Annotated in this window: 49 protein-coding genes, 1 pseudogene and 1 riboswitch (1 of these 51 running past the window's edge); of the genes and pseudogenes, 29 read left to right on the top strand and 21 right to left on the bottom strand. The window is 72.1% G+C overall.

Going from position 1 to position 56,015, the window contains the following annotated elements:
* Nucleotides 1-100: 100 nt before the first annotated feature.
* Complete coding sequence (locus ACZ6ZT_RS13210; protein ID WP_469718864.1) at nucleotides 101-2,557, bottom strand: DNA gyrase/topoisomerase IV subunit A; 2,457 nt, start codon at nucleotides 2,555-2,557, stop codon at nucleotides 101-103.
* A gap of 241 nt (nucleotides 2,558-2,798) precedes the next feature.
* Here ACZ6ZT_RS13210 and ACZ6ZT_RS13205 point away from each other — a divergent pair, with 241 nt between their 5' ends.
* The 4 genes from ACZ6ZT_RS13205 to ACZ6ZT_RS13190 all read left to right on the top strand — a co-directional run bounded on the left by ACZ6ZT_RS13205 (nucleotide 2,799) and on the right by ACZ6ZT_RS13190 (nucleotide 7,563).
* Entirely contained in the window at nucleotides 2,799-4,157 is a 1,359-nt protein-coding gene (locus ACZ6ZT_RS13205) for a M16 family metallopeptidase (RefSeq protein WP_469718862.1), read from the top strand.
* A gap of 20 nt (nucleotides 4,158-4,177) precedes the next feature.
* The gene (locus tag ACZ6ZT_RS13200; protein WP_469719075.1) at nucleotides 4,178-5,545 is read left to right on the top strand and encodes a M16 family metallopeptidase; all 1,368 of its coding nucleotides are present in this window, start codon (nucleotides 4,178-4,180) and stop codon (nucleotides 5,543-5,545) included.
* A 190-nt stretch (nucleotides 5,546-5,735) separates the two neighbouring features.
* Nucleotides 5,736-5,895: riboswitch (cyclic di-AMP (ydaO/yuaA leader) on the top strand.
* Nucleotides 5,896-5,907: 12 nt separating this feature from the next.
* Nucleotides 5,908-6,702 (top strand): M23 family metallopeptidase, encoded by a 795-nt coding sequence (locus ACZ6ZT_RS13195; RefSeq protein WP_469718860.1) that lies wholly within the window; start codon nucleotides 5,908-5,910, stop codon nucleotides 6,700-6,702.
* Nucleotides 6,703-6,897: 195 nt separating this feature from the next.
* Entirely contained in the window at nucleotides 6,898-7,563 is a 666-nt protein-coding gene (locus tag ACZ6ZT_RS13190; RefSeq protein ID WP_469718857.1) for a GntR family transcriptional regulator, read from the top strand.
* A 198-nt stretch (nucleotides 7,564-7,761) separates the two neighbouring features.
* On the opposite strand, the gene ACZ6ZT_RS13185 is transcribed toward ACZ6ZT_RS13190, so the two are convergent.
* Complete coding sequence (locus ACZ6ZT_RS13185; RefSeq protein WP_361773359.1) at nucleotides 7,762-8,043, bottom strand: HPr family phosphocarrier protein; 282 nt, start codon at nucleotides 8,041-8,043, stop codon at nucleotides 7,762-7,764.
* Nucleotides 8,044-8,252: 209 nt separating this feature from the next.
* Between ACZ6ZT_RS13185 and ACZ6ZT_RS13180 the strand changes: the two genes are divergently transcribed.
* Genes ACZ6ZT_RS13180 through ACZ6ZT_RS13165 form a run of 4 tightly spaced genes read left to right on the top strand, consistent with a single transcriptional unit; the run spans nucleotide 8,253 to nucleotide 13,593 of the window.
* Nucleotides 8,253-11,036, top strand: a complete 2,784-nt coding sequence (locus ACZ6ZT_RS13180; protein WP_469718855.1) for a bifunctional acetate--CoA ligase family protein/GNAT family N-acetyltransferase — start codon at nucleotides 8,253-8,255, stop codon at nucleotides 11,034-11,036.
* A gap of 47 nt (nucleotides 11,037-11,083) precedes the next feature.
* Nucleotides 11,084-11,680: a DUF5998 family protein gene (locus ACZ6ZT_RS13175; RefSeq protein ID WP_469718853.1), complete on the top strand. Its 597-nt coding sequence runs from the start codon at nucleotides 11,084-11,086 to the stop codon at nucleotides 11,678-11,680.
* Nucleotides 11,680-12,885 (top strand): alkaline phosphatase family protein, encoded by a 1,206-nt coding sequence (locus ACZ6ZT_RS13170; protein ID WP_469718851.1) that lies wholly within the window; start codon nucleotides 11,680-11,682, stop codon nucleotides 12,883-12,885. Before ACZ6ZT_RS13175 ends, ACZ6ZT_RS13170 begins: the two co-directional genes overlap by 1 nt.
* A 57-nt stretch (nucleotides 12,886-12,942) precedes the next feature.
* Nucleotides 12,943-13,593, top strand: a complete 651-nt coding sequence (locus ACZ6ZT_RS13165) for a thymidine kinase (RefSeq protein WP_469718848.1) — start codon at nucleotides 12,943-12,945, stop codon at nucleotides 13,591-13,593.
* A gap of 43 nt (nucleotides 13,594-13,636) precedes the next feature.
* Here the strand turns inward: ACZ6ZT_RS13165 and ACZ6ZT_RS13160 are convergent, their stop codons facing one another.
* A complete protein-coding gene (locus tag ACZ6ZT_RS13160; RefSeq protein WP_469718846.1) occupies nucleotides 13,637-14,080 on the bottom strand; it encodes a nuclear transport factor 2 family protein in 444 nt (147 codons plus the stop codon).
* A gap of 107 nt (nucleotides 14,081-14,187) precedes the next feature.
* Here ACZ6ZT_RS13160 and ACZ6ZT_RS13155 point away from each other — a divergent pair, with 107 nt between their 5' ends.
* Nucleotides 14,188-14,757, top strand: a complete 570-nt coding sequence (locus ACZ6ZT_RS13155) for a PadR family transcriptional regulator (RefSeq protein ID WP_469718844.1) — start codon at nucleotides 14,188-14,190, stop codon at nucleotides 14,755-14,757.
* Complete coding sequence (locus ACZ6ZT_RS13150; protein ID WP_469718842.1) at nucleotides 14,744-15,529, top strand: SGNH/GDSL hydrolase family protein; 786 nt, start codon at nucleotides 14,744-14,746, stop codon at nucleotides 15,527-15,529. The genes ACZ6ZT_RS13155 and ACZ6ZT_RS13150 overlap by 14 nt, the downstream gene beginning before the upstream one ends.
* Nucleotides 15,530-15,533: 4 nt before the next feature.
* On the opposite strand, the gene ACZ6ZT_RS13145 is transcribed toward ACZ6ZT_RS13150, so the two are convergent.
* The gene (locus ACZ6ZT_RS13145; protein ID WP_469718840.1) at nucleotides 15,534-16,325 is read right to left on the bottom strand and encodes a VOC family protein; all 792 of its coding nucleotides are present in this window, start codon (nucleotides 16,323-16,325) and stop codon (nucleotides 15,534-15,536) included.
* 177 nt (nucleotides 16,326-16,502) lie between these two features.
* Between ACZ6ZT_RS13145 and ACZ6ZT_RS13140 the strand changes: the two genes are divergently transcribed.
* Nucleotides 16,503-17,336: a sulfurtransferase gene (locus ACZ6ZT_RS13140; protein ID WP_469718839.1), complete on the top strand. Its 834-nt coding sequence runs from the start codon at nucleotides 16,503-16,505 to the stop codon at nucleotides 17,334-17,336.
* A 52-nt stretch (nucleotides 17,337-17,388) separates the two neighbouring features.
* On the opposite strand, the gene sepH is transcribed toward ACZ6ZT_RS13140, so the two are convergent.
* Nucleotides 17,389-18,456 carry a septation protein SepH gene (gene sepH / locus ACZ6ZT_RS13135; protein WP_469718837.1) on the bottom strand — a complete coding sequence of 356 codons (1,068 nt, stop codon included), beginning with the start codon at nucleotides 18,454-18,456 and terminating at the stop codon, nucleotides 17,389-17,391.
* Between the two features lie 556 nt (nucleotides 18,457-19,012).
* Between sepH and ACZ6ZT_RS13130 the strand changes: the two genes are divergently transcribed.
* Nucleotides 19,013-19,768 (top strand): hypothetical protein, encoded by a 756-nt coding sequence (locus ACZ6ZT_RS13130; RefSeq protein ID WP_469718835.1) that lies wholly within the window; start codon nucleotides 19,013-19,015, stop codon nucleotides 19,766-19,768.
* Between the two features lie 13 nt (nucleotides 19,769-19,781).
* Here ACZ6ZT_RS13130 and ACZ6ZT_RS13125 read toward each other — a convergent pair whose 3' ends face one another.
* Nucleotides 19,782-21,110 carry a D-arabinono-1,4-lactone oxidase gene (locus ACZ6ZT_RS13125; RefSeq protein WP_469718833.1) on the bottom strand — a complete coding sequence of 443 codons (1,329 nt, stop codon included), beginning with the start codon at nucleotides 21,108-21,110 and terminating at the stop codon, nucleotides 19,782-19,784.
* Nucleotides 21,061-22,317, bottom strand: coding sequence for an MFS transporter (locus ACZ6ZT_RS13120; RefSeq protein ID WP_469718831.1), 1,257 nt, complete (start codon nucleotides 22,315-22,317; stop codon nucleotides 21,061-21,063). Before ACZ6ZT_RS13120 ends, ACZ6ZT_RS13125 begins: the two co-directional genes overlap by 50 nt.
* Before the next feature lie 185 nt (nucleotides 22,318-22,502).
* Here ACZ6ZT_RS13120 and ACZ6ZT_RS13115 point away from each other — a divergent pair, with 185 nt between their 5' ends.
* Both ACZ6ZT_RS13115 and ACZ6ZT_RS13110 read left to right on the top strand, forming a co-directional pair.
* Nucleotides 22,503-23,663 carry a ferrochelatase gene (locus ACZ6ZT_RS13115; protein ID WP_469718829.1) on the top strand — a complete coding sequence of 387 codons (1,161 nt, stop codon included), beginning with the start codon at nucleotides 22,503-22,505 and terminating at the stop codon, nucleotides 23,661-23,663.
* Between the two features lie 11 nt (nucleotides 23,664-23,674).
* Complete coding sequence (locus ACZ6ZT_RS13110; RefSeq protein ID WP_469718828.1) at nucleotides 23,675-24,478, top strand: inositol monophosphatase family protein; 804 nt, start codon at nucleotides 23,675-23,677, stop codon at nucleotides 24,476-24,478.
* 102 nt (nucleotides 24,479-24,580) lie between these two features.
* Here ACZ6ZT_RS13110 and ACZ6ZT_RS13105 read toward each other — a convergent pair whose 3' ends face one another.
* On the bottom strand, nucleotides 24,581-24,748 hold the full coding sequence (locus ACZ6ZT_RS13105; RefSeq protein WP_361599620.1) for a hypothetical protein: 168 nt from the start codon (nucleotides 24,746-24,748) through the stop codon (nucleotides 24,581-24,583).
* Nucleotides 24,749-25,013: 265 nt separating this feature from the next.
* On the opposite strand from ACZ6ZT_RS13105, the gene ACZ6ZT_RS13100 reads away from it, so the two are divergent.
* The 4 genes from ACZ6ZT_RS13100 (at nucleotide 25,014) to ACZ6ZT_RS13085 (ending at nucleotide 28,534) form a co-directional block, all read left to right on the top strand.
* Nucleotides 25,014-25,667 carry a response regulator transcription factor gene (locus ACZ6ZT_RS13100; protein ID WP_266573503.1) on the top strand — a complete coding sequence of 218 codons (654 nt, stop codon included), beginning with the start codon at nucleotides 25,014-25,016 and terminating at the stop codon, nucleotides 25,665-25,667.
* A gap of 4 nt (nucleotides 25,668-25,671) precedes the next feature.
* Nucleotides 25,672-26,916 (top strand): sensor histidine kinase, encoded by a 1,245-nt coding sequence (locus ACZ6ZT_RS13095; protein ID WP_469718823.1) that lies wholly within the window; start codon nucleotides 25,672-25,674, stop codon nucleotides 26,914-26,916.
* Nucleotides 26,917-27,300: 384 nt separating this feature from the next.
* A complete protein-coding gene (locus ACZ6ZT_RS13090; RefSeq protein ID WP_030235196.1) occupies nucleotides 27,301-27,597 on the top strand; it encodes a DUF4193 domain-containing protein in 297 nt (98 codons plus the stop codon).
* 10 nt (nucleotides 27,598-27,607) lie between these two features.
* Entirely contained in the window at nucleotides 27,608-28,534 is a 927-nt protein-coding gene (locus ACZ6ZT_RS13085) for a hypothetical protein (protein WP_469718819.1), read from the top strand.
* A 33-nt stretch (nucleotides 28,535-28,567) separates the two neighbouring features.
* On the opposite strand, the gene ACZ6ZT_RS13080 is transcribed toward ACZ6ZT_RS13085, so the two are convergent.
* On the bottom strand, nucleotides 28,568-29,038 hold the full coding sequence (locus tag ACZ6ZT_RS13080; RefSeq protein WP_469718817.1) for a DUF3093 domain-containing protein: 471 nt from the start codon (nucleotides 29,036-29,038) through the stop codon (nucleotides 28,568-28,570).
* A gap of 58 nt (nucleotides 29,039-29,096) precedes the next feature.
* On the opposite strand from ACZ6ZT_RS13080, the gene ACZ6ZT_RS13075 reads away from it, so the two are divergent.
* From ACZ6ZT_RS13075 to ACZ6ZT_RS13045, 7 genes are all read left to right on the top strand, one after another.
* Nucleotides 29,097-29,681 (top strand): PaaI family thioesterase, encoded by a 585-nt coding sequence (locus ACZ6ZT_RS13075; protein ID WP_469718815.1) that lies wholly within the window; start codon nucleotides 29,097-29,099, stop codon nucleotides 29,679-29,681.
* Nucleotides 29,681-30,226: a dUTP diphosphatase gene (dut, locus tag ACZ6ZT_RS13070; RefSeq protein ID WP_469718813.1), complete on the top strand. Its 546-nt coding sequence runs from the start codon at nucleotides 29,681-29,683 to the stop codon at nucleotides 30,224-30,226. The genes ACZ6ZT_RS13075 and dut overlap by 1 nt, the downstream gene beginning before the upstream one ends.
* A gap of 1 nt (nucleotide 30,227) precedes the next feature.
* Nucleotides 30,228-31,010, top strand: coding sequence for a DUF3710 domain-containing protein (locus tag ACZ6ZT_RS13065; protein ID WP_469718812.1), 783 nt, complete (start codon nucleotides 30,228-30,230; stop codon nucleotides 31,008-31,010).
* Between the two features lie 206 nt (nucleotides 31,011-31,216).
* The gene (locus tag ACZ6ZT_RS13060) at nucleotides 31,217-33,784 is read left to right on the top strand and encodes a DUF4118 domain-containing protein (RefSeq protein ID WP_469718810.1); all 2,568 of its coding nucleotides are present in this window, start codon (nucleotides 31,217-31,219) and stop codon (nucleotides 33,782-33,784) included.
* Entirely contained in the window at nucleotides 33,781-34,467 is a 687-nt protein-coding gene (locus ACZ6ZT_RS13055) for a response regulator (RefSeq protein ID WP_469718809.1), read from the top strand. The genes ACZ6ZT_RS13060 and ACZ6ZT_RS13055 overlap by 4 nt, the downstream gene beginning before the upstream one ends.
* A gap of 24 nt (nucleotides 34,468-34,491) precedes the next feature.
* The gene (locus ACZ6ZT_RS13050) at nucleotides 34,492-34,911 is read left to right on the top strand and encodes an OB-fold nucleic acid binding domain-containing protein (protein ID WP_469718806.1); all 420 of its coding nucleotides are present in this window, start codon (nucleotides 34,492-34,494) and stop codon (nucleotides 34,909-34,911) included.
* 3 nt (nucleotides 34,912-34,914) lie between these two features.
* Nucleotides 34,915-35,664 carry a DUF3159 domain-containing protein gene (locus ACZ6ZT_RS13045; RefSeq protein WP_469718805.1) on the top strand — a complete coding sequence of 250 codons (750 nt, stop codon included), beginning with the start codon at nucleotides 34,915-34,917 and terminating at the stop codon, nucleotides 35,662-35,664.
* Nucleotides 35,665-35,764: 100 nt separating this feature from the next.
* Here ACZ6ZT_RS13045 and ACZ6ZT_RS13040 read toward each other — a convergent pair whose 3' ends face one another.
* Nucleotides 35,765-36,427 (bottom strand): potassium channel family protein, encoded by a 663-nt coding sequence (locus ACZ6ZT_RS13040; protein ID WP_266573493.1) that lies wholly within the window; start codon nucleotides 36,425-36,427, stop codon nucleotides 35,765-35,767.
* Nucleotides 36,424-37,092: a potassium channel family protein gene (locus tag ACZ6ZT_RS13035; protein ID WP_469718802.1), complete on the bottom strand. Its 669-nt coding sequence runs from the start codon at nucleotides 37,090-37,092 to the stop codon at nucleotides 36,424-36,426. The genes ACZ6ZT_RS13040 and ACZ6ZT_RS13035 overlap by 4 nt, the downstream gene beginning before the upstream one ends.
* Nucleotides 37,093-37,302: 210 nt before the next feature.
* On the opposite strand from ACZ6ZT_RS13035, the gene ACZ6ZT_RS13030 reads away from it, so the two are divergent.
* The 3 genes from ACZ6ZT_RS13030 (at nucleotide 37,303) to ACZ6ZT_RS13020 (ending at nucleotide 41,692) form a co-directional block, all read left to right on the top strand.
* On the top strand, nucleotides 37,303-39,357 hold the full coding sequence (locus ACZ6ZT_RS13030; protein WP_469718799.1) for an APC family permease: 2,055 nt from the start codon (nucleotides 37,303-37,305) through the stop codon (nucleotides 39,355-39,357).
* A 121-nt stretch (nucleotides 39,358-39,478) separates the two neighbouring features.
* Nucleotides 39,479-40,810: a class I SAM-dependent RNA methyltransferase gene (locus ACZ6ZT_RS13025; RefSeq protein ID WP_469718797.1), complete on the top strand. Its 1,332-nt coding sequence runs from the start codon at nucleotides 39,479-39,481 to the stop codon at nucleotides 40,808-40,810.
* 318 nt (nucleotides 40,811-41,128) lie between these two features.
* Nucleotides 41,129-41,692 (top strand): DUF1345 domain-containing protein, encoded by a 564-nt coding sequence (locus tag ACZ6ZT_RS13020; RefSeq protein ID WP_469718795.1) that lies wholly within the window; start codon nucleotides 41,129-41,131, stop codon nucleotides 41,690-41,692.
* Between the two features lie 64 nt (nucleotides 41,693-41,756).
* On the opposite strand, the gene ACZ6ZT_RS13015 is transcribed toward ACZ6ZT_RS13020, so the two are convergent.
* Nucleotides 41,757-42,818: a zinc-binding dehydrogenase gene (locus tag ACZ6ZT_RS13015; RefSeq protein WP_469718793.1), complete on the bottom strand. Its 1,062-nt coding sequence runs from the start codon at nucleotides 42,816-42,818 to the stop codon at nucleotides 41,757-41,759.
* A 250-nt stretch (nucleotides 42,819-43,068) separates the two neighbouring features.
* Between ACZ6ZT_RS13015 and ACZ6ZT_RS13010 the strand changes: the two are divergent.
* A pseudogene (locus ACZ6ZT_RS13010) lies at nucleotides 43,069-46,282 on the top strand (bifunctional cytochrome P450/NADPH--P450 reductase).
* Between the two features lie 71 nt (nucleotides 46,283-46,353).
* Here ACZ6ZT_RS13010 and ACZ6ZT_RS13005 read toward each other — a convergent pair.
* From ACZ6ZT_RS13005 to ACZ6ZT_RS12965, 9 genes are all read right to left on the bottom strand, one after another.
* Nucleotides 46,354-46,980 (bottom strand): TetR/AcrR family transcriptional regulator, encoded by a 627-nt coding sequence (locus ACZ6ZT_RS13005; RefSeq protein ID WP_469718792.1) that lies wholly within the window; start codon nucleotides 46,978-46,980, stop codon nucleotides 46,354-46,356.
* Between the two features lie 51 nt (nucleotides 46,981-47,031).
* Nucleotides 47,032-49,221 (bottom strand): ATP-binding SpoIIE family protein phosphatase, encoded by a 2,190-nt coding sequence (locus tag ACZ6ZT_RS13000; protein ID WP_469718790.1) that lies wholly within the window; start codon nucleotides 49,219-49,221, stop codon nucleotides 47,032-47,034.
* 72 nt (nucleotides 49,222-49,293) lie between these two features.
* A complete protein-coding gene (locus ACZ6ZT_RS12995; RefSeq protein ID WP_469718789.1) occupies nucleotides 49,294-50,160 on the bottom strand; it encodes a phytanoyl-CoA dioxygenase family protein in 867 nt (288 codons plus the stop codon).
* A gap of 181 nt (nucleotides 50,161-50,341) precedes the next feature.
* Nucleotides 50,342-51,985, bottom strand: a complete 1,644-nt coding sequence (locus ACZ6ZT_RS12990; RefSeq protein WP_469718787.1) for a sodium:solute symporter family transporter — start codon at nucleotides 51,983-51,985, stop codon at nucleotides 50,342-50,344.
* Nucleotides 51,982-52,257, bottom strand: coding sequence for a hypothetical protein (locus ACZ6ZT_RS12985; RefSeq protein WP_469718785.1), 276 nt, complete (start codon nucleotides 52,255-52,257; stop codon nucleotides 51,982-51,984). Before ACZ6ZT_RS12985 ends, ACZ6ZT_RS12990 begins: the two co-directional genes overlap by 4 nt.
* 96 nt (nucleotides 52,258-52,353) lie before the next feature.
* Nucleotides 52,354-53,454 (bottom strand): phosphotransferase family protein, encoded by a 1,101-nt coding sequence (locus tag ACZ6ZT_RS12980; protein ID WP_469718783.1) that lies wholly within the window; start codon nucleotides 53,452-53,454, stop codon nucleotides 52,354-52,356.
* Nucleotides 53,454-54,692 (bottom strand): acyl-CoA dehydrogenase family protein, encoded by a 1,239-nt coding sequence (locus tag ACZ6ZT_RS12975; protein ID WP_469718781.1) that lies wholly within the window; start codon nucleotides 54,690-54,692, stop codon nucleotides 53,454-53,456. Before ACZ6ZT_RS12975 ends, ACZ6ZT_RS12980 begins: the two co-directional genes overlap by 1 nt.
* A gap of 29 nt (nucleotides 54,693-54,721) precedes the next feature.
* The gene (locus tag ACZ6ZT_RS12970; RefSeq protein WP_469718779.1) at nucleotides 54,722-55,504 is read right to left on the bottom strand and encodes an SDR family oxidoreductase; all 783 of its coding nucleotides are present in this window, start codon (nucleotides 55,502-55,504) and stop codon (nucleotides 54,722-54,724) included.
* 4 nt (nucleotides 55,505-55,508) lie between these two features.
* Nucleotides 55,509-56,015 carry the 3' portion of a class I adenylate-forming enzyme family protein gene (locus ACZ6ZT_RS12965; RefSeq protein ID WP_469718777.1) on the bottom strand. 1,071 nt of this gene lie beyond the right edge of the window, so the window shows 507 of its 1,578 coding nt (coding positions 1,072-1,578); the start codon falls outside the window, past its right edge — the gene reads right to left on this strand; its stop codon occupies nucleotides 55,509-55,511.

The following is a 56,015-nucleotide window of genomic DNA, read 5'->3' as shown; positions in this document are numbered from 1 at the left end:
GCGCGTACCGGGAAAACAGTAGTCGGGACACGGGACGGGCGGCCCGCCAACCGCCCGGACCGCCCGCCTCCACGGCCGCCCCCCGAGGGGGCCGCCGTAGTTAGAGCACGCCTCCCGCCAGCGCCTCGACCGTCGCCGGCAGCGGCGTGCCCGAGCCGTCGCGGCGCGGGTCCGGCGCGGGCAGCGCGGCCGGGGTGCCGTTGGCGGCGGCCGCGCGGACGGGGGCGTTCCCCGCCCAGGCCAGGACCAGCACGTCCTCGCCCTTCAGGAACCGCTGGCAGCGCACGCCGCCCGTGGCCCGTCCCTTGCGCGGGTACTGGTCGAAGGGGGTCAGCTTGCCGGAGCGCACCGAGTCGTCCAGCGTGCCGTGCGAGCCGGCCACGCTGAAGACCACGGCGTCCCGCGCCGGGTCCACGGCCGAGAAGTGGATCACCTTGGCGTTCTCGGCGAGCTTGATGCCCGCCATCCCGCCCGCCGGGCGGCCCTGGGGGCGCACCTGGCCGGCCGGGTAGCGCAGCAGCTGGGCGTCGTCGGTGATGAAGACCAGGTCCTCCTCACCCGTGCGCAGCTCGACCGCGCCGACGATCCGGTCGCCCTCCTTGAGGGTGATGACCTCCAGCTCGTCCTTGTTCGCCGGGTAGTCCGGCACGACCCGCTTGACCACGCCCTGCTCGGTGCCGAGGGCCAGGCCCGGCGAGGACTCGTCGAGGGTGGTCAGGCAGACCACCGTCTCGTCGGCCTCCAGCCCGGAGAGGAACTCCGCGACGGGGGCGCCGCCCGCCAGGTTCGGCGCGGCGTGCGTGTCCGGGAGCTGCGGCAGGTCGATCACCGACAGCCGCAGCAGCCGTCCGTACGAGGTCACCACGCCCACGTCGGCCCGGGCGGTCGCGGCCACCTGCGAGACGATCAGGTCGTGCTTCGCGCGGGAGCCGCCCTCCTCCTCGGGCAGCGGGTCGCCGCCCGCCGTACGGGCCAGCAGGCCGGTGGAGGACAGCAGGACCCGGCAGGGGTCGTCCGCGACCTCCAGCGGAACCGCGGCGACCGCCGTGCCCGCCGACTCCAGCAGCACGGTCCGGCGCGCGGTGCCGAACTTCTTCGCGACCGAGGCCAGTTCGGAGGAGACGAGCTTGCGCAGTTCGGCGTCCGAGTCGAGGATCCCGGTCAGCTCGTCGATCTCGCCGGTCAGCCGGTCGCGCTCGGACTCCAGCTCGATCCGGTCGAAGCGGGTGAGGCGGCGCAGCGGGGTGTCCAGGATGTACTGGGTCTGGACCTCGCTCAGCGAGAAGCGCTCCATCAGGCGCTCCTTGGCCTGGGCGGAGTTGTCGCTGTCCCGGATGATCCGGATGACCTCGTCGATGTCGACCAGGGCCACCAGCAGGCCCTCGACCAGGTGCAGCCGGTCGCGCCGCTTGCCGCGGCGGAACTCGCTGCGGCGCCGGACGACCTCGAAGCGGTGGTCGAGGTAGACCTCCAGCAGCTCCTTGAGGCCCAGCGTCAGCGGCTGGCCGTCGACCAGCGCGACGTTGTTGATGCCGAAGGACTCCTCCATCGGCGTCAGCTTGTACAGCTGCTCCAGCACGGCCTCCGGGTGGAAGCCGTTCTTGATCTCGATGACCAGGCGCAGGCCGTGCGAGCGGTCGGTGAGGTCCTTGACGTCGGCGATGCCCTGGAGCTTCTTCGACCCGACCAGGTCCTTGATCTTGGCGATGACCTTCTCGGGGCCGACCGTGAAGGGCAGTTCGGTGACGACCAGCCCCTTGCGGCGCGGGGTGACGTCCTCCACCGCCACGGTGGCGCGGATCTTGAAGGTGCCCCGGCCCTTCTCGTAGGCGTCCTTGATCCCGGACAGTCCGACGATCCGGCCGCCCGTCGGCAGGTCCGGGCCCGGCACGAAGCGCATCAGCGCTTCGAGGTCGGCCTCCGGGTAGCGGATCAGGTGGCGGGCGGCCGCGATGACCTCGCCCAGGTTGTGCGGGGCCATGTTGGTGGCCATGCCGACGGCGATCCCGGAGGAGCCGTTGACCAGGAGGTTCGGGTACGCCGCCGGCAGGACGACGGGCTCGCGCTCCTGGCCGTCGTAGTTGGCGGCGAAGGCGACGGTGTCCTCGTCGATCGACTCCGTCATCAGTGACGTGGCGTCGGCCATCCGGCACTCGGTGTAACGCATCGCGGCCGGCGGGTCGTCGTTGCCGAGCGAACCGAAGTTGCCGTGGCCGTCGACCAGCGGCAGCCGCATCGAGAAGGGCTGGGCCATCCGCACGAGGGCGTCGTAGATCGACGCGTCACCGTGCGGGTGCAGCTTGCCCATGACCTCGCCGACGACGCGGGCGCACTTGACGTAGCCCCGGTCGGGGCGCAGGCCCATCTCGTTCATCTGGTAGACGATGCGCCGGTGCACCGGCTTCATGCCGTCCCTGGCGTCCGGCAGGGCACGGGAGTAGATCACCGAGTACGCGTACTCGAGGAAGGAGCCCTGCATTTCGTCGACGACGTCGATGTCGAGGATCCTCTCCTCGAAATCCTCCGGCGGCGGGGTCTTCGTGCTGCGGCGGGCCATCGCTGCGCGGCTCCTTAACCAAAAATCGGTGTGTACGGGGTGCCGGACGGAGGCCGTCCGGCCGGTGGCGACGCGGACCATTGTGGCCCGAGGCACCGACAACGCCGACTCCGACCCCGGGCGACCCCCCGGACGGAGTCCAAGGGGCGGACCGGGGAACTTCTCCGGCGGTCGGCGCGCTTGCATACAGTGGCAGGTCTGACAGAAATCTCTGCATCGCGATCGAAGGGACCACATGCCCATGGGTCACACGGCCACAGCTCAGGCCGGCTCCGGCGGCCTGACAGCGACCGAGCACCGGCTGGCCAACGGCCTGCGCGTGGTGCTGTCCGAGGACCACCTCACCCCGGTCGCCGCCGTCTGCCTCTGGTACGACGTCGGCTCGCGCCACGAAGTCAAGGGGCGGACCGGTCTGGCTCACCTCTTCGAGCACCTGATGTTCCAGGGCTCGGCGAGCGTACCGGGCAACGGGCACTTCGAGCTGGTCCAGGGCGCCGGCGGCTCCCTGAACGGCACCACCAGCTTCGAGCGCACCAACTACTTCGAGACGATGCCCGCCCACCAGCTGGAGCTCGCCCTGTGGCTGGAGGCGGACCGCATGGGCTCGCTGCTGGCCGCCCTGGACGAGGAGTCCATGGAGAACCAGCGCGACGTCGTGAAGAACGAGCGCCGCCAGCGCTACGACAACGTGCCGTACGGCACCGCGTTCGAGAAGCTGACCGCCCTCGCCTACCCCGAGGGCCACCCGTACCACCACACCCCGATCGGCTCCATGGCCGACCTGGACGCCGCGTCCCTGGAGGACGCGCGCGCCTTCTTCCGTACGTACTACGCGCCCAACAACGCCGTCCTGTCGGTCGTGGGCGACATCGACCCCGCGCAGACGCTGGCCTGGGTCGAGAAGTACTTCGGCACCATCCCGGCGCACGACGGCAAGCAGGCCCCGCGCGACGGCTCGCTCCCCGAGGTCATGGGCGGGCAGCTGCGCGAGGAGATCGTCGAAGAGGTTCCGGCCCGCGCGCTGATGGCCGCCTACCGGCTGCCGCACGACGGCACCCGTGAGTGCGACGCCGCCGACGTGGCGCTGACCGTGCTGGGCGGCGGCGAGTCCTCCCGCCTGCACAACCGCCTGGTACGCCGCGACCAGAGCGCCGTGGCGGCCGGTTTCGGCCTGCTGCGCCTGGCCGGGGCGCCCTCGCTGGGCTGGCTGGACGTCAAGACCTCCAGCGGCGTCGAGGTGCCCGCCATCGAGGCGGCCGTCGACGAGGAGCTCGCGCGGTTCGCCGCCGAGGGCCCCACGGCCGAGGAGATGGAGCGCGCCCAGGCGCAGCTGGAGCGGGAGTGGCTGGACCGGCTGAGCACGGTCGCCGGCCGGGCCGACGAACTGTGCCGCTTCGCCGTGCTGTTCGGCGACCCCCAGCTGGCGCTGACCGCCGTCCAGCGCGTACTGGACGTCACCGCCGAGGAGGTGCAGGCCGTCGCTGCGGCCCGGCTGCGCCCCGACAACCGCGCGGTGCTCGTGTACGAGCCGCTGCCCGGCTCCGAGGAGCCCGACGCGTCCGCCGCCGACGAGAACGAGACCGAAGGGGCGGAGCAGTGAGCGACACCGCAGCCGTCACGATGACCTTCCACCCGCGCCCCGAGGCCGGCGAGGCCAAGCCGTGGGCGTTCCCCGCCCCCGAGCGCGGCGCCCTCGCCAACGGCCTGACCCTGCTGCGCTGCCACCGCCCCGGCCAGCAGGTCGTCGCGGTCGAGGTCAACCTCGCGGCCCCGCTGGACGCCGAGCCCGAGGGCCTCGACGGGGTGGCCACCATCATGGCCCGCGCCCTGTCGGAGGGCACCGACAAGCACTCCGCCGAGGAGTTCGCCGCAGAGCTGGAGCGCTGCGGCGCCACCCTCGACGCGCATGCCGACCACCCCGGTCTGCGGGTCTCCCTGGAGGTCCCGGCCTCCCGCCTGCACAAGGCCCTCGGCCTGCTCGCCGACGCGCTGCGCGCGCCGGCCTTCGCCGACGGCGAGGTCGACCGGCTGGTGCGCAACCGGCTCGACGAGATCCCGCACGAGCTGGCCAACCCGCAGCGCCGCGCCGCCAAGCAGCTCTCCAAGGAGCTGTTCCCGGCCGGCCTGCGCATGTCCCGCCCGCGCCAGGGCACCGAGGAGACCGTCGCCCGCATCGACTCCACGGCCGTACGCGCCTTCTACGAGGCCCACGTGCGCCCCGCCACCGCCACCGCGGTGGTCGTCGGCGACCTGACCGGCATCGACCTGGACGCCGTCCTGGCCGACACCCTCGGCGCCTGGACCGGCGACACCGCCGAGCCGCTCCCGGTCCCGCCGGTGACGGCCGACGACACCGGCCGGGTCGTCATCGTGGACCGGCCCGGAGCGGTCCAGACGCAGCTGCTGATCGGCCGGATCGGGCCCGACCGGCACGACCTGGTCTGGGCGCCGCAGGTGCTCGGCACGTACTGCCTCGGCGGCACCCTCACCTCCCGCCTGGACAAGGTGCTGCGCGAGGAGAAGGGCTACACCTACGGGGTGCGGGCGTTCGGCCAGGTGCTGCGCTCGACCGCCGACGGCAAGGGCGCCTCCATGCTCGCCATCAGCGGCTCGGTGGACACCCCCAACACCGGCCCGGCGCTGGAGGACCTCTGGAAGGTGCTGCGCACGCTCGCCGCGGAGGGCCTCACCGACGCCGAACGCGACGTGGCCGTGCAGAACCTGGTGGGCGTCGCCCCGCTGAAGTTCGAGACGGCCGCGGCCGTCGCGGGCACCCTCGCGGACCAGGTGGAGCAGGAGCTCCCGGACGACTACCAGGCGCGGTTGTACGCACGGCTGGCCGAAACCGGTACGGCGGAGGCCACTTCGGCGGTCGTGCGCGCCTTCCCGGTGGACCGGCTGGTCACCGTCCTGGTGGGTGACGCGGCCCAGATCGAGGAGCCCGTGCGGGCCCTCGGCATCGGAGAGGTCACCGTCGTCACGAACTGACGGAGCGTCACGGGAAAAGGGGTTCCGGCGGATCGTCCGCCAGAACCCCTTTTGTCTGTTTCACGGTGTGGTTGCGGGTATGGGGTGTGGCGTACGCAACAAAAGGGCTCGTGTGTTTGGCGATTGACTGATGATCCGCCTAGCGTCGGGCGTGCTGTCCGTCAGTTGTGCCCGCCGCACCCGCGGCACCGGACAGCGATCGCCGAGTCCCCGTCAGGCGCGAGCCTGGGGAGCCGGGGACCCACATCAGTCCCTGGGGTGAATCGGACCGCCTCGCCAGAGGAGATCCGTAGGAGACCTTCCTGCTCCGAACCCGTCAGCTAACCCGGTAGGCGAGAGGGAAGGAAAGGATCACCCCCTTCATGGCGTATGGCAGTCGTGTCGCCGGTAAGCACCGTGGTTCCAGTCGTCTGAGCCGCAAGACCGCCGGTTACGCCGGTATAGCCGCCCTCGCCACCACGGGCGTGGTCGCCGCCGTGGCGGCTCCCGCGTTCGCCGCGGACCACAGCGCTCCGTCCGTCGAGGACACCGGCCAGAACGCGATCGTCGTCGCGGACGGCCTCCAGGACGACCTCAAGGCCCAGGCCGAGACCCAGCAGGCCGCCGCCGAGGCCGTCGCCGCCCGGACGCAGGCCGAGGCCGACGCGAAGCAGCGCGCCGCGGAGGCCAAGCGGACCGCCGAGGCCAAGGCGAAGACCGAGCGCGAGGCCGCCGAGCGCGCCGCCCGCGACGAGGAGCGCAAGCGCCTCAACACCTTCGTCGCCCCCATCGAGGGCTCCTACGTCAGCACCCAGTACGGCGCCGGCGGCGGCATGTGGTCCTCCGGCAGCCACACCGGCATCGACTTCCACGCCGACGAGGGCACCTCGGTCCACGCCGTGGGCGCGGGCACCGTCGTCGAGGCCGGCTGGGGCGGCGCGTACGGCAACAACGTCGTCATCAAGCACAACGACGGCACCTACACCCAGTACGGCCACATGAACTCGCTGAACGTCTCCGTCGGCGAGAGCGTCACCGCCGGCCAGCAGATCGGCCTGTCGGGCTCCACGGGCAACTCCAGCGGCCCGCACCTGCACTTCGAGGCCCGTACCGGCCCGCAGTACGGCTCGGACATCAACCCGCTGGCGTACCTGCGCAGCCACGGCGTCGGCGTCTGACGCGCACGCGCCCCGAAAGAAGGCCCCGGCTTCCGAGCCGGGGCCTTCTTCGTGTTCCCCGGTCCGCCCCCCTTCCATGGCGAAATGTTCCGGATATCGGCCCGACATCGGAAATTATCGTGTGCTGCAATAGAGTCGCGGCACGGTCACGAATCCGGCGAAGGTGCCGGCGGATAATCCAGCGGAGGTCCGGCCTTGCGTATTCCGGCGCACGCGGTGTGCACAGCGATCCGCGACGACATCGTCTCCGGTTTCTTCGGTCCGGGCGGCCGGCTGACCGAGGAGGTGCTCGCCCGCCGTTACGGGGTCTCGCGCGTCCCCGTCCGCGAGGCGCTGCGCACCCTGGAGTCCGAGGGCTTCGTCACCACGCGGCGGCACGCCGGCGCCTGTGTGGCCGAGCCGACCGCGCAGGAGGCGGCCGACCTCCTGGAGCTGCGGACGCTGCTCGAACCGCTGGCCGCCTCCCGGGCCGCCCGGCGGCGCACCGAGGCGCACCTCAAGGTGCTGCGCGGACTGGTCAGGCTGGGCCAGGAGCGGGCCCGTCAGGGCCAGGGGCAGGATCTGCGGGCACTGGGCGGCTGGTTCCACGAGACGCTCGTCCAGGCCTCGGCGAGTCCCGGGCTGATCGCGCTGCTGACCCAGACCCGGCGCAAGATCGCCTGGATGTACGTGGTGGAGGCCCCGGCGCGGCCGGCGGACTCCTGGGCTGAGCACGGGGCGATCGTGGACGCGGTGGCGCGCGGGGACGCGGAGCGGGCCGCCGGGCTCACGACGCTGCACGCGCAGCGGGCGGCCGGGGCGCACCGGCCGCGGGTGAGGACTTCGCAACCTGCCGTAAACACGGCGGGCGGCCGGTATTAACAGGGATCCCGTATACAAAAGGGCGGACGGCCGCGCCCACAGGAATAGCGTGGCGGTTGTGTATTTCCATGCGCGGAATTCCTGCCGTCCGCGGCACGGTATTCCCGGGAATCCCCGCGCCGGGGCGAAGGCGGGAAACGCGAAAGCCGCGGCCCCCGGAGCGGGGACCGCGGCTTCGGCGTTACCGGACCCGAAGGGTCAGACGGTCTCCGGGAGCTCGTCAAGGCCCTCGGCGACCAGCTTCGCGAGGCGGTCCAGGGCGGCGTCGGCGCCCTCGGCCTCGGAAGCGAGCACGATCTCCTCGCCGCCCTGGGCGCCCAGGCCGAGGACCGCCAGCATGGAAGCGGCGTTGACGGGGTCGCCGCCCGCCTTCGCGATGGTCACCGGGACGCCGGAAGCGGTCGTCGCACGGACGAAGATCGAGGCGGGACGAGCGTGCAGGCCCTCGGCCCAGCCGACGTTGACGCGGCGCTCTGCCATGGTGATGCCCTTCAGGTTCTTACGGTTGTCTAGACCAGTCTCTCACGACCCCCGGACTGCCCGGACCGACCTTCGGCCCGGATCCGCCGCCGTTGGACCCTCCCCAGCTTGCACTGGTTTGCCCCGGGCCGCCGGATCCGCCGCGCGCGGGCCGCCGGGCCCCGGCCGGCCCGCTCCGCCACCGGGCCAGCGCCCCTTAAGGTGGCCCCATGACCACCGCGTCGGACCCCTCGTACCCGGCCCACTGGGAAGCGGACGTCGTGCTGCGCGACGGCGGCACGGCCCGGATCCGCCCCATCACGACCGAGGACGCGGGCCGCCTGGTCAGCTTCTACGAGCAGGTCTCGGACGAGTCGAAGTACTACCGCTTCTTCGCCCCCTACCCCCGGCTCTCCGACCGCGACGTGCGCCGCTTCACGCACCACGACTACGTGGACCGGGTCGGCCTCGCCGCCACCATCGGCGGCGAGTTCATCGGAACCGTCCGCTTCGACCGCATCGGCCCCGACGGCAGACCCGCCCCGGTGCCCGCCGACGAGGCCGAGGTGGCCTTCCTCGTCCAGGACGCCCACCAGGGGCGCGGAGTCGCCTCGGCCCTCCTCGAACACATCGGCGCGGTCGCCCGGGAGCGCGGCATCCGCCGGTTCGCCGCCGAGGTGCTGCCCGCCAACACCAAGATGATCAAGGTGTTCACGGACGTCGGCTACCAGCAGAAGCGCAGCTTCGAGGACGGCTCCGTCCACCTCACCCTCGACCTCGAACCCACCGCCGAGTCCCTCGCCGTCCAGCGCGCCCGCGAACAGCGCGCCGAGGCCCGCTCCGTCCAGCGGCTGCTGGCCCCCGGCTCCGTCGCGGTGATCGGCGTCAGCCGCTCCGGCTCCGGCGTCGGCGCCGCCGCGCTGCGCAACCTGCGCGACGGCGGCTTCCACGGACACCTCTACGCCGTCAACGCGGCCCGCGCCCCCGGTATGGAGGGCGACCTGCTGGACGGCGTACGGGCCTACCGCACCCTCGCGGACATCGGTGCCCCCGTCGATCTCGCCGTCCTCGCCGTCCCCGCCGACCGGGTCCCCGAGGCCGTCGCCGCCTGCGGGGAGCACGGCGTCCAGGGGCTGGTGGTGCTGTCGGCCGGATACGGCGAGAGCGGCCCGGTGGGCCTCGCCCGCCAGCGCGAACTGGTCCGGCAGGTCCGCTCGTACGGGATGCGGCTCATCGGCCCGAACGCCTTCGGGGTGATCAACACCGCCCCGGACGTGCGGCTCAACGCCTCGCTGGCCCCCGCCCCCGCCACCGCCCGCGGCCGGATCGGGCTGTTCACCCAGTCCGGCGCGATCGGGATCGCCCTGCTGTCCGGGCTACTGCGGCGCGGCGAGGGCCTCTCGTCCTTCGTCTCCGCCGGGAACCGGGCGGACGTCTCCGGCAACGACATCCTCCAGTACTGGTACGACGACGAAGCCACCGACGTGGCCCTGCTCTACCTGGAGACCCTCGGCAACCCGCGCAAGTTCACCCGGCTCGCCCGCCGCACCGCCGCCGTCAAGCCGGTCGTCGTCGCGCGCGGCGGCCGCCACACCCCCGCCGGGCACGTGGTCCCCGGCACCCGGCTGCCCGACGCCACCGTCTCCGACCTGCTTCGGCAGGCGGGCGTCATCCGCGTCGCCACCGTCACCGAGCTGGTCGACGTCGGCCTGCTGCTGGCCGGACAGCCGGTCCCGGCCGGACCGCGGGTGGCCATCCTCGGCAACTCCGAATCCCTCGGCGTCCTCACGTACGACGCCTGCCTGACCGAGGGCCTGCGCCCGCTGCCCCCGCTGGACCTGACCACCGCCGCCACCCCGGCGGACTTCCGCGGCGCCCTGTCCGCGGCCCTCGCCTCCGACGACTGCGACGCCGTCGTCGTCACCGCCATCCCCTGGGTGAACGAGCAGGCGGCGGCCGACGACCTCGCCGAGGCGCTGCGGGAGGCGGCCGCCGAGGTTCCCGGGAAGCCCGTGGCGGTGGTGCACGTGGAGCTCGGCGCCCTGGTCGAGGCGCTGTCCGCCGTACGCGCCGCCCCGCCCGCGCCGCCCGCCCCCGCTCCGGCCGCACCCCCGGCCGAGCCCCCCGCCACCCCCGGCCCCGCGCGCGGGATCCCCGCCTACCCCGCCGCCGAGCGGGCCGTGAAGGCCCTCGCCGAAGCCGTCCGCTACGGCCAGTGGCGCCGCGCCCACACCGAGGCCGGCCACGTCCCCGAGTACGAGGACATCGACGAGGCCGGCGCCGCCGCCCAGCTCTCCGCCCTGCTGACCGGCGTCCCCGAGGGCGCCGCCGTGACCCTGGACGAAGCCGGGGCCCGCGCGCTGCTCGCCCGCTACGGGATCCGGGTGCGGCCCGTCATGCCCGCCCCCGGCCCCGACGCCGCCGTCCGCGCGGCCCGGATCCTCGGCTACCCGGTCGCCCTCAAGACCACCGCCCCGCACCTGCGCCACCGCGCCGACCTGGGCGGCGTACGCCTCGACCTGACCACCGAGGCCGAGCTGCGGCGCTCGTACGAGGAGCTCACCGAGGCCCTCGGCAAGCCCGCCGAGCTGCTCCCCGTCGTCCAGGCCATGGCCCCGCGCGGCGTGGACACCGTCGTCCGTGCCGTGGTCGACCCGGCCGCCGGAACCGTCCTGTCCTTCGGGCTCGCCGGAGTCGCCTCCGAGCTGCTCGGCGACACCGCCCACGGCCTGGTCCCCGCCACCGACCGGGACGTGGCCGCGCTGATCCGCTCGCTGCGCGCCGCGCCCCTCCTCTTCGGCTGGCGCGGCAGCGACCCGGTCGACACCCCGGCCCTGGAGGAACTGCTGCTCAGGCTGTCCCGGCTGGTCGACGACCACCCCGAGGTGAGCGCCGTCTCCCTGGAACCGGTCGTCGTCGCCACCGAGGGCCTCTCCGTGCTCAGCGCCACCGTCCGCGTCGGCCACCCGCCGGCCCGGACCGACCTCGGCCCGCGCACCCTCCCCAGCTACTGAGCGCCGGACAGGCGGGGGGACCCCGGACGGGCCTTAGGATGGACCTCATGGCGAAATCCGGTACGACGACCCAGGGGCTGCGCGCGGCGATCGAGCGCAGCGGCTACTACCCGGCCCTCGTGGCCGAGGCGGTTGAGGCCGCCGTGGGCGGCGAGCCGATCTCGTCGTACCTGGTCCACCAGGAGACCACCTTCGACTCCAACGAGGTGCGCCGGCACGTCACCGTCCTGGTGCTCACCGGCAACCGCTTCATCGTCAGCCACACCGACGAGCAGGCGGCCGACGCCGGGTCCCCGTCTCCGTACGCGACCACCTCCACCGAGTCGGTCAAGCTCGCCAGCATCTCCTCGGTGGTGCTCAGCCGCGTCGTGGCCAACCCGGAGTCGTACACGCCCGGCCAGCTGCCCCGCGAGGTCGTGCTGACCATCGGCTGGGGCGCGGTCTCCCGCATCGACCTGGAGCCCGCCGCCTGCGGCGACCAGAACTGCGACGCCGACCACGGCTACACCGGCAACTCCACCGCCGACGACCTCAGCCTGCGGGTCAGCGAGGCCGGCGACGGTCCGGAGACGGTCCGCCAGACGCTGGTCTTCGCCCAGGCGCTCTCGGAAGCCACCGCGGCGACCGCCGCCTCCGCCCGCTGATGTCGTACTCCGCGCCGCCGAACTGGCAGGACGAACCGGAACTGCTCGACCTGGCCGGCGCACCCGTCCCGCACTACGGGACCGGCTCGCTCGCCGACCTGCTGCCGACCCTGGCCGCCGGGCAGGGCGTCCCCGGCCTCGCCGCCGGGATCGCGGAGCTCACCCCGGCCGACCGCAACTGCGTGTTCCTGGTCGACGGCATGGGCTGGGAGCAGATCAAGGCCCACCCGGCCGAGGCCCCGTACCTGACCTCCCTCCTCGCCGGCTCGCGCGGCGGCACCGGCCGGCCGATCACCGCCGGCTTCCCGGCGACGACCGCCACCTCGCTGGCCTCCGTCGGCACCGGCCTGCCCCCCGCCCGGCACGGTCTGCCCGGCTACGCCGTGCGCAACCCCGCCTCCGGCGAGCTGATGAACCAGCTCCGCTGGCAGCCGTGGACCCCGCCGAAGCCCTGGCAGCCGTACCCGACCGTCTTCCAGCTCGCCGACGCGGCCGGGGTGCACACCGCGCAGGTCTCCGCGCCCGCCTTCCAGAGCACCCCGCTCACCAAGATCGCCCTCAGCGGCGGCACCTTCCACGGCCGGATGACCGGCGAGGAGCGGATGGACCTCGCGGCGATCCAGCTCGCCGCCGGGGAGCGCTCGCTCGTGTACACGTACTACAGCGAGCTCGACGGGGCCGGACACCGGCACGGCGTGGACTCCGACGCCTGGCGCGGCCAGCTCATGTACGTCGACCGGCTCGTGCAGCGGCTCGCCGAGCAGCTGCCGCCGCGCACCGCCCTGTACGTGACCGCCGACCACGGCATGGTCGACATCCCCTTCGACGAGGACGCCCGGATCGACTTCGACGACGACTGGGAACTCGGCGCGGGCGTCGCCCTGCTCGGCGGCGAGGGCCGCGCCCGGCACGTCTACGCGGTCCCGGGCGCCGAGGCCGACGTCCTGACCGTGTGGCGCGAGGTGCTCGGCGACCGCTTCTGGGTCGCCAGCCGCGAAGAGGCCCTGGAACTGGGCTGGTTCGGGACGCCGGGGGAGTGCGACGAGCGGGTCCTCGGCCGCATCGGCGACGTGATCGCCGCCGCCCAGGCCGACGTGGCGATCACCGCCTCCCGCAACGAGCCCAACGAGTCGGCGCTCGTCGGCATGCACGGCTCCATGACCCCGGCCGAGCAGCTGGTCCCGCTCCTCGAAATCCGCACCTGACCGGCACCGCCCGGCCCACCCTCCCCCCGCCCCTGACCTGGAAGGTCCGAACTCCCCATGCCCGAGCTGGTGTTCTTCTCCGGAACGATGGACTGCGGAAAGAGCACCCTGGCTCTGCAAATCACCCACAACCGCTCCGCCCGCGGTCTGCAGGGCGTGATCTTCACCCGGCAGGACCGGGCCGGTGAGGGGAAGCTCTCCTCCCGGCTGGGGCTGGTGACGGACGCGGTCGAGGTCACCGACGGGATGGACGTGTACGCGTACCTCGTGGGGGAGCTGTCGGCGGGCGGCCGGGCGGACTACGTGATCGTGGACGAGGCGCAGTTCCTGACCCCGGACCAGATCGACCAGCTGGCGCGGATCGTGGACGACCTCGACATGGACGTCTTCGCCTTCGGTATCACCACGGACTTCCGCACGAAGCTCTTCCCCGGCTCGCAGCGGCTGATCGAGCTGGCGGACCGTCTCGAACAGCTCCAGGTGGAGGCCCTGTGCTGGTGCGGGGCCCGCGCCACGCACAACGCCCGTACGGTGGACGGGGAGATGGTCGTCGAGGGCGCCCAGGTCGTCGTCGGCGACGTGAACCGCCCGGCGGGGGAGATCGGCTACGAGGTCCTCTGCCGCCGCCACCACCGCCGCCGCATGACCTCTGCCGCCGCCCACGCCGGCGCCCTCTCCCCGGACGTCCTCCCGGTGGGCCGCGCCTGACCGTCCTCCTCGGCGCCCGGTCGTGCGGTCCCGGGCGGAGCCGTCAGGGGGCCGGCGGCGTGGCCGGCGGGGCGGGGACCAGGCCGTCGGCCACCAGGCCCGCCATGACCGCCCGGCCCAGGGCGTGGACCGCGGACTGGGGGCGGACCATCACCGTGAACTCCTTGATCCGGCCCTGCTCGTCGAACTGCAGCAGGTCGATGCCGTGGATCTGCCGGCCGTCCACCTCGGCCCGGAACGGCAGGATCACCGACGGGGCCTCCTCGCCGTCGGCACTGGTCTCGGCGGCGCCGTCCAGCCGGCCCAGGTAGCGCAGGTCCTCGAACACCCGTGCGAGCACGCCGAAGAGGCCCAGCACCATCTCCCTGCCCTCGAAGGGCGTGAACTTCACCGGGCTGTACAGGCGGACGTCCTCGGTGAACAGGTCCTCCAGCGCGCTCACATCGCTCTTTTCCACGGCGGCGCGGAAGCGTTCGGCAGTCTCCATGAGCCCTCCTCGGGCGAGCACTCACTCACTCAGTACTCAAGAATATGACTAGTCACTTTTTTGAGTATGATGCCGGGGAGGACGACGGAACGGAAGGGGGTGCCGCGATGGCATTGAGACACGCGGTGCTGGCGGCGCTGCTCGACGGCGAGTACAGCGGATACCAGCTGGCGAAGGCCTTCGACGTGGGCGTGGCGAACTTCTGGCACGCCCTCCCGCAGCAGCTGTACGCCGAGCTCGCCAAGCTGGAGAAGGACGGGCTGGTCGCCGGCCGCCAGGTCGTCCAGGAGAACCGGCCCAACAAACGCCTGTTCCGCGTCACCGACGCCGGCCGCGCCGAGCTGGAGGAGTTCGCCGCCACGCCGTCGAAGCCCTCCTTCATCCGCGACGACCTGCTGGTCAAGGTGCAGACCGCCGACCGCATCGGCACCGCCGCCGTGATCGCGCAGCTCGAAGAGCGCGCCACCGCGTCGGCGGCCAAGATCGAGCTGCTCACGGGGCTGCTGCGCGGGATGCGCGGGGACCGGGACGAAGCGGAGTACCTGATCCGGGGCGAGCGCGTCGGCGCCTACCTGACCGGCCTGCGCGGCCTGGCATTCGAGCGGGAACACCGGGACTGGTGCCTGCGCATCGCGGCCGTCCTCAAGGAGAGGGAGAACCCCCGTGCCACACGCTGAACCCCTGCGCTACGTCGCCCTCGGCGACAGCCAGACCGAAGGACTCGGGGACGGCGACGACTCCGTCGGCCTGCGCGGCTTCGCCGACCGGCTCGCCGGCCACCTCACGGCCGCCCACCCGGGCCTGCTCTACGCCAACCTCGCCGTCCGCGGGCGGCTCGCCGGCCAGGTCCGTACCGAACAGCTGGCCCCCGCCCTCGCCCTGCGCCCCGACGTGGCCACCGTCGTCGCCGGGGTCAACGACGTGCTCCGGCCCCGGTTCGACGCCGCCGCGACGGCCGCGCACCTGGAGGTGATGTTCGCCGCGCTCACGGCCGCCGGAGCCCGGGTCGCCACGGTGACCTTCCCCGACGTGGCCGAGGTGGCGCCGCTGGCCAAGCCGCTGCGTCCGCGCGTGCTCGACCTCAACGACCGCATCCGCGAGGCCGCCGCCCGGCACGGGGTCGCCGTGGCCGAAACCGGTCGGGTGCCCGCCGCCACCGACCCCCGGATGTGGAGCACCGACCGGCTCCACGCCAGCCCCCTCGGCCACGCGCGGATCGCCGCCGCCCTCGCCGAGGCGCTCGGCCTGCCGGGCAGCGACGACACCTGGACGCACCCGCTGCCGCCCCTGCCGCCGCGCGGCCCACTGCGCGACGCGGCGGCCGAACTCGCCTGGGCGGCCGGGTTCCTCGGCCCCTGGCTCGGCCGCCGGCTGCGCGGCCGTTCCTCCGGCGACGGCCGCACCGCCAAGCGCCCCGGCCCGCTCCCGCTCGAAGCCCCGGCGGCCTAGGGCCCTACGTCCCGGCGGTCGTACGGACGAGGGCGAAGACCGCGCCCTCCGGGTCGGCCACCACGCCCACCCGGCCGCGTACGCCGTCCCGCGGCGGGCCGACGACCCGGCCGCCCAGCCCGGCCACCCGCGCGGCGGCCGCGTCGGGGTCCGCCACCTCGAAGTAGGTCATCCAGTGCGGCCCCCGGTCGTGCGGCAGCGACCGGCCGACCCCGTGCACCGCTGCGACCGGACGGCCGTCCAGGCGCAGCGTCAGGTAGTCGAAGTCGGCGGACGCGTCGGGGTGTTCCTCCACCTCGTGCCCGAAGACGTGCTGGTAGAACTTGCCGACCGTCGAGGTGTCCTGGGTGACCAGCTCGTTCCACACCGGCGCCCCCGGTACCCCGTACCGCCGCGCTCCCGGATGCGCCCCGGCCTGCCAGATCCCGAAGATCGCACCCAGCGGGTCGGAGCAGATCGCCATCCGGCCCGCCGCCCCGGCGTCCAGCGGGCCGACCGCGACCGTCCCGCCGCAACAGCGGATCGCCTCCGCCGTGGCGTCCGCGTCGTCGGTGGCGAAGTACGTCGTCCAGGCCACCGGAAGGTGCCGGTCCGGCGGCATCTCGCCGATCCCCGCCACCTCCTGGCCGTCGAGGAGGGCCCGGACGTAGGGGCCGAGCTGGTTCGGGCCCGGCTCGTACTCCCAGCCGAAGAGGTCCGCGTAGAAGTCCTCGGTGTTCCCGAGTCCGTGCACCATCAGGCTCACCCAGCACGGTGTGCCGGGCGGGCGCTGTGAGGCCCCCGCTTCCGCCGTCATGTCAGCCGTCTCCTGCCGTCGTGTCCCGTTGCCCCGCTGATGCTTCCACCCCCCGGCACCCGGCGCCCCCCGACCGGGCCGGGTGGCCGGGGCCCGTGCAGAGATGACCGAATCACTGTGGGCCGCCGATGTCCGGCTCGTTACCCGGGTACCCCGTGGGGGGAGGAAGATGAGCCCATGACTGCGATCCTCTCCTCCTCCGAACTGATGAGCGAGATGGCCGGTTCCCGGCCGCCGGTGCTCCTGGACATCCGCTGGCAGCTGGGCGGCCTCGACCAGCGTCCCGCGTACGAGGCCGGGCACCTGCCCGGCGCGGTGTACGTCGACCTCGACCGCGAACTGGCAGGTCCGCCCGGGTCGGGCGGCCGCCATCCGCTGCCGGAACCGGAGGCCTTCGGGGCCGTGATGCGCCGCGCCGGGGTCCGCTCGGACACGCCGGTGGTCGTCTACGACGGCGGTCAGGGCTGGGCGGCCGCGCGCGCCTGGTGGCTGTTGGGCTGGACGGGTCACCCGGACGTGCGCGTGCTGGACGGGGGACTGGCCGCGTGGACGGCCGCGGGCGGTGAGGTCACGACCGACACGCCGACACCGGCAGAGGGCGATTTCAAGCCAAACCCTGGCGCGCGAGGACTGCTGGACGCGGACGGGGCGGCCGCGCTGGCCCGTACCGGACTGCTCCTCGACGCCCGGGCGGGCGAGCGCTACCGGGGCGAGGTGGAGCCCATCGACCGGGTGGGCGGGCACATCCCGGGCGCGGTGTCGGCCCCGACCACGGAGAACACCGGGGCGGACGGCCTGTTCCGGCCCGCGGCCGAACTGCGCGCCCGGTTCGCCGCGCTGGGCGCCTCGGACGCCGGCGAGGTGGGCGTGTACTGCGGTTCGGGGGTCTCCGGGGCGCACGAGGTCCTGGCCCTGGAGGTGGCGGGCTTCGACTCCGCCCTCTACGCGGGCAGCTGGTCACAGTGGTCCTCGGACCCGGAGCGGCCCGTGGCCACCGGCCCGAACCCGTAGCACGGCACGTCGCGGTGGCGCCCGCTCGGGGTGCCACCGCGACGGCCGCCGCTCACTCCTGCTTCTTGCGCCGGGTGCCGAAGACGATCTCGTCCCAGCTGGGCACCGCCGCGCGCCGCCCGGGGCGGACCCCGTCGGCCTCGGCCTGCCGGTCCGTCGTACCGGTGAGCCGTTCGCGGTGACCCGCGACCGTACGCGGCATCAGCACGTCCGCGTACGCCGCGCCGGCGCCGGCGGACGCCGCCGCGGCGGGCGGTTCCTCGGTCTCGGGCTCCTCGTCGGGGAGTTCGGCGCGCTCGGTCCGGTCCGGGACCACCAGGTCCCCGCGGAAGCTCGGAACCGCTTCCAGCAGGCTGGTCAGCGTGTCCCGTTCCTCCTCGGCTTCCGGTACGGGCGCGGGCCGGGCGTCGGGGCGCTCGATCTGCCGGTCGAGGGCCCGGTCCAGCGGCCGGTCCCGGGGCAGCCGGGCGATCCTCGGCACGAACGGGAAGCTCGGCTCCGGGGTCGACGGCAGGTCGTCCGACTCGCCGATCAGGGAGCGCGCCTCGTCGTCCACGGCCACGACCAGCCGGCGCGGCGGGTCGTAGGTCCAGCTCGCGGAGTGCGGTTCGGCGGCCACCCGGTAGACGAGCAGCACCTCCCAGGTGCCGTCGTCGCGGCGCCAGGAGTCCCACTGGACGGAGTCCTTGTCGGCCCCGCGCAGGGTGAGGCGTTCCTGTACGGCCTCGCCGAGCTGGGGCCCGGTGTTCTCGCCGGGGCGCCGTACGGGGGTCTTGCGGGCCCGCTCCGCCATGAAGGCGCGCTCGGCCAGGACGGGACCCTCGAAGCGGCGGACCCGGTCGACCGGGATGCCGGCGAGCTGAGCGACCTCCTCAGCGGAGGCACCGGCCCGTATGCGGGCCTGGATGTCGCGCGGGCGGAGGTGGCTCTCCACCTCGATCTCGATCTGGTTCAGGCGTGCGCGGTCATTGCGCACGGCAGCCCGCAGCCGCTCGTCGATCGGAAGCGTGTACTCCGTGCTGTCCGCAGCCTTGAGCACCAGTCGTGTTCCGTCATTCGAGACGGCCACGACACGCAGTTCGGGCATGGGGACCTCCCGGGTGGTGCCTGCCGACGTCACGTGCGTCGCTGCTTCCGCTAGTCGAGTGTGGCCTGCCCGGGTGCAGCCTGCCACAACCTTGCCGTGTTCAACCGGCGTGTCGGGCATGCGCCCTTGATCGACGTTATGGCACGGTTACCTGTTGGGCACGCACAGTGACCGGTTGGTTACTGTGCGCAGCAGGAGTCCGTGCGATACCGCGGCATCACCGGTCTTGAGCGCCGTTTTTCCATCAGCCGGCCCCCTCTCCCGGGTCCGGACATCCGTAAGGAAGGACGGCCCCAGGGCTCGCCACAGTACTCCATTCGGGCCACCTGGGTGGACCGCCGCGCCGCCGAAGTTGTCCGGCGCGGCGGGAGTTGGGCTGCCCGAAATCGGGCCCACCGCCGGGCCCACCTGCGGGCGCGTCCGTTTTCGGGTGTCTTGCTTCACAGAATCCCCAGAAACGGAACTATCCCTTTCGCCCAGCTGTCAGTAACTGCTGGAAGAGGAGAAGCGCGAGAGGCGGGACAGACCGGGGATGGCGATGGGTCAGAAGGCGGCGCGGGGAAGCGGAAGCGGACCGGAGGAGCCGAAGGTGAGCGGGGGTGGCGCGCTCGATCTGAGCGTGGCCCAGATCGCGGGCTCCTCCCTGGCGACCGTGGCGGCGGCCCTGCTCGCCTCCCAGCTGGGCGTGTACGGGACGATCCTCGGCGCCGGCGTGGTGAGCGTGGTCGCCACGGCGGGCGGCCCGGTCATCCAGCACGTCTTCCGGCGCACCGGCGACCAGTTGCGCGAGAGCGCCGCCCGGCCCCGGGCCCGCCGGGTGTCCGCGCCGGGCGCCGGGGACGCTCCGCAGGAGGCCCCGGCCCCGGGGGAGTTCGGCGAGGCGACCGTGCACGGCACGCGCGTACGGGGCTGGAGGCGTACCGCGGTGGCTTCCGGGGCCGCCTTCGCCCTGGCCATCGGCGGACTCGGGACGTACGAGGCCCTCGCCGGCACCTCGGTCAGCAAGGGCGGCGACACCCTGCTGTCGGCCGGCACCCGCAAGGCCCCCGACCACAAGCCGTCCCCGCCGCCGCGGGAGCGGCGGCAGGAGCGGGACGGCGGGGGCGCCGGGGAGCATGGCGGGAAGGACGGCGCCACCCCCGGCCCGGGGAGCTCGCCCAGCCCCTCGGCGTCCGACGGCTCCGGCGGCCGGAGCCCCAAGCCGGGCGCCTCGCCCTCCGGGGACCCGGAGCCGCCGGTGACGCCGAGCCCGCCGGCCTCCCCGGGCGGGACGACGCCCTCGAAGCCGGCCCCGTCGTCCGCCGGTGGTGCGAGCACGGGCGAGCAGGGCGGCGGCGCCCCCTGAACCGGCGCCCGGCTCAGTCCCCGAGGACGCGCCGCAGGTAGTCGTTGCCGAACAGCCGGTCCGGGTCCAGCCGGTCGCGCAGTGCGGTGAACTCCCCGAAGCGCGGGTAGACCCCGGCGAGGTACTCCGCGTCCCGGGTGTGCAGCTTGCCCCAGTGCGGCCGCCCGCCGTGCGCGGTGAAGACGCGCTCGGCGGCCGTGAAGTAGGCCTGGTACGGGGTGCCCTTGTACATGTGCACCGCGATGTAGGCGCTCTCCCGGCCGGACGCGGTGGACAGGGTGATGTCGTCGGCCGGGGCCGTGCGCACCTCCACCGGGAAGCTGATCCGCAGCCGGGACCGGTCGACCATCGCCTTGAGTTCCCGCAGCGCCCCGACCAGGTGCTCGCGCGGGAGGGCGTACTCCATCTCCACGAAGCGCACCCGGCGCGGGCTGGTGAACACCTTGTACGGGATGTTCGTGTAGGTGCGCGCCGACAGGGCGCGGCTGGCCACCCGGGCGATGGCGGGGACGGTCGCGGGCAGGGCCCGCCCCAGCGAGTTGACGGCCTGGAAGACCCCGTTGGACAGCAGTTCGTCCTCGATCCAGGCGCTGAGGGCGCCGGGCGGGGCGGCCGGACCCTGGCTGCGGTTGTTGCGCTTGGTGTTGCAATTGCCGGTGTGCGGGAACCAGTAGAACTCGAAGTGCTCGTTCTCCGCGACGTGCTGGTCGAACTCGGCGGTCACCCGGTCGAAGCCCATGGGCTCCTCACGGGCGGTCAGGAGGAAGAGCGGCTCGACCGCGAAGGTGAGCGAGGTGACGATGCCCAGGGCGCCGATGCCGAGCCGGGCGGCCGCGAAGATCTCCGGGTTCTCCTTCTCCGAGCAGGTCACGACCCGCCCGTCGGCCGTGACCAGCTCCAGGGCGCGGATCTGGGCCGCGAGGGAGGCCGAGTCGCGGCCCGTGCCGTGCGTTCCGGTGCTGGTGGCGCCGGACACCGTCTGCTCCATGATGTCGCCCATGTTGGTGAGCGAGAGGCCCTGGGCGGCCAGCGCCCGGTTGAGGTCCTTCAGAACCGTGCCGGCCGCCACCGTGACGGTCCCGGCGGCCCGGTCGACCGAGCGGATCCCGCTCAGGGCCTGCGGCCGTACGAGTACCCCGTCGGTCGCCGCCGCCGCGGTGAAGGAGTGGCCGGTGCCCACCGCCTTCACCCGCAGCCCCTGCTCGGCGGCCCGGCGGACGGCCTCCTGGAGTTCCCCGACCGAGGCCGGGCTGACCACGCGCGCGGGCGTGGCGCTCACGTTCCCCGCCCAGTTACGCCATGCGGTCGGCCGGTGTTCCTGCGCTGCTGTCCCCGTCGCCATCGGTGGAAGGCTCCTCCCCTTGCGCCGGCCTCGTCAGCCGGCGGTAACCCGCGAACGCCACCGCCGCCGCGGCGGTTCCCGCCGCGACCGAGACGACGTACCCGCGCTGGGCGCCGGCCGCGTCGATGACGAGGCCGGCCACGGAGGAGCCGACCGCCACGCCGACCGCCAGGCCGGTGCTGATCCAGGTCATGCCCTCGGTGAGCTTCGCGCGTGGTACGTGCGCCTCGATCAGGGCCATCGTGGTGATCATCGTGGGAGCGATGGCGAGGCCCGAGACGAAGAGCGCCACGGCCAGAAACGGAAGGTTCCCGGCCAGTAGGAGGGGGATCATACTCACGGCCATCGCGCAGATGCCCAGTACCCACCTGCGTTCCGTCCGGCCCTTGAGATGGAGCAGGCCGAAGACGATGCCGGCCAGGCAGGATCCGGCCGCCCAAATGGCCAGGATGAAGCTGGCCGAGGACTTGTTCCCCTGCTCCTCGGCGAAGGCCAGGGTGGACACGTCGATGGAGCCGAAGATCGCGCCGGTCGCCACGAACGTGGCCGTCAGCACCTGGAGGCCGGGGGAGCGCAGCGCGGAGCGGCGCCCGGCGCTCTCGTCGCGCGGGTGCGGCGCGGGCTCGGTGGCGCGCTGCGCGGTGAGCAGCCAGACGCCGACCAGCAGGCACAGGGCCGCGATCAGCGGTCCGGCCTCGGGGAACCAGGTGGTGGAGAGGCCAATGGCGAGGATCGGGCCGAAGATGAAGCAGACCTCGTCCACCACGGACTCGAAGGAGTACGCGGTGTGCAGTTCGCGGGGGGAGTCGCGGTAGAGGACGGTCCAGCGGGCGCGCACCATCGAGCCGACGCTCGGGACGCAGCCGGCGACGGCGGCGCAGACGAAGAGGGTCCAGTCGGGCAGGCCGTTCGCGGCGGCCAGCAGCAGCCCCGCGACCGCGGCGACGGAGATCAGCGTCGCGGGGCGCAGGACCCGCCGCTGTCCGTACTGGTCCACCAGGCGGGAGACCTGGGGGCCGACGACGGCGGCCGCGAGGGCCAGGGTGCCGGTGAGCGCGCTGGCCATCGCGTACCGGCCGGTGATCTCCGAGATCATGGTCAGGATGCCGACGCCCACCATGGAGATCGGCAGCCGGCCTATGAGGCCGGCGGCGCTGAACCCCTTGGTGCCGGGGGCCGCGAAGATCGCGCGATAGGGACTGGGCAAGGTGTCTCCGTAAGGGACGTCATCGGCCCATACAGGTTACGGCCGCCGACACGGCACCCGCACGGGGACCGGCCGGGACGCATCCGTCCCGGCCGCTCAACTTAGGGTCACCTTACCGGCGGCGCGGCCGCGGCGTGGGCCGGGTGGTTCTCCCCGGCGGCGCGCCGGGTGGCAGGATTCGAGGCATGTCAGACCAGCTCCGTGCCCCCGACGCGCCCGTGGCCGAAGGCCTCGCCGCCCCCTACGACGCCCTGCTGCTGCTGTCCTTCGGCGGCCCCGAGGGACCCGACGACGTCGTGCCGTTCCTGGAGAACGTCACGCGCGGACGCGGGATCCCGCGCGAGCGGCTCAAGGAGGTCGGGCAGCACTACTTCGGCTTCGGCGGGGTCAGCCCGATCAACGCGCAGAACCGCGAGCTGCTGGCGGCGCTGCGCGAGGACTTCGCCGCGCACGGGCTGGACCTGCCGGTGTACTGGGGCAACCGGAACTGGGCCCCGTATCTGACCGACGTGCTGCGGGAGATGGCCGCCGACGGCCGGCGCCGTATCGCCGTCCTCGCCACCAGCGCCTACGCCTCCTACTCGGGCTGCCGCCAGTACCGGGAGAACCTCGCCGACGCGCTGGCCGCCCTCGAAGCGGAGGGCGTGGCCGAACTGCCCCGGGTGGACAAGCTGCGGCACTACTTCAACCACCCCGGCTTCGTGGGGCCCATGACCGACGGGGTGCTCACCGCCCTGGCCGGGCTCCCCGACGTCGTGCGCGACGGGGCGCACCTGGTCTTCACCACCCACTCCATCCCGACCGCCGCCGCCGACACCTCCGGCCCGGCCGGGGAGCACGGCGACGGCGGCGCCTACGTCAGGCAGCACCTCGACGTGGCCCGGGTGATCACCGAGGCCGTCCGCGCGCGGACGGGCGCCGAGCTGCCCTGGGAGCTCGTCTACCAGTCCCGCAGCGGCGCCCCGCACATCCCCTGGCTGGAGCCGGACATCTGCGACCACCTGGAGGCCCTGCACGCCGCGGGCGCGCCCGCGGCCGTGATGGTGCCGATCGGTTTCGTCTCCGACCACATGGAGGTCCTGTACGACCTCGACACCGAGGCCGTCGCCAAGGCGGCCGAACTCGGCCTGCCCGTCGCCCGGTCGGCGACGGTCGGCGCGGACCCCCGCTTCGCCGCGGCCGTACGCGACCTCGTGCTGGAGCGGGCCGCCGCCGAACGCGGCGAGAGCGTCGAGCGGTGCGCGCTCGGGCTGCTCGGACCCAGCCACGACCTCTGCGCGGTGGGCTGCTGCCCGGCGCGCACGCCCCGGCCCGCGGCCGCGGGCGCCGACAGTCCGTACGCGTAGGGAGTGCCACCGTGATCTCGGAAGAACTGAAGGCCGAACTGCTGGACGTGGGCCTGGAGGCCGCCCGGCGGGCCGGGGAGCTGCTGCGCGACGGCCGCCCCGCGGACCTGGCGGTGGCGGCGACCAAGTCCAGCCCGATCGACGTGGTGACCGAGATGGACATCGCGGCCGAGAAGCTGATCACCGGGATCCTCGCCGAACGGCGGCCCGACGACGGGCTGTTGGGCGAGGAGGGCGCGGACGTCGCCGGCAGCAGCGGGGTGCGCTGGGTCGTCGACCCGCTGGACGGCACCGTGAACTACCTCTACGGGCTGCCCAGCTGGGGCGTGTCCATCGCCGCCGAGTACCGGGGCGAGACGGTGGCCGGGGTGGTGGCGGCCCCGATGCGCGGGGAGACGTACCACGCGGTCCTCGGCGGCGGGGCCTGGCTCGGCGGGGTCCGGCTCGGCTGCCGGGCGGCGGCGCCGCTGGACCGGGCGCTGATCGGCACCGGGTTCGCGTACGTGCAGACCCGGCGGGCCCACCAGGCCGAGGTCGCCCGGCGGATCATCCCGCTGGTGCGCGACATCCGGCGCGGTGGATCGGCGGCGCTCGACCTGTGCGACGTGGCCGCCGGGCGCCTCGACGGGTACTACGAGCGCGGGCTGAACCCCTGGGACCTGGCCGCGGGCGAGCTGATCGCCCGTGAGGCGGGGGCCCGTACGGGCGGGCGGCCCGGCGAGCCGGCCTCGGGGGAGCTGGCCCTGGCGGCCTCCCCGGCGGTCTTCGCCTCGCTCCAGCCGCTGCTGGAGGAGACCGGCGCCTGGCACGACTGACCGCCGCCCCGCCCGCGGGGGCCCGGACATCAGAACGGACCCCGGCCGCCTGGAAGGCGGCCGGGGTCCGGACGGACGGGCTGGGGTCGGGTGCCGAGGGGGTCAGGCGGCGGTCACGGGCACGCCGTGTTCCGCGGCGAGCCGCTGGAGGTCTTCCAGCTCGGCCTGTTCCACATCCGCGAGGTAGTCGTCGCCCGTCTCACGGGCCTTGCTGAGGTCCGACTGCGTGGCTTTGATGCGTTGCAGGAGACCCGCGGTGAATGCGTCCATGATGGTTCGCCCCCTCTTCGTGGGCCGGCGGCGGAGGGCACGGAGCCATCCGTCGTCCAGGGAGTGGAGTGGTCGGGGTGTGGTGACGTCATCCCCGGCGCCCAGGTCCCAGAAACCTCGTGAGGCGAGAGAATCCTCACCTCCACGCCCTCCACACCTCCCGCGGGGGCCCGAAGGGGCGCCTTACAGCCGGTTTACGGCGGAAACCGGCAGGATGGAGGCGCAATACACGTGTGCCCTTCTGGGCTCGAAGGAAGGAAACGACGTGCGCGTACTCGTCGTCGAGGACGAGCAGCTGCTCGCCGATGCGGTGGCCACCGGCCTGCGCCGGGAGGCCATGGCCGTGGACGTCGTGTACGACGGCGCCGCGGCCCTGGAGCGCGTCGGGGTGAACGACTACGACGTGGTCGTGCTCGACCGGGACCTTCCGCTGGTCCACGGGGACGACGTCTGTCGGCGGATCATCGAGCTCGGCATGCCCACCCGGGTGCTCATGCTGACCGCCTCGGGCGATGTGAGCGACCGGGTCGAGGGCCTGGAGCTGGGGGCGGACGACTACCTGCCCAAGCCCTTCGCGTTCACCGAGCTGACCGCCCGCGTCCGGGCGCTGGGACGGCGCACGACCGTGGCCCTGCCGCCCGTGCTGGAGCGGGCCGGGATCAAGCTGGACCCCAACCGGCGCGAGGTGTTCCGGGAGGGCCGGGAGGTGCAGCTGGCGCCGAAGGAGTTCGCGGTGCTGGAGGTCCTCATGCGCAGCGAGGGAACCGTCGTCTCGGCCGAGCAGCTGCTGGAGAAGGCCTGGGACGAGAACACCGACCCCTTCACGAACGTGGTCCGGGTGACCGTGATGACCCTGCGCCGCAAGCTCGGCGAGCCGCCCGTCATCGTGACGGTGCCCGGCTCCGGATACCGGATCTGACCGGGTGGCCGCGACCCCGGCGCCACCGGCCGCGCCACCGAAACCGACCTGGGACCCCGGCCAGCCCGAGGGTCCCTTCCCGTGGCTGAGGCCGACCATCCGGATACGCCTCACCCTGCTCTACGGCGGCATGTTCCTGATCGCCGGGATCCTGCTGCTGTCGATCATCTACCTGCTGGCCGCGCAGGCGCTGCGGGAGGGCAACGCGCTCCCGTTCAAGATCGTCGGCGGCCAGAAGGTCGAGGTCTCCAGCACCACCTGTTCCGGGGTGGGCATCGACCAGTCCATCGACCAGTTCAACGCCGCGATCGGACAGTGCATCCTCGACCAGCGCAAGCACGCGCTGGACGACCTGCTGCGCCGCTCCCTGATGGCCCTGCTGGGCCTCAGCGTCATCGCCTTCGCCTTCGGCTACGCGATGGCCGGCCGGGTGCTCTCGCCGCTGGGCAAGATCACCCGTACCGCCCGCCGGGTGGTCGGCTCCGACCTGACCCGGCGGATCGAGCTGGACGGGCCGGACGACGAGCTGAAGGAGCTGGCCGACACCTTCGACGAGATGCTGGACCGGCTGGAGCGGGCCTTCACGGCCCAGCAGCGCTTCGTGGCCAACGCCTCGCACGAGCTGCGGACCCCGCTGGCCATCAACCGGACGCTGCTGGAGGTGCACCTGTCGGACCCCGGTGCCCCGGTGGAGCTCCAGCAGCTCGGCAAGACGCTGCTGGCCACCAACGAGCGCAGCGAGCAGCTGGTCGAAGGCCTGCTGCTGCTGGCCCGCAGCGAGAACCAGATCGTCGAACGCAAGCCGGTCGACCTGGCCGAGGTCGCCTCGCGGGCCATCGACCAGGCGCGCGGGGAGGCCGTGGCGAAGGGCGTGGAGATCCGCGGCGAGCGGGCGCTGGCCGTGGTCCAGGGCAACGGCGTCCTGCTGGAGCGGATCGCCCTCAACCTGGTCCAGAACGCCGTCCGGTACAACGTGCCGGAGGACGGCTGGGTGGAGGTCACGACCGAGGTCCAGCACGGCCAGGCGGTGCTCCTGGTGTCGAACACCGGTCCGGTGGTTCCCGCGTACGAGGTGGACAACCTCTTCGAGCCCTTCAGGCGGCTGCGTACGGAGCGAACGGGCAGCGACAAGGGGGTGGGGCTCGGCCTGTCCATCGCGCGCTCCGTGGCGCGCGCCCACGGCGGCCGCATCCTCGCGACGCCTCGCGAGGGCGGTGGCCTCGTGATGCGTGTCACGTTGCCCCTCTGATCCCACCCGTCCCGCGTTCGCTGTCAGCGGAATAGCCGAGGCGGGTGCAGGATGGTACCTGTGTGATCGATCACATGGCCGGGTGTCCGGCCCTGTGCGTTCCGTGACCCCGGGACGGCCGGAAAGCCCGGGAAGTCCGGGTTTCCGGCCCCCGGGATGGCGGGAAATACACCGGGTGGCGTTTGTGCAAGACGGTCCCCGGACCGTGTACGGTCCCGGTCGTCATCCCAGCTACAAGCCCCTTCGGGCGTGCGGCTGGGTGTCGATTGAGTAACAGACCTTGATGTGAGGCAAAATCTCCGCCTCAGGTCGGGCACAAGTCCGGCCTCTCGCGCGTTACGTGCGCTGAGACACCGCTAAATCCCAGAGGGGGAGAGCGAAAACATGGCAACGGACTACGACACCCCACGCAAGACCGACGATGACGTCGACAACGACAGCATCGAGGAGCTGAAGGCCCGGCGCAGCGAGAAGTCCTCTTCGAACGTCGACGTCGAGGACTTCGACGGCGCCGAGAGCCTGGAGCTCCCCGGCGCGGACCTCTCCAACGAGGAACTGGCCGTCCGGGTGCTCCCCAAGCAGGCCGATGAGTTCACCTGCATGAGCTGCTTCCTGGTGCACCACCGCAGCCAGCTGGCCCGCGAGAAGAACGGTCAGCCGATCTGCCGCGACTGCGACTGAGGCCGCGGCCGTGACCGGCTCGACGCCCTTCCGGAAACGACGCTTCCGGAAATCCGGCGGTCAGGCGGAGACGCAGGCGGCCACGGGCCCGGCAACGGGCCCCGGTGCCTCCGGCGCCTCGGCCGCCGACGCCACCGGCCTGCCCTCGGGCGCCGCTGAAGTGGTGCCCTCGGCCACCGCGGCCGGCGAGGGGTCCCGGGACCAGCCCGGGGCGAGCCGGATGCAAGCCGTCAGGAACGGTGTGCGCAGGGGCGGCGATAGCGCGAAGGCCGCCGCCCTGTACGTCGCCGACCGCATCATCGAGAACGCACCGCGCGTTCCGGTTCGGGACCTCGCGACCCTGCGCGCGCAGTTCCCGGGCCTCGACCCCGATCAGCTGGCCGACAAGCTGATCGCCGGCGCCGCCCATGCCACGTCGACCGTCGGCGCGGGCATCGGCGCCGCGGCGATGCTGCCGGTTCCGCCCGCGATGCCGGCGGAGCTGGCCGCGGAGATCACCGCGGTGGCCGCAATCGAGCTCAAGCTCGTCGCCGAACTCCACGAGGTCTACGGGCAGCGGCCGCCCGGCACCCTGAAGGAACGCGGCCTCGCCGTCCTCACGGCATGGACCGAGGAACGCGGGATCGACCTGACCAAGCCGACGACGCTGAACGCGGCGCTCGGCGGGCAGATGAGGCGCGAACTGCGCCAGCAGATCATGAAGCGGACGTTCCGCAACCTGCCCAACCTGATGCCGTTCATGGTGGGCGCCGCCGTAGGAGCGGCCATGAACCGCCGCGACACCCGCAAAGTGGCCGAGAAGGTGCGTGGTGACCTGCGGCGCCGGGCCGTGCCCTGGGACGCCCTGCCCGCACCGGCGCCCCTTGACACCCCCGCCACGGCCCTTCCCGGGGCCGGCCGGGCCGCACTGGAGAGCCCCGAGCGCGAGGACGACTGAGGCCGGCCGAGCGGGCCGGGCCGGCCCGGACCCTCAGGCTCCGGCCGGGGTGTCCTTCGCCGCCCGGATCGCCGCCGCCAGGGCTCGGGGCTCGCGGGTGGAGACGTAGACGTACGGGGTGGGGTCGGCCGGGTCCGTCACCTCGACCCGCACCGCGGTGGTCACGTAGCTGCGCATCAGCATGAAGGCGCGCATGTCGGCCTTGTACGTGCGCCAGGCGCGGGCCTCCTCCCCCTCCAGCACCTCGGGCTCGCCCAGCGCGGAGACCGGGATCCGGGCGTCGCCCGCGGCGAGGGAGCCGTTCACCACACGCACGCGCGCGGAACCGTACGAACTCACCAGCATCCCCGCCAGCACGCTGCCGCCCACCAGCCCCAGCAGCGGCGGCAGGGCGCCCAGCGGCAGCAGCGTCAGGGCGCACCCCACACCGGTCAATGCCGCGATGCCCCACCAGGAGCGGGGGGCGGACAGGCGTTCGTCGTGGTGCGCGGGGGAGAGCTGCATACCCGCAAGCCTGCCACGAGGCGACCGGCGGGTAGCCGCGCGGGTAAGGTCTGCGGCTGTGAGTGGACGAAACACAGCGTTGACGCCCCCGGCCGATGCCGTCGCACCGGTCCGGCACCCCGACGCCCCGGCACCCGGCGAGCTCCTCGGTGCGCACTACGGACACTGTTTCGGCTGCGGCGAGGGACAGCCGCACGGCCTCCACCTCGAGGCCCGCGCGGGCGAGGGCGTACGCGTCACCGCCGAGTTCACCGTCAAGCCCGCTCACCAGGGCGCGCCCGGGCTGGCCCACGGCGGCGTCCTGGCCACCGCGCTGGACGAGACGCTCGGCTCCCTGAACTGGCTGCTGCGGCTGATCGCGGTCACCGGCCGACTGGAGACCGACTTCGTACGGCCCGTGCCCGTGGACACCGTGCTGTATCTGGAGGCCGAGGTCACCGCCGTCGCCGGGCGGAAGATCTACTCCAGGGCCGTCGGCAGGATAGGCGGCCCGCAGGGACCGGTGGCCGTACGCGCCGAGGCCCTGTTCATCGAGGTGAAGGTCGACCACTTCATCGACAACGGTCGGCCCGAGGAGATCCGGGCGGCGATGTCCGACCCGGACCAGGTCAGGCGCGCACGCGCCTTCGAGGTGAACCCCTGATGCCCCAGAACAACCACGCGCCCCGCCATGACGTCGACGTGCTGATCCGTCGCGTCGACCCCGAGGTGCCCCTGCCCGCCTACGGTCACCCCGGCGACGCCGGCTGCGACCTGGTGACCACCGAGGCCGCCGAACTGGCGCCCGGCGAGCGGGCCGTCCTGCCCACCGGGATCTCCATCGCGCTGCCCGACGGGTACGCCGCCTTCGTGCATCCGCGCTCGGGCCTGGCCGCCCGCTGCGGGCTCGCGCTCGTGAATGCCCCGGGGACGGTGGATGCCGGGTACCGTGGGGAGATCAAGGTGATCGTGGTCAATCTCGACCCGCGCGAGAGCGTCCGGTTCGAGCGTTTCGACCGCATCGCCCAGCTGGTTGTCCAGCGGGTCGAGAAGGTGCGCTTCCACGAGGTGGAGGAGCTGCCCGGCTCGGCCCGGGCCGACGGGGGGTTCGGCTCCACCGGCGGCCATGCGGCCGTGGCCGGATCGGGCGCTGGTCAGCAGGGTGGGAATGGCTACGCTTCGGTCGTAACCGACCGGGAAGGACAGTGACGTGTTCGGACGTCGCAAGAAGAACGACTCCGTCAAGGACGGCGGCGCGGCCGAGCAGGTCGACGGCGTGCGCGCCGACGAGCCGGACGACGCCGACGGACTCGACTCCGCCGGGCCGCGCAGGCTGAACCTGCCTCCGGCCCCGCGGCCCGACGGCCCGTGGGACGTCTCCGAAGTGCCCGGAAACCCGGCCGAGGGCCGGGTCGACCTGGGCGGCATCCTCGTACCCGGTGTCGAGGGCATGGAGCTGCGCGTGGAGGTCGCCGGGGACGCGATCGTCGCCGCGACCGTGGTCCTCGGGGACAGCGCCGTGCAGCTGCAGGCCTTCGCCGCGCCCAAGAAGGAGGGCATCTGGGGCGAGGTCCGCGAGGAGATCGCCTCGGGCATCACCCAGCAGGGCGGCATCATCGACGAGGTCGAGGGTCCGCTGGGCTGGGAGCTGCGCGCGCAGGTCCCCGTCCCGCTGCCCGACGGCCAGACCGGCGCCCAGCTGGTCCGCTTCGTCGGTGTCGACGGCCCGCGCTGGTTCCTGCGCGGCGTGATCTCCGGCCAGGGCGCGGTGCGCCCGGAGTCGGCCGGAGTACTGGAGCAGATCTTCCGGGAGACCGTCGTCCTGCGGGGCGACGGGCCGATGGCCCCGCGTGACCCCATCGTCCTGAAGCTGCCGAACGACGCCCAGATGGTGCCGGACGGCGTGCAGACGGCCGAGGAGCAGGAGGGCTCCCGCTTCGGCGGCGGCATGGGCCAGCTGGAGCGCGGCCCGGAGATCACCGAGGTCCGCTGAACCGCGGCCTCATCGAGGCATCGCATCGCACATGGGGCCGGTGGGCCCCGTACCGCTCGGGTACGGGGCCCACCGGCTTTTTCCGGGCCGTGCCGGGCGGCGGACGGCCGGGGACGGCCGGGGCGGGGCGTCAGGGATGCGTCAGGGATGGGCCCGGGGCGGCCCATCGGTGCGTGAACCGCGCCGGCGTCCCCGAGAATGAGCGCATGGGACGCGGCAGGCTAAGGATCTATCTCGGCGCGGCGCCCGGTGTGGGCAAGACGTACGCGATGCTGTCGGAGGCCCACCGCCGGGTGGAGCGCGGCACCGACTGCGTCGTGGGCTTCGTCGAGCACCACGGGCGCCCGCGCACCGAGGTGATGCTGCACGGTCTCGAACAGGTGCCGCGCGCGGAGCTGACGTACCGGGGCGCCGGCTTCACCGAGATGGACGTGGACGCCGTACTGGCGCGCCGCCCGGCGGTGGCGCTGGTGGACGAGCTCGCGCACACCAACGTGCCCGGTTCGCGCAACGCCAAGCGCTGGCAGGACGTGGAGGAGCTGCTCCGGGCCGGGATCGACGTGGTGTCCACCGTCAACATCCAGCACCTGGAGTCGCTCGGCGACGTGGTCGAGTCGATCACCGGGGTGCGCCAGCGCGAGACGGTGCCGGACGAGGTGGTCCGCCGGGCCGACCAGATCGAGCTGGTCGACATGTCCCCGCAGGCGCTGCGGCGGCGGATGGCCCACGGCAACATCTACCGGCCCGACAAGGTCGACGCGGCGCTGTCCAACCACTTCCGGCCCGGCAACCTCACGGCGCTGCGCGAGCTGGCCCTGCTGTGGGTCGCCGACCGGGCCGACGAGTACCTCCAGCAGTACCGGGGCGAGCACGGCATCCGCTCCACCTGGCAGGCGCGCGAGCGCATCGTCGTCGGGCTGACCGGGGGGCCCGAGGGGCGCACCCTCATCCGCCGGGCCTCGCGGATGGCCGCCAAGGGCTCCGGCAGCGAGATCCTCGCCGTGTACATCGCCCGCAGCGACGGACTCACCTCGGCCTCGCCGAAGGAACTCGCGGTCCAGCGGACCCTGGTCGAAGACCTGGGAGGAACGTTTCACCATGTGATCGGGGACAACGTCCCCGAAGCCCTCCTGGAATTCGCCCGCGGGGTCAACGCCACCCAGATCGTGCTCGGCTCCAGCCGCCGCAAGACCTGGCAGTACGTCCTGGGCCCCGGCGTGGGCGCCACCGTCGCCCGCGACTCGGGCCCCGACCTCGACGTGCACATCGTCACCCACGGGGAGGTGGCCCGGGGGCGCGGGCTGCCCGTGGTCCGCACCGCCGCCCGGCTCGGCCGGCCCCGGATCCTGGCCGGCTGGACCGTCGGCGTGGTCCTCCCGGCCCTGCTGTGCCTGCTGCTGACGCACATCACCGCCGATCCCGGCCTCGCCAACGACATGCTGCTCTTCCTGGCCCTGACCGTGGCCGCCGCACTGCTCGGCGGGCTCTGGCCGGCCCTGGCCGCCGCGGCCTTCGGATCGCTGCTGCTGAACTACTTCTTCGCCCCGCCGCTGCACCGGTTCACCATCTCCGACCCGAGGAACATCATGGCGATCGCCGTGTTCTTCGGGGTCGCGGTCTCGGTGGCCTCGGTGGTGGACCTCGCGGCCCGGCGCACCCACCAGGCCGCCCGGCTGCGCGCGGAGTCCGAGATCCTCTCCTTCCTGGCCGGGAGCGTGCTGCGCGGCGAGACCGCCCTGGACGCGCTGCTGGAGCGGGTGCGCGAGACCTTCGCCATGGAGTCGGTGGCCCTGCTGGAGCGCGCCGGGGACGTGGAGCCCTGGACCCCGGCCGGCAGCGTCGGCCCGCACCCGGCCGCCCGGCCCGAGGACGCCGATGTGGACATGCCGATCGGCGACCACATGGCGCTGGCCCTGTCCGGGCGGGTGCTGCCGGCCGAGGACCGCCGGGTGCTCGGCGCCTTCGCCGCCCAGGCCGCCGTCGTACTCGACCGCCAGCGGCTGGTCGGGGAGGCCGAGGGGGCCCGGCGGCTGGCCGAGGGCAACCGGATCCGCACCGCGCTGCTCGCCGCCGTCAGCCACGACCTGCGCACCCCGCTGGCCTCCATCAAGGCATCCGTCAGCTCCCTGCGCTCCGCCGACGTGGAATGGTCCGAGGAGGACCGGGCGGAGCTGCTGGAGGGGATCGAGGACGGCGCCGACCGGCTGGACCACCTGGTGGGGAACCTGCTGGACATGTCCCGGCTGCAGACCGGCACCGTGACACCGCTGATCCGGGAGATCGACCTGGACGAGGTGGTCCCGATGGCGCTGGGCGGCGTACCGGAGGACAGCGTGGTGCTGGACGTCCCGGAGAGCCTGCCCATGGTGGCGGTCGACCCGGGGCTGCTGGAGCGGGCCGTGGCCAATGTGGTGGAGAACGCCGTCAAGTACAGCCCGCGCGGGGAGCCGGTGCTCGTCGCGGCCAGCTTCCTCGGCGACCGGGTCGAGGTGCGGGTCGTCGACCGCGGTCCCGGGGTGCCGGACGCGGCCAAGGACCGGATCTTCGCCCCCTTCCAGCGCCACGGCGACGCCCCGCGCGGCGCCGGGGTCGGCCTCGGCCTCGCGGTGGCCCGGGGCTTCGCCGAGGCCATGGACGGCACCCTGGCCGCCGAGGACACCCCCGGCGGCGGCCTGACGATGGTGCTCACCCTGCGCGCGGCGCGCGCGCTGCCCGCCCCGGATCCGACGGGAGCCGGGGAACACCTGGAACGACAGAAAGCAGGACCCCGATGACCCGGGTGCTCGTGGTGGACGACGAACCGCAGATCGTCCGGGCCCTCGTGATCAACCTCAAGGCGCGCAGGTACGAGGTCGACGCCGCCGCCGACGGCGCGCAGGCCCTGGAGCTCGCCGCGGCCCGCCACCCCGACGTGGTGGTCCTCGACCTCGGCCTGCCCGACATGGACGGCGTCGAGGTGATCAGGGGGCTGCGCGGCTGGACCCGGGTGCCGATCCTGGTCCTCTCCGCCCGGCACAGCTCCGACGAGAAGGTCGAGGCGCTCGACGCGGGCGCCGACGACTACGTCACCAAGCCCTTCGGCATGGACGAGCTGCTGGCCCGGCTGCGGGCCGCCGTGCGCCGCGCCGAGCCGGCCGGCGGGGCGGGCGGGGAGGAGGTCACGGTGGAGACCGAGGGGTTCACGGTGGACCTCGCGGCCAAGAAGGCGGTGCGCGAGGGACGCGACGTACGGCTGACGCCCACGGAGTGGCACCTGCTGGAGGTGCTGGTGCGCAACGGCGGCAAACTCGTCAGCCAGCGGCAGCTGCTCCAGGAGGTCTGGGGGCCCTCGTACGGCACGGAGACCAACTACCTGCGGGTCTACATGGCGCAGCTGCGGCGCAAGCTGGAGGCAAACCCCTCGCACCCGCGCCACTTCATCACCGAACCGGGCATGGGATACCGCTTCGAGAGGTAGCCCGGGCGCCGGTAGGCTTCCCGTATGAGTGCTGAACCGCGTCCCGAGAAGCCCGTGAAACCGGCCAGGCCGGCGGGCCGGTTCCGCCGGATGATAGAGCGGCTGTCGACCTCCCAGGAAGACCTGCATTCGGCGGAGCTGCAGGAGGACGCAGAAGCCGCGGGGTGCACGCGGATCTGCGACTCCCACGACCGCCAGATAGTCAAGGTCACCGGCACCCTGCGCACCGTGACCCTGCGCCCCCGGGCGGGCGTCCCCGCCCTGGAGGCGGAGCTCTTCGACGGATCGGCCGGACTCGACGTGGTCTGGCTCGGACGTCGCTCGATCGTGGGAATCGAGCCCGGGCGCCGCATGATCGCCTCCGGGCGGATCTCGATGAGTCATGGCCGCCGGGTGCTCTTCAACCCGAAGTACGAACTCCGACCGCTCGGACAGGAGCACTAACCGGTGACGTCATTCGACCGACCGTCCGGCCCGGATCCCGGCGCCGCACCCACCGACGACCAGAAGGCCGTCACGCAGGCGGCGCTCTTCGACGCCTTCGGCGGGATCCGGGGCACCGTGGAGACGATGCTCCCCGGCCTGCTCTTCGTGATGATCTACACGATCAACAAGGACGTGACGTCCTCGGCGATCGCGGCGGGGGCGCTCGCCGTCCTGCTGGTGATCGTCCGGCTGCTGCGCAAGGACACCGTCAAGCACGCCTTCAGCGGGGTCTTCGGCGTGGGCGTGGGCGTGGCCTTCGCCCTGTTCACGGGCAGCGCCAAGGGCTTCTACCTGCCCGGCATGATCTACGGCGCCGGACTGGGCGTCGCCTTCACCCTGTCGGCGCTCGTGGGCTTCCCGCTGCTGGGCGTGATCCTGGGGCCGGTGTTCAAGGAGAACCTGTCCTGGCGCACCCGCAACCCGGGGCGCAAGAAGGCGTACACCAAGGCCAGCCTGGCCTGGGGCCTCATCTTCCTCGCCAAGTACGCGATCCTCTTCCCGCTGTACTGGTGGGGCGACGCGACGCAGCTGGGCTGGGTGCTGATCGCGCTGAAGCTGCCGCCGATGGTGCTGGCCGTGTACTTCACCTGGGTCTTCCTGGCGAAGGCGCCGCCGCCGATCGACGTCATCGCCGAGTACGAGGCCGAGGAGGCCGCCGAGAAGGCGGCCAAGGCCGCGGCCGCCGCGGCGGCGCGGGAACGCGGGCTCTGAGCGGGGGCGGCTCCGTAGGACGGGAGGCTCCGCATACGGGAAAGGGGCGGGGCGACCGGATGGTCGCCCCGCCCCTTCGCCGTACGCGGTGCGGTCGCGGTCAGTGACCGGCCTGGAGGAGGTCCTCCAGCTGCTCCTCACGGGCCTGCGCGGCCACGAAGAGGAGCTCGTCGCCCGGCTCCAGGGTCTCCTCGCCGTGCGGGGTGAGCACCCGGTTGCCGCGGATGATCGTGACGAGCGAGGTGTCCTCGGGCCAGGTGATCTCGCTGATCTGGGTGCCGGCGACCGGGGAGTCGGCGGGCAGGGTCAGCTCGACGAGGTTGGCGTCGCCGTGGCTGAAGCGCAGCAGCCGCACCAGGTCGCCGACGCTGACGGCCTCCTCGACCAGGGCCGACATCAGGCGCGGCGTGGACACGGCCACGTCGACGCCCCAGGACTCGTTGAAGAGCCACTCGTTCTTCGGGTTGTTGACCCGCGCCACGACCCGGGGGACCCCGTACTCGGTCTTGGCGAGGAGGGAGACGACCAGGTTGACCTTGTCGTCACCGGTGGCGGCGATGACCACGTTGCAGCGCTGCAGCGCGGCCTCGTCGAGCGAGGTGATCTCACAGGCGTCGGCCAGCAGCCATTCGGCCTGCGGGACCCGCTCCACCGAGATGGCGGTCGGCGCCTTGTCCACGAGGAGCACCTCGTGGCCGTTCTCCAGCAGCTCGCCCGCGATGGAGCGGCCCACGGCGCCGGCTCCGGCGATCGCGACCCTCATGCGTGTGCCTCCTCGGGCCCCTGGGCGAAGGCCGCCTCGACCTTGTCGATCTCGTCCGTCCGCATCATCACGTGGACCAGGTCGCCCTCCTGGAGGACGGTCTGCGAAGTCGGCAGCGTGGCCTCACCCAGACGGGTGAGGAACGCGACACGGACCCCGGTCTCGTCCTGGAGCCGGCTCACCTTGTGACCGATCCAGGCGGCGGAGGTGTGCACCTCCGCGAGCTGTACGCCGCCGCTCGGGTCGCGCCACAGCGGCTCCGCGCCCGAGGGCAGCAGCCGGCGCAGCATCTGGTCGGCGGTCCACCGTACGGTCGCCACGGTGGGGATGCCGAGACGCTGGTAGACCTCGGCGCGCTTGGGGTCGTAGATGCGGGCGGCGACGTTCTCGACGCCGAACATCTCGCGGGCCACGCGGGCGGCGATGATGTTGGAATTGTCACCACTGCTGACGGCCGCGAAGGCACCCGCCTCCTCGATGCCGGCCTCCCGCAGGGTGTCCTGGTCGAAGCCGACCCCGGTGACGCGACGGCCGCCGAAGGACGCCCCCAGCCGGCGGAATGCGGTGGGGTCCTGGTCGACGACCGCGACCGTGTGCCCCTGCTGTTCCAGGGTCTGCGCGAGGGCGGAGCCCACTCTTCCGCAGCCCATAATGACGATGTGCACGGCCGTCCTTCCGGCTGACAGCGGCTCGCTGGTTTCCAGCCTCATTGCATGCTCTGGCTAAACAGGGTCTCAGACCATGGCCCAAGCTACACACGGGCGGTCACCAGTGTGACCCTTTGGGGCTCACGGGGTCTCCCATTGGGGGTCCATCGCCGCCGACAATGGGGCGGGGGTTCGTCAGCCGGATTTCGAACGCTTACGATCCTCTGCGTGTCCAAACTGACCGACGTGCCCAAACGGATCCTGATCGGCCGGGCGCTGCGAAGCGACCGCCTCGGGGAAACGCTTCTCCCCAAGCGGATCGCCCTGCCTGTGTTCGCATCCGACCCGCTCTCCTCGGTGGCGTACGCCCCGGGCGAGGTGCTGCTGGTCCTTTCGATCGCGGGTGTGTCGGCGTACCACTTCAGCCCCTGGATCGCGCTCGCGGTCGTCGTGCTGATGTTCACGGTGGTCGCCTCATACCGGCAGAACGTCCACGCGTACCCGAGCGGCGGCGGTGACTACGAGGTCGCCAACACCAACCTCGGGCCCAAGGCCGGCCTCACCGTGGCGAGCGCCCTGCTCGTCGACTACGTCCTCACCGTCGCCGTATCGATCTCCTCCGGAGTAGAGAATCTCGGCTCCGCCGTCGATTTCGTCATCGAGCACAAGGTGCTCTCGGCGATGATCATGATTTTGCTGCTCACGCTGATGAATCTGCGCGGAGTGAAGGAATCCGGGAAACTCTTCGCCATTCCGACGTACGTGTTCGTCGGCGCCGTGTTCGTGATGATCGCGTGGGGCGCGTGGCGCGGCCTTGTGCTGGGCCACACGATGCAGGCGCCGACCGCCGACCTGGAGATCAAGGCCGAGCACCAGGGGCTCGCGGGCTTCGCCCTCGTCTTCCTGCTGCTACGGGCCTTCTCCTCGGGCTGTGCGGCCCTGACGGGTGTCGAGGCGATCAGCAACGGCGTACCCGCCTTCCGCAAGCCCAAGAGCAAGAACGCCGCCACCACCCTGGCCCTCATGGGCGCGCTGGCCGTCACCATGTTCTGCGGGATCATCGCCCTGGCGATGGCCACCGACGTGAAGATGGCCGAGTCGCCCGCCACCAACCTGCTCAAGGACGGCCAGCCGGTCGGCGCCGACTACGTCCAGCACCCGGTGATCTCCCAGGTGGCCGAGGCCGTCTTCGGCAACGGCAGCTTCCTGTTCATCGTGCTGGCGACCGCCACCGCGCTCGTCCTGTTCCTGGCCGCCAACACCGCGTACAACGGCTTCCCGCTGCTCGGCTCGATCCTCGCGCAGGACCGCTACCTGCCGCGCCAGCTGCACACCCGCGGTGACCGGCTCGCCTTCTCCAACGGCATCGTGCTCCTCGCGGGCGCCGCCATGCTGCTGGTGTGGATCTACGACGCCGACTCCACCAAGCTGATCCAGCTCTACATCGTCGGCGTGTTCGTCTCCTTCACGCTGAGCCAGATCGGCATGGTCCGGCACTGGAACCGCCACCTGCGCTCCGAGCGGGACCAGGCCGCGCGGCGCCGGATGCAGCGCTCGCGGGCGATCAACACCTTCGGCGCCTTCTTCACCGGCATGGTGCTGGTCGTCGTCCTCGCCACGAAGTTCACCCACGGCGCCTGGGTCGCGCTGCTGGGCATGCTGATCTTCTACGGGACGATGACGGCGATCCGGAAGCACTACGACCGGGTGGCCGACGAGATCGCGGCGGCCGAGGGCCCCAGTGACGACAGCGTGCGCCCGTCGCGGGTCCACTCCATCGTCCTGGTCTCCAAGGTCCACAAGCCGACCCTGCGGGCCCTGGCCTTCGCCAAGCTCACCCGCTCGGACACGCTGGAGGCGCTCAGCATCAGCGTCGACCCGGACGAGACGAAGGCGCTCAAGGCCGACTGGGAGCGGCGCGGTATCAACGTCCCGCTGAAGATCCTCGACTCGCCCTACCGCGAGATCACCCGGCCCGTGGTGGAGTACGTGAAGGGGCTGCGCAGCGAGAACCCGCGCGACGCGGTCAGCGTGTACATCCCCGAGTACGTCGTGGGCCGCTGGTACGAGCACCTGCTGCACAACCAGAGCGCGCTGCGCCTCAAGGGCCGGCTGCTGTTCACGCCCGGCGTGATGGTGACCTCGGTGCCCTACCAGCTGGAGTCCTCGGAGCTCGCCAAGCGGCGGGCGAAGAAGCGCCAGGAGTGGAACGCCCCCGGCGCCGTGCGCCGCGGCCCGGTCGACACCCCGCGGGCGCGGCCGAAGGACCCGGCGGGGAAGTAGCCCCGCCCGGGCACGGGTGGTGAACGGCCGGACGAGACCCACGTAAACTGGTGGGTCGGTCGTCCGGCCGTTTTCCTTTTGACCCGCCTTTACCCCCTGAGCCCCCTGGAGCCTCCCCACCATGACCGAGCAGAACGAGAAGCAGTCACTGGTCGGGGAGGAGTACGAGGTCGAGGTCGGTCCCGTCGCGCACGGCGGCCACTGCATCGCCCGTACGTCGGACGGCCGCGTTCTGTTCGTACGCCACACCCTGCCCGGCGAGAAGGTCATCGCGCGGGTCACGGAGGGCGAGAGCGACGCCCGCTTCCTGCGCGCCGACGCGATCACGGTCCTCGACGCCTCCAAGGACCGGGTCGAGGCACCCTGCCCGTACGCCGGCCCCGGCAAGTGCGGCGGCTGCGACTGGCAGCACGCCAAGCCGGGCGCCCAGCGCCGGCTCAAGGGCGAGGTCGTCGCCGAGCAGCTGAAGCGGCTCGCCGGGCTCACCCCGGAGGAGGCCGGCTGGGACGGCACCGTGATGCCGGCGGAGGGCGACAAGCTGCCGGCCGGGCAGGTCCCGCAGTGGCGCACCCGGGTCCAGTTCGCGATCGACGAGGACGGGCGGGTGGGCCTGCGCAAGCACCGCTCGCACGACGTGGAGCCGATCGACCACTGCATGATCGCCGCCGAGGGCGTCTCGGAACTCGGCATCGAGAAGCAGGACTGGCCGCAGATGGCGTCGGTCGAGGCGATCGCCGCTTCGGGCTCGGGCGACCGCCAGGTGGTCCTCACCCCCCGCCCGGGCGGCCGCCTCCCGCTGGTGGAGCTCGACAAGCCGGTCTCGGTGCTCCGCGTCGAGGAGAAGGACGGCGGGGTCCACCGGGTCCACGGCCGCCCCTTCGTACGGGAGCGCGCGGACGGCCGGACGTACCGCGTCGGCATGGGCGGCTTCTGGCAGGTCCACCCGCAGGCCGCCGATACCCTGATCAAGGCCGTCATGCAGGGCCTGATGCCGCGCAAGGGCGAGATGGCCCTCGACCTCTACTGCGGCGTCGGCATCTTCGCGGGCGCGCTGGCGGAGCGCCTCGGCGAGACGGGCGCGGTGCTCGGCATCGAGACGACGAAGCGCGCGGTGGAGGACGCCCGCCACAACCTGGCGGACTTCCCCCGGGTCCGCATCGAGCAGGGCAAGGTCGAGCAGATCCTCCCGAAGACCGGCATCACCGAGTGCGACCTCGTCGTCCTCGACCCCCCGCGCGCGGGCGCCGGCAAGCAGACGGTCCGCCACATCGCGAGCCTCTCCGCCCGCCGCATCGCCTACGTGGCCTGCGACCCGGCGGCCCTGGCCCGCGACCTGGCCTACTTCGCGGAGAACGGCTACAAGATCCGCACCCTGCGCGTCTTCGACCTGTTCCCGATGACGCACCACGTGGAGTGCGTGGCGATCCTGGAGCCGGTCGCGAAGGGCCTCTGAGCTGCCGTTTCTTCGAGTGTGCGTGACGGGCGTTACGTGCGTTAGGTGCGATATCTTGACGCATGTTCGACGCACGTGACGCACGTTTGACGCATGAACGGCGCGGTTTCTGATGGGTCGTCATGCGCGGCGGGTGGCCGACGGCCGGAACCCTCAGCTGTGTGGCGGTGAGCATATTGAAGTGGCTGAGGCACCGGCTGCCGAGCCGTTGGCTGCCCCTGTCTCATCCGCCTCTCGATAGTGACGTTCCGTGACCCTTCAGGGAGCGTTGAACGACCTGACACCCGCCCAGGTTGTCTTCGAAAGGAGACACTGCCGGTGCATTCGTGGCTCTCTCAGCGCCGCCGGTCCGTTGTGAGCACGGTCGTCGCGGCCTGTGTCGCTGTGCTCCCTGTCCTGCTGGAAGTTCTTGTGCCAGGGGCGGTGTCCGCCTCCAGCGCCGACCTGGGCGTGGTGGCACTGTTCGCCTACCTGTTCTGCTACCTGGTGGTCACGTTGAGGGCCTTCTCGTCCGCGCCGCCGGAGCGGATCCGGGTGTGGGCCCGGCGGGAGGCGCGGGGCACCGTACTGCAGCGCTACCTTCTGGGGACCGCGCCAGGGCCCGGTGTGTCGGTCCTCATCGCGTCGGCGGCGCTCGTGGTGTCGGCGGTCTGGCGTCCCGGGTATCTGGGTTCCGTTTTCCCGGCGACTGTGCGGGTCCTGATGGCGCTCGGTCTTGTCGTCGTCGCCTGGATCTGCATTCTGGTCGCTTTCGCGGACGTCACGGCGATGTCGCGGGAGATGCGCCGGACGGTGGCGGCCAACGCGACGATCGCGTTCGCCTTCAACACGGTGATCGTGGCCGGCATGGTCGCGGCGCTGGACGGTGGGCAGGGGGTCTGACGGCGGGGTCGGTGGCCGGAACCGCCCGCGCCGGGCGCGGCGAGCCGGCCACCGCCCCTCCCGCTCAGGGGGTGAGCACGAGGCGGATCGGGTCGCCGGTCTTGTTCTCCAGGCGGGCGACGGCGTCCGCGGCCTCGGCCAGCGGGACGTGGGCCGTGATGGAGGGGGCCAGGTCGATGCGTCCGGCCGAGGCCAGGCCGACGAGCTGCTCGACGTGCTCGGGCTCGGAGCCGTAGTGGCCGCGGACCTGGTTGACGTTGAAGCAGAATCCGATGCTGTCGGCGATCGTGACCGGCTCCGGGGTGAGTCCGGCGAGGACGAGCGAACCGAACGGGCCGAGGACCGACGCGGCCTGGGCACGGGCGGCGCCCACGCCGGCGAAGTCGAAGGCGACGTCGAGGCCGCGCCCGGCCGTCGCCTCCCGCACCGCCTCCGCGAAGCCCGGGGCGAGCGGGTCGAGGGCGACGTCCGCGCCGAAGACGAGGGCTCGCTCGCGGGCCGACGGCAGCGGATCGATCGCGATGATCGGGGCCGCGCCGACCATCCGGGCGAGCCGTACGGCGTGGGCGCCGAGGCCGCCCGCGCCCCAGATGCCGACCGCCTGGGCGGGGTGGACGGCGCCGGTGCCCACGATCGCGGCGTACGGGGTGGAGACCGCGTCGGGGATGATCGCCGCCTGGTCGAAGGGCAGGTCGTCCGGGATGGGGAGCAGGGTGCCCTCGCGGGCGACGGTGTACTGCGCCCAGCCGCCGTCGTAGTCCAGGCCGCGGGTGAGGGGGCGGTGGCACAGCATGCGGCGCAGGCAGCCGGCGCAGTCGCCGCACGCCTCGCCGGCCTGGAGGACCACCCGCTGCCCGGGCGTCCAGTCGCCCTTCGTGTCCGGGCCGAGGGTGTGGACGACGCCGGCGACCTCGTGGCCGAGGGTGACGGCGCCCGCCTCGGTGACCGCGTCAGTGGGGAAGAAGGGGCTCAGGCTGCCGTCGATCAGGTGGACATCCGACAGGCAGACGCCCGCGGCCCGCACCTCGACGAGGACCTCGCCCGGGCCGGGGACGGGGATGGAGACCTCTTCGACGGCGAAGGTGCGGGTGTCCAGGCGCAGCCGTCCGGCCAGCATGGTGTTCATGCGGAAACCTCGATGTGCTCGGTGAATAGCGCGTACGCAACTCATGCGCTCGACATGGTCGGCTGACCATGTCGCTTAACCGTGTCTAGTGACGAGGTCGTCTGTCAAGCCGCTTCCGCCGGACGTTCGCGAGGCGTATCGAGTTCCTCCAGGTGACTGTGTCCTTTGATACAGTCAACCGACATGTTCACTCGACAAAGTCATATGTAAGTTGGTTGGCGACTGCTGGAGTGCAACGAAAGGCACGCTCATGACTCAGGTGTCCGTAGGCGCGGCGCGGGCGATCCCCGAGCGCCCCCCGCTGCCCCTCGTAGGCCACGCGTTCAACGTTCCCGCGGGGGCGGACTTCCTGGCCTACCTGCTGAAGGAGTTCAGGGAATTCGGGCCCGTGTACCGCCTGCGCATCTTCGGGAGGGACACCGTCATGGTCGGCGGTCTGGACCTCGTGACCGAACTGTCGGACGAGAGTCGGTTCCGCAAGCACGTTCACACCGACCTGGTCGAGGTCCGGGCCCTGGCCGGGGACGGTCTGTTCACCGCTTACAACCACGAGCCGAACTGGCGCAAGGCCCACGACATCCTGATGCCCGCGTTCTCGCTCGGCTCGATGCGCAGCTACCACGCCCCCATGCTCCAGGTCGCCCGCTCGCTGATCGGTAAGTGGGACCGGCTGGCCGGGGTGCAGACGGTGGACGTGCCCGACGAGATGACCCGGCTGACCTTCGACACGATCGGCCTGTGCGGCTTCGGCTACGACTTCCAGTCCTTCCGTCGCGACGACCTGCACCCGTTCGTCGAGGCGATGGCCCGGGCTCTCGTCTTCGCCCAGGAGAAGGGCGAGTCCATCCCGGGCTCCGAGCTGTTCAAGAGGAAGAAGGTCGAGCAGTTCCGCGCGGACATCGACCTGATGACGGACCTCGTCGACGACGTGATCAGGGAGCGCCGCGCCTCCGGCGACACCAGCACGGACGACCTGATGGGGTTGATGCTGCACACCAAGGACCCCGTCACCGGCGAGCCGCTGGACGACGTCAACATCCGGCACCAGGTGATCACCTTCCTGATCGCCGGCCACGAGACCACCAGCAGCGCGCTCTCCTTCGCCCTGTACTACCTGACCAAGCATCCGGAGGTCCTCGCCCGGGCCCAGGCCGAGGTGGACGCCCTGTGGGGCGACACCGAATCCCCGGACCCCCAGTACGGCGACATCGGCAAGCTCACCTACATCCGCCAGATACTCAACGAGAGCCTGCGACTGTGGCCGACGGCGCCGGCGTACGCCGTCGAACCGATCGAGGACACCGTCATCGGCGGCAAGTACCCCGTACGCAAGGGCGAGTCGCTCATGGTGATCGCCTCGGCCCTTCACCGCGACGCAGCCTGGGGGGAACGTCGAGCTGTTCGACCCCGAGCGCTTCACCCCCGAACGGGAGGCGGCCCGCTCGGTCCACGCCTTCAAACCGTTCGGCAGCGGCGAACGGGCCTGCATCGGGCGCCAGTTCGCTCTGCACGAGGCCACCCTGCTGCTCGGCCTGCTGGTGCACCGCTACCGCCTGATCGACCACACCGACTACCAGATGAAGATCAAGTCGACACTGACGATCAAGCCCGACGGGTTCAGCCTGGGGCTCGCCCGCCGCACCGGCGACGAACGGCGCCTGCCCACCCCAGCGGCGGCGGACCCCGTCGCGGGCCGGACCACGGCCGTGACGCGCCGGGCGAGCGGCACCGCGCTGACGCTGCTGCACGGCTCCAACCTCGGCACCTGCGCCGGCATCGCCCGCGACCTCGGCACGGACGGCGAGGAGCACGGCTTCATCCCGTCCGTCGCCTCCCTCGACCAGTACACGGAGAGGCTGGCCGGCTCCAAGGGCCCCGTCGTCATCGTCGCCGCTTCCTACAACGGCCGCCCCACCGACGACGCCGCCGAATTCGTCGCCTCGCTGGAGAACCTCGCCCCCGGCTCGCTCACCGGGCTGCGATACGCCGTCCTCGGTGTCGGCGACCGCAACTGGGCGGCCACCTACCAGCGGATCCCCACCCTGATCGACGAGCGTCTGACCGCCGCCGGCGCCGTCCCGCTCCTGGAGCGCGGCAGCGCCGACGCCTCCGGTGACTTCGGCGGAGTGGTCGACCACTGGACGGAAGACCTGTGGAAGGCGCTCCTGGACGAGTACGGCGAGGCGATCGCCGGTGAAGCGGCCGGCCCGGCATTTGAGGCGGAAGGGGGCGGGCTGTACGAGCTGGAGGACACCTCGGAATCGGTCCTCGGCGGTCTCGCCGAGCGCCACGGCGTCCAGCCGATGGAGGTCCTCGAAGCGTACGAACTCGTCGACACCGACCACGAACTGGGCCGCTCCAAGCGGTTCCTGCGGCTCGGGCTGCCAGAGGGCGTCACCTATCGGACCGCCGACCACCTGGCCGTCCTGCCCGGCAACCCCGAGGCCCTCGTCCAGCGCGTCGCCGACCGCTTCGGCCTCGACCTGGACCGCACCGTCCGGCTGCGCGCCCGCCGCCGGAGCCGGGGCGCCCTGCCCGTCGACCGGCCGCTGACCCTGTGCCGCCTGCTCACCGACTTCGTCGAGCTCCAGGACGCGGCCACCCAGGAGCAGGTCGTCGTGCTCGCCGAGCACACCGCCTGCCCGCCCGAGAAGCAGCCGCTCACCGCCTTCGCCACCGCCGATCCCGAGACCTTCCGGGAGCAGGTGACCGTCGCGGGCCTCAGCGTCCTGGACTTCCTGGAGCGCTACCGTGCGTGCGAGCTGCCCTTCGAGCGCTTCCTGGAGCTGCTACCGGTCCTGCGTCCCCGGCACTACTCGATCTCGTCGTCCGCCACGGCCCGGCCCAGTGAAGCCGACCTGATGGTGTCGCTGCTCGCCGCGCCCCACCGGTCGGGGGAGGGCACCTTCCGGGGGATCGCCTCGCACTTCCTGCAGACCGTGAACGCGGGTGACGTGATCCAGGCCCGGGTCCTGCCGTGCAGCGAGTCCTTCCGCCTCCCCGAGGACACCTCCGTACCGGTGATCCTGGTCAGCGCGGGCACCGGCCTCGCACCCTTCCGCGGCGCGGTCCTCGACCGCCACCACACCGGCTCGACCGGCACCTTGCTCTGCTACTTCGGCTGCGACCACCCCGACGTGGACTTCCTGCACCGGGAGGAGTTCGAGGCGGCCGAGGCGGCCGGCGCGGTCAGCGTGCGCCCCACCTTCATGCACGCGCCCCAGAACGGAGCCCGCTTCGTCCAGGAGCGCATCGCCCGCGAGAGCGAGGAGGTGTGGTCGGTCCTGGAGGCCGGCGGACGCGTCTACATCTGCGGTGACGGCCGCCGTATGGCACCCGCCGTACGGGAGGCGTTCATGGCGATCTACCGCGAGCGGACCGGTGCGAGCGACGAGCGGGCCGTGGCATGGCTCGCCGAGCTCGTCACGTCCGGACGCTACGTCGAGGACGTCTGGGCCGGCTGATTCTCGCACAGAGGAAAAAACGGTTGTGGGCGCGCCTGGAAAGGTGCGCCCACGAGCGTTTTCACGGCGTGTCAGGCCATCGGTGCGTCCGCGAGGCCGAGGCTCCCGTTCGCCAGCGCTACGGTCGCGGCCACGAGCGCCCTGAGGCTGGTCCGCTCGGTGGTCTCGTCCGGCAGGCACAGGGCGACCTGCATGGTGAGTCCGTCGAAGCCGGAGAGGAAGAACCGGGCCACAGTCTCCGGGGACTCGGCCAGTTCGTGCCCCGTCCTCTCGGCCGTCTCCGTGATCACCTGTGCGGTCACTTCTATGACCCGCCGGTAGTGGTTCTGCCGGGCGTCGTTGAGGCTGGGCACGCGCAGGGCGAACATGGTCAACTCGCTGAGCAGCTGGTGGTGCGAGGTCGGTTCGCGCACGGTGCCCCACAGGGCTCCTGCCAGGGCGCCGAAGGTCTCCTCGAAGCCCTCGTCCTCCGGGGCCGCCCGTTGCACCTGCGCGACCAGCTCGTCGGTGATCTGGTCCATGACAGCGCGATACAGGTCCTCCTTCGTCCCGAAGGTGTAGTGGACGGTGGCCTGCGCGACGCCCAGCTCCGCGGCGATGGCACGGGTACTGCCCGCGGCGACGCCCTCCCGGGTCATGAGGTCGATGGCCGCCTTGATCAACTGGGGGCGGCGCTCCGCCGCGGAAACATGAGCCATGCGTTCAGTGTATCGACTGAGTCGATCGATCAAGTCGGCTCGGACCAGACATTACGTTGCTTTGATGGTCGGTGCGCTGTCCGCGGGGAGAGACTGCTCGGCCCAGATGACCTTTCCCTCGCGACCGTGTCGTGTGCCCCAGCGTTCGGTGAACTGGGCCACCAAGAGCAGGCCGCGGCCGCCTTCGTCGAAGATCCGGGCCCGGCGCAGATGCGGGGAGGTGCTGCTGGCGTCGGAGACTTCGCAGGTGAGCGTCGACTGCAGGATCAAGCGCAGCTGGATGGGGCTCTTGCCGTAGCGGATGGCGTTCGTCACCAGTTCGCTGACGACCAGCTCCGTGGTGAAGGACATATCCTCCAGCCCCCAGGCCGTCAGGACATCGGAGGCGAAGCGGCGGGCCCCGGACACGGCTGCCGGATCGGACGGGAGGTCCATCGTGGCGACGTGGTCCGGGTCGAGGGCACGGGTCCGGGCGACGAGCAGAGCGACGTCATCGGCGGGGCGGCTGGGCAACAATGCGGCCAGCAGCTGGTCGCAGGTCTCCTCCAGCGAGTCCGGCGCCGAGGTGAGGACATCGCGCAGCGTGGTGAGTCCGAGGTCCACGTCACGCGTGCGGCCCGCGATCAGCCCATCGGTGTGCAGCACCAGCAGGCTGTCCTCCGGCAGCTCGAACTCGATCGTCTCGAAAGGGAGTCCGCCCAGGCCGAGGGGCGGTCCGATCGGCACCTCGGGCGACTCGACCACCCTGGAGGTCCGGGTGGTCTCGCCGGTGGCCGGGTAGGTCACCACGGTCGGTGGGACATGGCCGGCACTGGCGAGGGAGCACAGGCGGGAGACGGGGTCATAGATTGCGTACAGACAGGTGGCGCTGGTCTCGCCCTCGGCCGGCGTCTCCTCGCGCTGCATCCGGATGACGACGTCGTCCAGATGGGTGAGGAGTTCATCGGGCATGAGGTCGATGTCGGCGAAGGCGCGGACGGCCGTGCGGAGTCGGCCCATGGTGGCGGCGGCGTGCAGCCCACGACCGACCACGTCACCGACGACCAGCGCGACGCGGGCCCCGGACAAGGGAATGACGTCGTACCAGTCGCCGCCCACACCCGCGCGGGACCCGGCGGGCAGGTAACGCGAAGCCGTGTCGACGGCCGCCTGTTTCACCGTGTGCCGCGGCAGCAGGGTCCGCTGGAGGGCGAGCGCGGTGGAACGCTCATGGGTGAACCGGCGGGCGTTGTCGATGGACACCGCCGCCCTGGAGACGATCTCCTGGGCCAGCAGGAGGTCGTCATCGTCGAAGGGGACCGAGGTGCGATGGCGTACGAACTGCACCAGGCCCAGGGTGTCCCCACGGGCGTGCAGGGGGACGAGGAGTACGGAGTGGAGGCCGAGGTCGCGCAGTACTCGGCCGTGGGATTCGGAGGGCGCCACCCACGTGGGCATCTCGGTCCCCGCGATGTGGTTCAGGACGGATCGTCCGGTGGCCAGCGCGTGAACCGGTTCCGAGTCGTCGGGGTAGGCGTGGCTCTCACCGACGCGGAGCGGGGACTCCGGACAGCCGTCGAGGACGGAGCGCTGGGCCACGCGGCGCTGCGTCAGAGCCTCTGGCGAACCAGTACCCGTCTCGTCGAGGACGGCGTCGAAAAGGTCGACGGTGACGAGGTCGGCGAAGTCCTCGGTACAGACCTCCGTCAACTCCTCTGCGGTGCGGGTGATGTCGAGCGTGGTCCCGACGAGCTTGCTCGCCCTGTCTGTGAGGGCGAGCCGACGCCGCAGGAGATGGTCGCGTTCCTCCTGGTAGGCGGCGACGACCCCCTCCGAGGAACGGTCCACGTAGTCGAAACCGATCGCGACCAGCCTCATCGTGGCCAGGTTGATCATGTGCCAGTCGCTGGTGAGGCGGGGAGCTTCGGCCGTCAGCTGTTCGAGCAGGCTGAGATGGTCGAGCCGGTAGGCACGGAGGAGCCGGCTCACCGGGATCCCCCGCCGGGCATAGAGGCGGGCGATGTCCAGGGCGGCCGGAGGGGCCTGCGACGCGCTCGCGCCGGGGTGGGCCTCCAGGAGATCCATTAGGGCGGTGACGTGCTGGGCCGTCTCCTCCAGGGTCAGGGCCTCGATGTCCGCGTTCTCCCACAGCTCGGGGAACTCGCCGTTCAGGCGCTGGAGCAGGAGTCCGGACAGTTTTTCCACCTGCGGTCTGAGGTGGCGGGCCAGCTGACCAAGGAACGCATCGACATCGGTTCCCATAGTGCGAATGTACGGGAAAGGCACGGCGTGCGCTCCTCGGACAGCTGCGGCAGCCCCGGGCCGGTCCGGGCCTCAGAGGCCGAGGTGGTCGCCCAGATCGGCGTAGTCGACCTGCCACAGGCCGGGAGAGCCCGTGGGGTACTGGGAGCGGAAGCCAAGCATGCGCTGGACACGCGGCGAGAGCGTCTTGGCGAGCTCCCTGTCGACTAGGAAGGGGTACGCCTCCTCGCCGGTGAGGAAGCCCGCGTTGAACGTGAAGGCGAGGCCTCGCCGGTACTCGTCGCCGGTCCGGTTCGCCCCACCGCCGTGCGCGGTCTTGCCGCTGATGAGAAGGACGTCTCCGGCGTCCATGATCGCGGGAATCGCCTGCTCGGGAGTCCCTCGGTCCTCGAAGTCGCTCCAGTGATTGCTTCCGGGGATGACGCGGGTGGCCCCGTTCTCCTCCGTGAAGTCGGTCAGGGCGACCAGGAAGTTGATGGTGACCTCCGGGCCGCCGGGCCCCATGCCGATGAACGGGAACCAGTTCTCCAGGTCACGGTGCAGCATCTGCGCCTGGTTGCCGGGACCGATCTCGATCACCTGCGCGGTGGTCATCCAGTACGTGCCCGACTCCTGCAGGAAGACCAGGTCGCTGACCTCGTGGACCAGAGGATGATCGATGACCTCGCCGCGGAACGTGGCGCTGTGCTTCACCAGGTTCGTGAGGCGCTTGGTGTTCTTGCCGTGGAACGCGGCCACGATTTCGTTCTCGTGGGTGGACCCCGGATCGAGCGCCTGCAGCGGCTGCTCGATCTCGGTGTTGAAGCGGGCGATCTGCTCCTGCGTCAGGAAGCCCGTGACGATGACGCCACCGTCACGGGTCACGATCTTGAGGATCTCCTCCGCCGGCGTGTCGTTCGCCACGGATGTCAGGGCCTGGGCCTTCTTCTGTGTGGTCATGCGTGTCCTCTCCCTCGATGCGCATCGCGGTTGATCGACCGCGCGTTTCTCTGTTGGTCCTGTGGTGTTGGCCTCACTGTCGCCAGTCGGGGCCGCCGGCGAGAACGACAGCGGGCACCTGCTCCGCCCGGGCCCGGTGCACCATGCACCGGCCGGTCGCGGGCACGGCGGAGCCATCCGCTCACGACGTTCTCGTCGGAGCCGGTGCGCGCCCCGGGGCGCCCCGGTCAGGAGCCGGCCCCGACGCCGTGTGCCGGTGCCGTGCGGTCCGCTCCCAGGGACGCGCGCTGCCGAGCCATCCGAGGAGGAAGGCCGCAGGGACGGAGACCAGCCCGGGGGTGTGGAGCGGGAACAGGTTGAAGTCCTGCTCCGGCAGCAGTGCGTATCTCGTTCCGGACACGGCGGGGGAGGCGAGGGTCAGGAGCACGCAGAGGGACAGCCCTCCGTGGACGAGCCACAGCAGCCCTCGGCGGTCGAAGCCGGTCCAGAAGAAGGAGTAGACGAGTGCAGGGAACACGCAGGTGGCCGCGAGGCTCAGCGAGAAGGCGAGGAGGAACTCGATGGGGTAGCGGTGCACGGCGGCGGTGAGGAGAAGGCTCACGGCGCAGAGCACGACGACGGACAGCCGTAGGACCGTCGGCTCTCCGATCCCGATCCTGGTACGGCCCTTCTGCCCCACCAGGTCGCGGGTCACGGAGACGGCGGCGGCGAAGGTCACGCTCGCCACGGCCGTGAGGACGGCGAGGAAGGCGACACAGGCCACGAGGGTGATGAGCACGACCCGGCCGGTGGAGGGCTGGGGGAGGACCGCCGATGCCAGGAAGATCGGGGCTCCCTGCCCCTTCGCGTCGACCGCCCCGATCCGTCCGCCGCCCACCACTGCGGCCGCGGCGAAGCCGGTCGTGATCAGGAGCAGGTAGAAGAGGCCGGTCAGCCCTACGGCGACGCTCAGTGAGCGCCGAGCGGCGGGTACGTCCCGGCTGGCGCTGACGCGCAGGAGCAGGTGGGGCATCATCGCGGTGCCCAGGATGACGACGATGTGGTCACTGAGCGTGCCGAGCGTTCCGAAGCCGGCGGTGTGCGTCCACAGGCCGGGACTGAGGTACTCGTCCGGCGACATGCTCTTGTCCATGGCGGCCGACAGGAGAGATCCAGGACTCCAGTCGAACAGGCGGAGCGCCAGCAGGGACATCGCGGCGAGCGTCGCCAGGACTACGGGCACCTTGACGGCCTGGACGAAACTGGTGCCGCGCAGATCGGCCACTCCTGCGAAGCACGTGACCAGGAACCCCATCAGCACCGTGCACACCACTTGGGCCCGCTCGGTCGGCATGCCGATCAGAAGAGCGGCGGTGATGCCGCCGGCCCGCAGTTGGACCATGAGCAGGGGTACGGCGATGCACAGTGTCACCACCGCACCGGCGATCCGTGTTCCCGGCCCCTCGGCACGCAGGGAGAACAGCTCACCCAGGGTGTAGCGGCGGGTCGCGCGGATCCTGGAGGCGAGGAGCAGGAAGACGCCGAGTGCGAGGGCACTGTCGACGGCGGTCGAGACTCCGTCGTAGCCGAAGAGGGCGATCGCTCCCGGCAGCGAGACCAGAAGGACGACCGTGATCTGTTCCCCCGCCATCGCGACGCCGTTGAAGACGGGTGGGAGAGATCGGCCGGCGACGTAAAGGAGTTCCGGGTCGTCGTCCTGCGTGGCGAGCGTGAAGACCCACAGGAGGCAGAGGCCGATGAAGACGAGGAAGGAGCTGATGACCGCTCCCCTCGCGTCGGTGCCGATGAGGTCGGGCGAGCCGACGCTCAGGAGGTACGCCGTCACCACGCGCCCCCGGCCGAACGAGCGGCGGCGGCCGTCCCCGAGGCCGGTTCGAAGGAGGACGCGGCCCGGTTCTCGTACCACCAGGTCCCGCCGATGAGGACGGCGAGCTGCGTGAGCGCCCACGCGATGCCGAGGGTGAGACGTCCGTGCACGGAGATCTCTCCGAGGGCCGTGGAACAGGACAGCAGGACGCCGACGGCGAGCGGCAGCGCGTTGACGGTGACCAGCACCCGGGTGTCACGGGAAGGATGCCGGGAGGAAGCGGAGGGCACGAGACCTCTCTCTGAAGAAAAGGAAGCAGACACGGCGCGAGGGGGGCCGGGGGCGGTGAGGCCGATGAAGGGCCTCGTACCGCGCGGCGTTGGGTGTCAGAGGCGGCTGGTCGCCGTCAGGCCGGCGTATCGCCCGGCCTGCTCCAGGAGCCGTGGGACACCCGTTTCGAGCGACGGTCCGAAGGCCGTGTCGTTCGGGCGCTCACCCCGCTGCCAGCGGGTGTGGATGGCCTCGCAGAAGATCGCTGCCTTCCACAGGGCGAGGGTCTGGTACCAGGGGAGCGGGGTCAGATCGAGGCCCGTACGGCGTTGGTAGCGCTCTGCCAGCTGGCGCTGGGTGAAGTAGCCGGGCGACCGGGTCACCTTGGTGAGTTCGAGGGGTGTGGGAGGGCTGCCTGCCTCGGACCAGGTGGCGGTGAGGTACCCCAGGTCCGCGAGCGGGTCGCCGAGCGTGGCCATCTCCCAGTCCAAGATCGCGAGGACCCTGGCCGGGGCCTGAGGGGCGAACATGAGGTTGCCCATGCGGTAGTCGCCGTGCACCACCGAGGCCGACTGGCTCGTCGGCAGGTTGCGCGCGAGCCAGTCGGCGATGCGGTCCACCGCCGGCATGCTGCGGGTGGTGTTGACCTCCCACAGCCCGCGGAATCGCTCCACTTGGCGGCGGAGATACCCCTCGGGAAGGCCCAGGGAGGCGAGTTCCCCCCGGCTCACGTCGATGTCGTGCAGGGCGACGAGGGTGTCGACGACCGCCTCGCTGGTGGCGCGGCGCTCTGCAACGGGGGAGAGGTGGGCCGGGACCGTGTCGGTGATGACCATCCCGTCGACCCGGGACATGAGGTAGAACGGTACGCCCAGGACGGCTTCATCCTCGCAGACGGCGATGATCTCGGGCACCGGAACCCCGCGTCCGTGGAGGACCTTCTGGATGCGGGCCTCGCGCACCATGTCGTGGGTCGACTTCGGCAGCGGCGGGCGCGGGCCGCGGCGCAGGACGACGGACTCGCCGCCGCGCTCGATCAGATAGGTGACGTTGGACTGGCCGTCGCCGATGCGCTGCCAGGCGAGCGGGCCGCTGCCGATGCCATGTCCGTCGAGGAAGCCGGTGACCGCGTCGAGGACCAGCAGCGGAGGGCTGTCGAGGGGGCGGACCCCCTCCCGACTCGCGACGACCTCGATGCCGTCGGGGACGGTGTGCATCACGCTCCCCCGTCCCGGCCGACGACGGCGTCGCCCCGGTACGGCTCGCCGGCCCGGACGGCGGCGCCGCGGGCGGCGGAGGCCCGGCGGGCGATGGCCCACCGGTGGGTCTCGTTGGAGCCGTCGTAGATGCGGAACGGGCGGACCTCGTTCAGGTACTGCGCCAGCGGGAGCCCGTCGGAGACGCCGTCGCCACCACAGATCTGGACGGCGCGGTCGATCACCCGGAAGATCGCCTCCGAGCAGTGCACCTTCGCGACCGACGACAGCGCCGAGCCCGCCTTGGGGTCGGTGTGCAGCAGGGCCGCGGTCTTGGCGATGATCGCGTCGGAGGTCTCGATGTCGATGACCGACTCCGCGATCAGGTGCTGCGCCAGGCCGAGCGTGTCGATCGGACCGCCGAACAGCTCCCTCTTCCCGGCCCGGTCGAGCGCGATGTCGTGCGCCCGGCGCGCCAGTCCCAGCCACCTCATGCAGTGCGTGAGACGCGCGGGCCCGAGCCGGACCTGGGCATAGCGGAAGCCGAGCCCCACCTCGCCGAGCACCGCCTCGTCGGGGACGAAGCAGTCCTCCAGGTACACGTGCGGGTGGCCGCCGTCGATGGAACGGTCGACGGTGTGGATCGCCTCGCCGATGCGGATCCCGGGGTGCGTCAGGTCGACCAGGAACATGGTGGCGCCCTCGGGAGCACCGTCGACGGCCGGGGTGCGCGCCATGACGATGCAGAACCCGGCACCGACGGCGCCGCTGGTGAACCGTTTGTGGCCGTCGATGATCCAGCCGCCGTCGGTACGCACGGCCGTGGTCCGTAGCGCGGCCGGGTCGGAACCGGCTCCGGGGTGGGGCTCGGTCATGCCGAAGCAGGACCGGATCTCGCCCGCGGCCAGGGGCGCGAGGTAGTGCTTCTTCTGTTCCTCGGTGGCGATGAGGTTGAGCATGTGCATGTTGCCCTCGTCGGGGGCCATGCAGTTGAGCGCGCTGGGGCCGATCGGCGAGTAGCCGGCCTCCTGGAGGATCGGTGACCAGTACGCGAGGGGCAGGCCCTGCCCGCCGTACTCCTTCGGGACGAGCGGCGCGAAGACGTCGGCCTCCTTCGCCGCGGTCTGCAGCCGGTCGCGGGTGGCCTGGTCGAGACGTCCACCCGGTGCGGGCTCGGCCTCGATGACGACCTCGCGGATGAACCGGCGGGTGCGCTCCCGCAGTTCCGCGATCTCCGGCGGAAGATGAGGGTAAGTCATGGCTGTCCTTTGTCGGGTGTGCTCGGTCGTTACGCGGTGCCGCCGGCGACCGTGAGGCCGCCGTCGACGGTGAGGACGTGGCCGGTGACCCAGGAGGCGTCCTCCGAGGCCAGAAAGGCCACGGCGGAGGCGATGTCGGACGGTTCGCCCAGTCGCCGCAGGGGGTAGTCCGCGGCCACCTCGGTCTCCCTGCCCTCGTACAGGGCTTCGGCGAACCGGGTCTTCACCACGGCGGGGGCCACCGCGTTGACGCGGATCTCCGGGCCGAGCTCGACGGCCAGGGTCCGGGTCAGGTGGGACACCGCCGCCTTGCTCACCCCGTAGAGCCCGATGCCGGGTGACGGAGTGTCGCCGGTCACCGAGGAGAGGTTGACGACGGTGCCGCGGCGTTCGGTGAATCCGAGCTTCGGGTGGGCCACCGCGTCCTGCACCCAGGCGAGGGTCGCCAGGACGTTGACCTCGAGGACCTTGCGGGCGACGTCCAGGTCCAGGCCGACGACGGGACCGTAGGCGGGATTGATGCCCGCGTTGTTCACCAGGACGTCCAGCCCGCCGAACTCCCGCGCGACCGTGTCGAAGACCTCGCGGCGGTGCCCGGGGTCGTCCGCCCTGCCGGCGACCGTGATGACGCTCCCCGGGGGAAGCGCGGCGGCGGCCTCTTCGAGCGGTCCGGCCTTGCGCGCGGTCAGGCAGACCCGTGCGCCTTCGGCGACGAGCCGTTCCGCGACAGCGAGACCGATGCCCCGGCTCGCTCCGGTCACGACGGCGGTGCGGCCCGCGAACCGGCCCTGACCGCTGCTGTTCTGGTTCAACGGATCAGTCCTTCGAAGGGGCGGACGGCTCGGTGGCGCCTGTCCTGCGGAGTTCGGCGCGGCGGATCTTGCCGCTCTGGGTCTTGGGCAGGTCGGCGACGAAGTGGATCGTGCGGGGGCACTTGTAGGCGGCCAGCCGGTCACGGGAGAAGGCGATCAGCTCCTCGGCCGTGGCGTGCAGGCCCGTCTTGAGCGAGACGTAGGCGACGACGGTCTCGCCGCGGTAGTCGTCCGGCCGGCCGACGACCGCGGCTTCGAGGACCGACGGGTGTTCGTACAGCGCGTCCTCGACCTCGCGCGGCCAGACCTTGTACCCGGACACGTTGATCTGGTCCTTGAGCCGGTCCACCAGGTAGACCCAGCCCTCCTCGTCGATGACGGCGACGTCACCGGTACGCAGCCGGCCCTCCGGCATCGTGTGACGAGTGGCCTCGGGCTTGCCCCAGTAGCCGGGCGCTACCTGCGGCCCGCTCAACTCCAGCTCGCCCTGCTCCCCGCTCGGCACCGGGTC

The sequence above is a fragment of the Streptomyces sp. NPDC102258 genome (assembly GCF_055584685.1).
This window is presented reverse-complemented; position numbering and strand designations above follow the sequence as displayed.

What these genes read in the sequence shown, in the direction of transcription:
- ACZ6ZT_RS12980 (WP_469718783.1), bottom strand. Translation starts at nt 53,454, where the DNA reads ATGCACACCGTCCCCGACGGCATCGAGGTCGTCGCGAGTCGGGAGGGG.
- ACZ6ZT_RS13115 (WP_469718829.1), top strand. Translation starts at nt 22,503, where the DNA reads ATGTCAGACCAGCTCCGTGCCCCCGACGCGCCCGTGGCCGAAGGCCTC.
- ACZ6ZT_RS13060 (WP_469718810.1), top strand. Translation starts at nt 31,217, where the DNA reads ATGGGACGCGGCAGGCTAAGGATCTATCTCGGCGCGGCGCCCGGTGTG.
- ACZ6ZT_RS13025 (WP_469718797.1), top strand. Translation starts at nt 39,479, where the DNA reads ATGACCGAGCAGAACGAGAAGCAGTCACTGGTCGGGGAGGAGTACGAG.
- ACZ6ZT_RS13050 (WP_469718806.1), top strand. Translation starts at nt 34,492, where the DNA reads ATGAGTGCTGAACCGCGTCCCGAGAAGCCCGTGAAACCGGCCAGGCCG.
- ACZ6ZT_RS13145 (WP_469718840.1), bottom strand. Translation starts at nt 16,325, where the DNA reads ATGACGGCGGAAGCGGGGGCCTCACAGCGCCCGCCCGGCACACCGTGC.
- ACZ6ZT_RS13175 (WP_469718853.1), top strand. Translation starts at nt 11,084, where the DNA reads ATGGCGAAATCCGGTACGACGACCCAGGGGCTGCGCGCGGCGATCGAG.
- ACZ6ZT_RS12975 (WP_469718781.1), bottom strand. Translation starts at nt 54,692, where the DNA reads ATGACTTACCCTCATCTTCCGCCGGAGATCGCGGAACTGCGGGAGCGC.
- ACZ6ZT_RS13080 (WP_469718817.1), bottom strand. Translation starts at nt 29,038, where the DNA reads ATGCAGCTCTCCCCCGCGCACCACGACGAACGCCTGTCCGCCCCCCGC.
- ACZ6ZT_RS13155 (WP_469718844.1), top strand. Translation starts at nt 14,188, where the DNA reads ATGGCATTGAGACACGCGGTGCTGGCGGCGCTGCTCGACGGCGAGTAC.
- ACZ6ZT_RS13055 (WP_469718809.1), top strand. Translation starts at nt 33,781, where the DNA reads ATGACCCGGGTGCTCGTGGTGGACGACGAACCGCAGATCGTCCGGGCC.
- ACZ6ZT_RS13140 (WP_469718839.1), top strand. Translation starts at nt 16,503, where the DNA reads ATGACTGCGATCCTCTCCTCCTCCGAACTGATGAGCGAGATGGCCGGT.
- ACZ6ZT_RS13160 (WP_469718846.1), bottom strand. Translation starts at nt 14,080, where the DNA reads ATGGAGACTGCCGAACGCTTCCGCGCCGCCGTGGAAAAGAGCGATGTG.
- ACZ6ZT_RS13125 (WP_469718833.1), bottom strand. Translation starts at nt 21,110, where the DNA reads ATGGCGACGGGGACAGCAGCGCAGGAACACCGGCCGACCGCATGGCGT.
- ACZ6ZT_RS13170 (WP_469718851.1), top strand. Translation starts at nt 11,680, where the DNA reads ATGTCGTACTCCGCGCCGCCGAACTGGCAGGACGAACCGGAACTGCTC.
- ACZ6ZT_RS12995 (WP_469718789.1), bottom strand. Translation starts at nt 50,160, where the DNA reads ATGACCACACAGAAGAAGGCCCAGGCCCTGACATCCGTGGCGAACGAC.
- ACZ6ZT_RS13005 (WP_469718792.1), bottom strand. Translation starts at nt 46,980, where the DNA reads ATGGCTCATGTTTCCGCGGCGGAGCGCCGCCCCCAGTTGATCAAGGCG.
- ACZ6ZT_RS13205 (WP_469718862.1), top strand. Translation starts at nt 2,799, where the DNA reads ATGGGTCACACGGCCACAGCTCAGGCCGGCTCCGGCGGCCTGACAGCG.
- ACZ6ZT_RS13210 (WP_469718864.1), bottom strand. Translation starts at nt 2,557, where the DNA reads ATGGCCCGCCGCAGCACGAAGACCCCGCCGCCGGAGGATTTCGAGGAG.
- ACZ6ZT_RS13200 (WP_469719075.1), top strand. Translation starts at nt 4,178, where the DNA reads ATGACCTTCCACCCGCGCCCCGAGGCCGGCGAGGCCAAGCCGTGGGCG.
- ACZ6ZT_RS13165 (WP_469718848.1), top strand. Translation starts at nt 12,943, where the DNA reads ATGCCCGAGCTGGTGTTCTTCTCCGGAACGATGGACTGCGGAAAGAGC.
- ACZ6ZT_RS13040 (WP_266573493.1), bottom strand. Translation starts at nt 36,427, where the DNA reads ATGAGGGTCGCGATCGCCGGAGCCGGCGCCGTGGGCCGCTCCATCGCG.
- ACZ6ZT_RS13105 (WP_361599620.1), bottom strand. Translation starts at nt 24,748, where the DNA reads ATGGACGCATTCACCGCGGGTCTCCTGCAACGCATCAAAGCCACGCAG.
- ACZ6ZT_RS13195 (WP_469718860.1), top strand. Translation starts at nt 5,908, where the DNA reads ATGGCGTATGGCAGTCGTGTCGCCGGTAAGCACCGTGGTTCCAGTCGT.
- ACZ6ZT_RS13000 (WP_469718790.1), bottom strand. Translation starts at nt 49,221, where the DNA reads ATGGGAACCGATGTCGATGCGTTCCTTGGTCAGCTGGCCCGCCACCTC.
- dut (WP_469718813.1), top strand. Translation starts at nt 29,681, where the DNA reads ATGCCCCAGAACAACCACGCGCCCCGCCATGACGTCGACGTGCTGATC.
- ACZ6ZT_RS13015 (WP_469718793.1), bottom strand. Translation starts at nt 42,818, where the DNA reads ATGAACACCATGCTGGCCGGACGGCTGCGCCTGGACACCCGCACCTTC.
- ACZ6ZT_RS13185 (WP_361773359.1), bottom strand. Translation starts at nt 8,043, where the DNA reads ATGGCAGAGCGCCGCGTCAACGTCGGCTGGGCCGAGGGCCTGCACGCT.
- ACZ6ZT_RS13180 (WP_469718855.1), top strand. Translation starts at nt 8,253, where the DNA reads ATGACCACCGCGTCGGACCCCTCGTACCCGGCCCACTGGGAAGCGGAC.
- ACZ6ZT_RS13090 (WP_030235196.1), top strand. Translation starts at nt 27,301, where the DNA reads ATGGCAACGGACTACGACACCCCACGCAAGACCGACGATGACGTCGAC.